Source organism: Spirillospora sp. NPDC048823, assembly GCF_043198445.1.
GTDB lineage: Bacteria > Actinomycetota > Actinomycetes > Streptosporangiales > Streptosporangiaceae > Spirillospora.
Genome location: NZ_JBICUT010000002.1, coordinates 114,960 through 172,630, shown reverse-complemented (window position 1 = coordinate 172,630; position 57,671 = coordinate 114,960). Strand labels below are relative to the sequence as shown.

Here is a 57,671-nt window from a genome sequence, read left to right as displayed (position 1 = left end):
TGTTCGCCGAGGCCCTCGCGGCGCGGCTGGGCCGCGAACCCGATCTGGTGATCCTGCCGATCGCCGACGACGTGCGGCGCGCACTCGCGCTGACCGCCACCGAGCGCCCCCACGTGCTCGTCCTCGACCTGACGCTCGGCGCGGAGAGCGGCCTGGACGTCCTGGACCGGGTCCGCGAGTCGAGTCCGGACGTCCGGGTCGTGGTGCTGACCGCGATGAGCGACCTGGACGCGCTGGTACGGGCCGTCCGGCGCGGCGCCGTGGGCTGGCTGGAGAAGACCGAGAGCGCCGACCTGGTCGCCCGCGTGATCCGGTCGGCGGCGCGGCGGGGCGGGTGGATCCCGCCGGACGTGCTGGGCGAGGTGCTGCGCCGCCTCATGCGGGACGACGGGGAGCCGAACGGCAGCGCACGGCTGCTCGCGGGGCTGACGCCGCGTGAGCGGGAGGTGCTGCAGTGCATGGTGGACGGCCTGGGCCGCGCGGAGATCGCCGAACGGCTCGGCCTGTCGGCGAACACCGTCCGCACCCACACGCAGAACCTGCTGGCCAAGCTCGACGTGCACTCCGCCCTGGAGGCGATCACCCTCGCCATGCGGGCCGGCATGCGGCCGTCGGATCCCTGACCTGCGCGGTGCGGTCCCGGGGGCGTGCCCTGGGTCGTGCCCTGGTCGTCCCTGGGTCGTCCCTGGGTCGTCCCTGGGTCCCTGGTGCAAACGGCGTAGGCCGGGGTCGTCTTTTGAGCGATTGCTCCGGTAACGGGCCTTCTTACGCTCGCCGTGACAAAGCCGGAGAAGCCCGCGACGTGCCGGAGGGAAGCTCGTGGAGATCGACGAAGTCGCGGCGCGGGTGGTTCGCAGCTACTGGGCGGTCCTGCTGGTCATGACGGTTCTTCCGCTGACGCTGGTGGCGCTCCTGATGAGCACGCAGCAGCCGCCGTCGGTCGCGAAGACGCGGCTGCAGGCGGGCGGCGAGGTGACCGACGCGGCGGCCGGGGACGCGGGCGTGAGCATCGTGGTCAGCCAGGTGAAGGCGTTCGCGACCGGCGACACCCTGCTGCGCGAGGTGCTGCGGCGGCAGCGGGTCGACCGGTCGGTTCCGAAGCTCGCGAAGGCCATCGACGTGTCCGGGCTCGGGACGTCCACGGTCGTGGAGCTGTCGGTGAAGGACGCCGACCCGGTCGTGGCGCGGAAGCTGGCGGACGCCATCGGAACCGAGGTCGTCAGGGAGATCAACGAGTCCAACCAGAGTGCGATCAGGCAGCGGCTCGACGAGATCGGCAAGCGCCTCCGGCAACTGGAGGGCCGGCTCGGGCCGCTGTCGCGGCGGGCGGCCGGGCCCGTCCCGGACGTCGAGGCCGCGAACGAGCGGGAGCGGGTGCAGTCGGAGCTGACGGACCTGCGGTCGAACCGCTCGGATCTGCTGACGCAGCTCACGTCGGCCGGGACGGCGTCGGTGGTGCAGCCCGCCGTGCTCGCCCCGAAGTCGGACCCGATGGTGATGATGTCGGCGATCGCGGGGCTGGTCGGGCTGGTCGGCGGGATCCTGATCGCGGTCGTGGCGGAGATGGTCCGGCCCACGATCCCGGGGCAGCGGCGGGTCGCGCGGCGGCTCGGGGTGCCACTGCTCGGCTGGGCCGACAAGGGGCCCGCGCAGCTCGCCGACCTCGGCCGGCGGGTGCGGCTGGCGGCGAAGAAGGAGGACGTCGGACGGGTCACGCTGGTCGGCGCACCCGGGCCCCTGCCCGCCGAACTGGTGTCGGCGGTGGCCTCGGCGGTGTACGGGAACGAGACGAAGCTCGTCACGGCCCGGCCGGAGCGCGGCGGACCCGGCGAAGGCGGCGGGGGCGGCGGCCCCGGCGGGGGCGGTGAACCCGGCGGGGGCGGGTCGCCCGGCGCGGACGGCGGTGGGCCGTCCCTGAACAGCGGCGGGCACGGCGGCCGGAGCGGCACGTCGGTGGTCCGCGCCGGCGGTGGCGCCGCCGTCATGACGAAGAAGCCCGGCGAGGCGTCCCCGTCGGAGATCACTCAGCCGGTCCCGGTCCGCCGGCTGTGCCACGTGCACGCGTTCGAGGACATCGACCCGGGCGCGGACGACGCGGTCGGCGTGGTCGTGGCCGTCGGGCCGGTGACGACGGTGTCCGGGCTGGAGACGGTCTGCGACCTGGTCGCCGCCTCCGGCTGGCCGCTGCTCGGCGTCGTGGCCACATCACGCAAGGCGACATCCCACAGGCCCGCGAGGGCGCAGAAGACCGCCAAGGGGCGGAAGGCCGCCAAAGCGCGGAAGGCCGCCCGAGCGCGAAAGAACAAGGAGTAGCCAGATGAGTCCAGCCGTTCCGTTCTGCGTCCCGCCGCTCACCGACGGGGTGCCCGACGCGGTCGCCAAGGTGCTCGACTCCCGATGGCTCACCACGGGCCCGGAGACCGCCGCGTTCGAGCAGGAGTTCGCCGACCACCTCGGCGCCGCGCACGTCGTCGCGGTCGCCTCGTGCACGAGCGCGCTGGAGCTGAGCCTCCGCGCGATGGGCCTGCCGCCGGGGTCGCCGGTGCTGACGCCCAGCCTGACGTTCTGCGGCGCGATCAACGCGATCCTGCACGCCGGGCACCGTCCCGTCCTGGTCGACATCGACGAGGAGACGCTGGTGCCGAGCCCGGAGACGGTCGCCGCGGCCGCGGCCCGGGTGAAGCCCGCCGCGATGGTCACCCAGAACCAGGGCGGCTACCCGGTGGACGTGCCGGCCCTCGCCGCGGCGGCCGGCCTCGACAGGACGCGGGTGGTGGAGGACACCGCGCACGGACCGGGCGCGGCGCGCGGCGGCGCCCCCGTCGGGTCGGCCTCCCATGCGGCGTGCTTCTCCTTCTACGCGACGAAGAACATGCCGATCGGCGAGGGCGGCGCGGTCGCGACGAACGACGAGGAGTTCGCCGACCGGGTCCGGTCGCTGCGGCTGCACGGGATGAGCAAGGACTCGTGGAAGCGGTACCTGCCGGGCGGAAGCTGGCGGTACGACGTGAAGGCCATCGGGCTGAAGGCCAACATGACCGACTCCCAGGCGACGATCGGACGCGCCCAGATCCGCTCGCTGCCGGGCTGGCAGCAGGCCCGCGCGGAACTCGTCGCCCGCTACGACGAGGCGCTGGCCGGGCTGCCCGGGGTCGTCCTCCCGCAGCGCCGCAGCCTCGACGGCGTCCAGCACGCCTGGCACCTCTACCAGGTGCGCGTCCCGGACCGCGACGCGGTCGGCGACGCGATGCAGGCGGCGGGCGTCGGGACGTCCGTCCATTTCATCCCGGCGAACCAGCTGACCGCCTACCGGGCGCTCCTCGGCGAGGAGGAGTGCGGGCTGCTGCCCGTGACCGACCGCGTCGGGGAGGAACTGCTGTCGCTGCCGCTCTACCCGGGACTGACGGAGGACGGCCAGCACCGGGTCGTCGCCGCCCTCGCCGAGGCACTGCGGACCCGGAACTGACCGTGCGCTGGTACTCGCCGCACCGGCTCCGCCGGATCCTGGGCGCGACGTGCGCCGGACCCGCCGCGGCCGCCTCGGCCGCGCCGGCCGCCAGCCCGCTCGCCCTGCTGCTGGACCGGGACGAGATCGTCCTCGCCGACCCGCGGGGGCAGCGCCTCCTGCGCGGCAGGCGGGTGCTCGTCACCGGCGCCTGCGGGACGGTCGGCGGCGCGCTCTGCCGACGGATCCGGCGGCTCGGCCCGGACGCACTGTGCCTCGTCGACAAGGACGGGCGCGGGCTGGAGCGGCTCGCCCGCGAGCTGGCCGGGAAGCCGGGCGGCGACCCGGACGTCCGCGTCACCGTCGCCGAGGCGGACGTGCGGGACGCCGACCGCGTCGACGGCCTCATCGGGGACGCGCGGCCCGAGCTGCTCTTCCACGCGGCGGGCCAGAACCGGCTGTCGGCGGTCGAGGACGATCCCTGCCGCGGCGTCGCCGACAACGTGCTCGGCACCCGGCACGTCGTCGACAGCGCGGTGCGGCACGGGGTGCGGCGGCTCGTGCTCGTCTCGTCCGACCGGGCGGCGGAGCCGACGTCGGTGCTGGGCGCGACGATGCGGCTCGGGGAACTGCTGCTGCAGACGGCGACCGGCGGCCCGACATGCTTCGCGGCCGTCCGCGTCGGCGACGTCATCGGCGCGCCGGCCGCTCCGCCGGGCGCGCTCGGGACGCCCGGCCCGAGCGGCCCGCTCGCGCACCGCATCGCGGCCGGTGAGGTCATCACCCTCACGCATCCGGAGGCGGCGCGGCACGTCATGACGGTGACGGAGGCGGCGGGTCTGCTGATCGAGGCGGCGGCGCTCGCGGAGGAGGCGGAGACGTTCGCGCTCGACATGGGCCGTCCCGTCCCGGTGCTCGACCTCGTACAGCGGTACGCCGCGCAGCTCCGCACGCCCGCGGTGACGGTCAGGTTCAGCGGGCTCGGGCCCGGTGAGAAGCTCACCGAGAAGGCGTTCGCCGACTCCGAGCGCCGCATCCGCACCGCCCACCCGAAGATCTGGGGAACCCGGCCGGTGCCGCCGCCCGCCGGGCTGCCGCGGCTGCTCGACGCGCTCGCCGCGGCGGCCGAGGCGGGCGACGCGGCGCAGGTGCGGCTGCTGCTGCGCCGCCTGCTGCCGGAGTACCGCCCGGCCCGGCGTCCCCACCCGTCCCGTGAGGTGACCCGTGACCAGAGGTGACCCGCGACCAGAGGTGACCAGTGACCAGGGGTGACCCGTGACCAGAGGTGAGTCGTGAGTACAGCCAGGAAACTGCGAGTCGCGCAGGTGATCACCCGCTTCAACGGCGGCGGCGGCCGGGTGGCGCTGAACGGGGCCCTGGCGCTGCCGGACGGCACGTACGAGCGGGCGATCGTCACCGGCGGCGTCGGCATGGACAGCGAGCCCCTCTCCGGCGGCGGCACGACCGCCCGCGGCACCGTGCTCCACGGCGACGAGGCCGTCGCCAACGCCGCCGCCGGGGACCTCACGCCCGCGGCGCACCGCGCCGGGATGGAGATCGTCCAGGTGGGGCCGCTGGTGCCGCAGATCTCGCCGCGCGACGACCTCGCCGCGCTGTCCACCCTCACCAGGGTGCTGGCGGAAGGCCGGTACGACGTCGTCCACACCCACTCGTCCAAGGCCGGCGTCATCGGGCGGCTGGCGGCGGCACGCGCCGGCGTGCCCCGCATCGTGCACACGTGGCACGGGTTCCCGTTCAACGAGTTCCAGTCGTGGGCGCGGCGCACCGCCTACATCCGCCTCGAACGCATCGCCGCCAAGCACACCGACGCGTTCCTCGGAGTCGGGACGGACACGGTGACGACCGCGCTGCGGCTCGGCCTCACGACGCCGGAGCGGGTACGGCTGTCGTGGCCGGCCGTGGACGTCGACGCGTACGCGACCGTCCCCGGGGCCAGGGCGCAGGCGCGCCGCCGCCTCGACCTGCCCCTCGGTGTGAAGGTCGTCGGGTCGATCGGACGGCTCACCTTCCAGAAGGGCCCGGAGATCTTCGCGAGGGCCATCGCCCGGTTGCCGGACGACGTGTTCGGGCTGTGGGTCGGCGGCGGCCCGATGGCGGACCGGCTGGCGAAGCTCACCGCGAAGCTCGGCGTCGAGGACCGGATGCGCTGGCTCGGGCACAGCGACGATGTCGCCGCCGTCCTGCCCGCGTTCGACCTGATGGCGATGGCGAGCCGCTGGGAGGGCCTGCCCTGCGTGCTGGTCGAGGCGATCAGCGCCGGGATCCCGCTCGTGGCGACGGCCGTCCCGTCCAACCAGGACCTCGTCCTCGCCGGGGAGACCGGCCTGCTCGTCCCGCCGGAGGACCCGGAGCGGCTCGCCGGCGCCATCGCGGCGATGCTGGACGACCCGGCCGCCGCCGACCGGATGGCCGAACGCGCCCGCGGCCGGATCGGCGAGTGGTTCACCCCCGCACACCTCGGCACGGTGCTGGACGAGACGTACCGGGGCACTTCCAGGCGGCCCTACCAGCGGTCATGACGGCGACAGCGACCAAGGCGGCGGGACGGCTCGCGACCGTCCCGGCCGGGGCGCCGGGGGAGGCGGCGGCGCCGCCGGGGGCCCGGCGGCGGTGGCGGCCGGAGGCGGTCGCCCTCGTCGCCGGCATCGCGTCGCTGCCGATGCTGATGCCCGCCGGGCTCGCTCCCGGGCCCGGCAACACGGCGCTGCCCGATGTAGTCCTGGTCCTGTTCGCCATCACGACGTTCCTGTGGGCGGGGACGCGGAAGCTGCCCGTCCGCTGGCCGTACCTGCTGCCCACCCTGCTGACGGTCCTCGCGGGCGGCATCGCGGCGCTCGCCAACGACGACGTCGGGGCGCTCACCCTCGTCAAGGACCTGTTCGTGCTGCTGTGGGCGGTCTGCGTCGCCAACCTCGGCCGCGACCCGTCCCTGCTCCGCGTCGCGCTGCGCGCCTTCGTCTGGATCGGCACGGTCTACGCGCTCGTCATGATGACCGGCTTCGCGATCGGGAACGACGCGGTCTCCGGCAAGCAGGTCGACGGCGAGCGCCTGATGTTCACCTTCGGCGACGCCAACTACGCGGCCAACTGGTTCATCTGCGTCTTCTTCATCGCGCGCGCGACCCGCTTCCCGGAGGGGAGATGGCGGCGCCGGGCCGTGTGCGGGATCCTCATCGCCGCCGAACTGCTGACCGGCTCGAACGGCGGCCTGCTCGCGCTGTGCTGCGCGCTGCTGCTCGGCTACGTGTTCCGGCTGTTCCGCGAGGGCAAGGCCCACCACGCCGTCGCGGTCGGCGCCGCCGCCGTGTTCTTCGGCGGCGGCGCGGTCGCCGCGGTCACGCAGATCGACGTCCAGCCGGCTCTGGACCGCGCCAGCGAGATGTCCCCGATCATCCGCGACTCCATCGGCCGGACCACCGGGGAGAGCACCGAGTCGCGCGGCGCCGTCTTCACCACGACCTGGCACATGATCGAGGCGCAGGACCACCCGTGGGGCATCGGCGCCGCGCAGACCGAGAGGCAGATGCTCGTCCGGCAGGAGACGTACGTCCGCGAGGCGCACAACGACTACATCGCCTCCGTCCTGGAACGCGGGTTCATCGGCGGGGTCGCGCTGATCCTGATCGTGTCGGTCCTGGTACTGAGGTCGGTGCGGATCGCGCGGCGGGACGCGCTGAAGCCCGAGTACGCGCGGCTCGTCCCGCATCCCGAGCTCTTCGGGGCCCTCCTCGCCGTGTTCCTCATCTGCGCCCTGTTCTACGAGGTCCTGCACTACCGGCACGGCTTCGCCTTCTTCGGCCTCATCGCCGCCCTCGACCTCTTCGGCCGCCGGACCGGCACCGCGCTCCCCGATACCGGCACCGCTCCTCGCGAACCGAGAACCGCGCCCCCCGAACCGAGAACCGCGCCCCCCGAACCGAGAACCACGCCCCCCGAACCGAGAACCGTGCTTCCCGAAGCAGGCTCCGCGCCTCGCGGAACGGATACCGCGCCTCCCGGGACGACCGGCGCGCCGCCCGAGTCCAGGGGCGAGGCGGTGAAGTCGGTGCGCAAACGGCTCGTGTCGCTGGTCGCCGGGAACATGGCGGCGCGGGTGGGGGCGCTGGCGTCGCTGGGGGTCGCGACGATCCTCGTCGCGCGGGTCGGCGGGCCGGAGCTGGTCGGGGCGTTCACCCTGGTCCGGATTCTGCCGGGGCTGCTCTGCCACCTGTCGAACGCGGGGCTGCCGGCCGCCGCGCCCTTCTTCCTGGCGCGCGACGACCGCGACCAGAGCCGGGTGCGGCCGACGCTCGCCTGGCTGACGGTCATCGGCGCGTTCCTGGCGTGCCTGAGCTGGCTCGCGCTGAGCCCGCTGCTGTTCCTGGTCTTCTTCAAGTCGTTCGGCGTCTGGGTGACGCTCGCCGCGGCCGTCCCGTCGTTCACGCAGGGGTTCGTCTCCGTCGGGAAGGGTCTGCTCCAGGGGACGGACGACCCGAACGGCGCGAGCCTCGCCATCGCCGTCGAGGAGTTCGTGTTCCTGCCGATCTACGTCGCGATCCTGCTGGGCTGGCACGGGCCGGGCGCTCTCGTCGCCGGGCTCGTGCTCGCCGACATCGCCGCCGCGGCGTGGATCGCGCGGCGGCTGAGGCGGCGCGGGTTCTTCCGCGGCTGGGGCCGGCCGGACGCGCGGCTCGGCAGGTCGATCGCCGGCTACGGGTTCCGGGGCTACGTCGGCCAGCTCATCGACCTCCTCCAGCTCCGCTTCGACATGGCGCTGCTGGGCGCGCTCGCCGGGCCGAAGGTCCTGGGCGTCTACACCGTCGCGAGCAAGTTCGCGGAGCTGGTGCAGCTGCCAGGCCTCGCCGTGAACTACGTCCTGTACCCGGACTTCGCGAGGGAGGACAAGAGGAGCGCCGCACGCCGTACCGCGGCCCTCATCCTGCCCGCGCTCGGCATCTCCGTGCTCGCCGCGCTGCCGCTCGCGCTCATCGCCGGGACGGCGCTGCCGTGGGTGTTCGGCGACGTGTTCGAGGACGCGGTCGTGCCCACCTACATCCGTCTCGCCGGCGTCGTCACGTTCGGTGTGACGGGTCTCATCATGGCCTACCTGTACGGGGTCGGGCGGCCGGGCGCCGCGTCCACCGGGCAGGGCATCGGCCTGCTGGTGGTCGTCGTGCTCGGCATCGTCCTGATCCCGGCGCACGGCGCGGGGGGCGCCGCGGTCGCGACGTCCGTCTCCTTCATCGCCACCACCGCGGCTCTGCTGGCGTGGTTCCAGCACGTGAGGAACAAGGGGTGACCATGTCCGAGGATCTCATCGCCCGTCCCGTCGACCCGTCCGAGGGCATCCCGCCCTCGCGCGGGCGGCGGGCGCTGGACGTCACCGGCGCGCTGGCGGGGCTGCTGCTGTTCTCCGTCCCGCTGGTGCTCATCTACGCGCTGGTGCGGCTGACGAGCCGGGGTCCGGGGATCTTCCGGCAGACCCGGGTCGGGCAGGGCGGCCGGCCGTTCACCATCCTCAAGTTCCGGACGATGCGGCGCGACGTCGGCGGCATCAAGGTCACCGCGACCAGCGACCCGCGGGTCACCCGGCTCGGCCGCGTGCTGCGCCGCTGGTATCTGGACGAGCTGCCGCAGCTCGTGAACGTGCTGCGCGGCGACATGACGCTCGTCGGGCCGCGCCCCGAGACCTACGACCTCGCGGTGTACTACGACGCGCGCTGGCGGTGGGTCTTCGATCACCGGCCCGGGATGACGGGGGTGTCCCAGGTCAGGTTCCGGGACTCCGACGTGCTCCCTCCCGGTGAGGAGGTCGACCTCGCCTTCTACGTCGAGCGGCTCGCGCCGGCGCAGGCCGCCGTCGACGCGGTGTTCCTGAGCGACCCGTCGATGCGCGCGACGCTCCGGACACTGGCCCAGACCGTCTGGTACGTCCTGGGGTTCACCGTCCCGCCGCTGCGGGTATCGGCGGACGGGACGGTGACGGAGGTGGCGCAGCCGTCCGAGACCGCGCATCCCGCCAAGGAGCCCGGGTCGGCCGCCTAGCGGCGGCGGGAAGGTACGGCATGCATACGGGGAGCGTCCAGTTCAGGGTCGCGGCCGTCGCCGCGGCGGTCGTGCTGGCCGCGGGGCTCCTGTTCCATCAGCGTGCGGAGCCGTCCAGCCGGGAGCCCTACCCGGGGCCGCTCGCCTCGCCCGGCACGCCCGCGGCGGAGCCGGGCGGGACGCGCCGCATCGCGCTGAACACCGAGCCGTCCGACTACCCGCGCCTCCGGGCACTCGGCTACGACCTGGTGGACGTCAAACCCGACGCGTCCCTCGTCGCCGGCGTCCCGCCGGGCATGCAGGCGTTCCTGTGGGTGGGGAACTTCCACTGCGAGGACTTCGAACTCGGCTTCGAGGCGTTCAAGGACGCCGTCCACCGGTTCGGACGCGACCCGAGGGTCTACGGCTGGTACCTGTCGGACGAGCCGAACACCGGCGAATGCCCGGAGATCGTCAAGGACATCCGCCTCCGCGCCGAGTACATCGGACGGCACGCACCCGGGCAGCTCTCGTTCATCTCGCTCACCGACTTCCCGATGAAGCCCCTCACACCCGAGCGCGTCGGCGTCGACCTGTTCGGCCTCGACCCCTACCCCTGCGAGGGCTCGGCGGAGGCCCGCGAACACTGCGACATCGGCGCGATCGACCGGATGGTCCGCCTGGCCGACGACGCCGGCATTCCGCGCGCCAGGATCGCCCCCGTCCTGCAGGCGTTCGGGCAGGGCTGCTCCGACGGCGACAAGCAGTACTGGCTTCCCACGCAGGCCCAGTTCCGCAGCATCCTCGCCCGCTGGGACGTCCTGGCGCCGCGCCCCCGGCTGGAGATCTCCTACTCGTGGGGCCACCAGGACGAGTGGGCCTGCCCCACCCTCGCCGACGCCACCGGCGGCGACCACCCCGATCTGCAAAGCATGATCAAGGCCCGGAACACCCGCTGACGTCCGCCTCGCGGGCTAGTCGTCCTGTCCCTGGCTGTCGGCGACGGCCGGCTGCTGCTGGGGACCGGCGGGGAACGGGACCTCCATGGACCCGAGTTTCACGGCCAGAACCTCCATCACTCCGACGACCAGAACGAACGCGACGGCCATAAGGCCGAGCCTCTTGCGGTCCACCCCGCGCACCCCTTCAAACCCCAGTTAAGCAGGCAAAAAACGTAACACATCACGATGTGTAGGCCCGTACCGGACACACGAAGTGCTCGCATCGTTACAACTCGGCCCGCCCACCCCGAGAGCCGCAAACCCACCGTGCCCAGACCGAAACACACCCGACGGCACCGGTCTCCGCGCTCAACCGCCCGCGCCGCGAGAACGCGGCGCGGGCGGGCGTGGCGGAGGGGTGACTCCCGATCAGGACAGGCGGCTTGTCAGGTTGGCGGCCCGGGCGTTGACGCATTCGCCGGTCGCGAGGTCGAAGGCGAAGTTGTGGGCGAGGCAGTGGATCTGGCCGTCGCGGACGACGGCGCCGACGGAGAGGTCTTCGCCCGCGTGGGGGCAGTAGCGGGGGATGTCGTAGCGGCTGCCGTCGCATTCGACGGTGATGCGTTCGCTCTCGTCGCGTCCGGTCTCGTAGTCCTCGACGGCCATCAGGGCGGGCGCGTTGGCGTGCTTGAGGAGTCCGACGAGGTAGTCGTTGTAGACGTCGGGGTCGCGGTAGAGGCTGACGCGGAAGGAGATGAGGAGGTCCTCCCAGGCGAGGCGGCCGGTGAGGATGCCGTCGATCCAGCGGCCCGCGGCGGTGACGCGGTAGTGGGGACGGACGTCCGGGGAGGCTTCGGACACGGTGACACCGTCAGGGGAGAAGTCCACGTCCCAGACGCCGCCGTTCGGGCCGGTGACCTCGAAGCGGACGGTCATGGCGATCTGGCGGAGGAAGTAGTCGCTGAGGCCGCCCAGGTACTCGAAGTGGGCGACGAACCGGTCGTAGAGGTCGGGGCCGGGGTCGGGATGGCCGGCCACCACCTCGGCGATGGCGGGGGCGCGGTCGGCGGCGTAGCGGTCGAGGTATTCGGCGGCGTCGGCGAAGGAGAACTCGGCGGAGACGGGGTCGCGGGTGCATTCGCCGGTGTCGAGGTCGACGACGTCACCGGGTTTGAAGTAGTCCCAGCGTTGCTGCGGGAGGTGCTCGCGCAGCCAGGCGGTGGAGACGTCCGGGTCGCAGAACGCGCCTTCCCGCTGGTCGAGGACCCAGTTGAGGTGGCGGACCTCCGCGTCCAGGAAGCAGGGCGGGCCGGCGAACGGGACGGCGAGCTCCGGCGCGGTCTGCCGGACGAGGCGCTGCACGGCACGGAGCTTGGACACCCGCTTGTCCATGGAGACCCTGGCCATCTCGGCGGGCGGGTATTCGTAGCAGATCGGATGCCAGGACGCGCCGGACGTCTGCACGGCCATCAGGTCGAGCCGGCCCGCCAGGTGCTTGGCGCGGCGCGCCTGCGCGGCAGTGAGGCGGGCGTCGTTGCAGTGCAGGATTCCGCGGCCGTCGGCGACGATGAGAAAGGCGGCGTCATGGCACATCGGGGAGAGTTCCGGAATCGCGGTGATCCAGGAGCCTCGATTGTCGAGCGGGAATTTCTCCCACGAAGTCAACTCGATTACCTGGCGTCCGCCCGCGGCGGCCGTCATCCGTTCCCGGAAGGCCGGTCCCGGATAGCGCGGAATGAGGATTCTGGTCCGTTCCGGAAGCCGGTCGAGGACCCATGGATCGAAATGATCTAGATGCTCGTGCGAGACCGCGACCCAGTCGGCGTCCAGCAACGCGGCGACATCGAGGTGATCGTTTCTCGGATACTGGTGCCAGGCACCGAGAAACGCCCCGTCCGGCGCGAGCCACGGGTCCGCGAGCAGGTGGAACGCGGCGGCGTCCACCGCGACCCCCGCATGTCCGAGAAATGTGACCTTCGGCATGTGGAGACTGTCTCTCCACGGGCGCGCCGGCACACCCGCAGGAATACGCAAAGCGACTACGCCGTAGGCATGAAAGAAAGGCGAGGACAGAAATCGACTATCCCGGCTGAGACGCCTCAACAATGGGAAAAGTTTGCGCCGCCCAACTGCATGTCCAGAAGTGGACATGCACTGGTCTGTTGTGGTCAATTCTCTGGACATCCGCAGGTCGCAGGGGTGACCGTCTAAGACGGGTGCTGGAATAGCAGACGGGGGTTCTCATGAACAACGGGCGGTCTCGGTCGTCTCCGGCGGGCGTGGGGACGCTTGCGGATTCGGGTCCGCGGAGGGACCTCGGCGAATCGGGCGGGGCGGCCGCCGGCCACGGGGAGGACGTCCTGTGGCGGAGGCGGCTGCAGCACGACATCCGGCATGAACTCGGCACGATCATCATGCTGGCGTCGGCGGTCGTCGTCGCGGAGGACGTCGGCGACGGCAGCCGGGCGCGAGTCGAGCAGCTCCTCGGCGAGACCCGGTGGCTCGACCATCTTCTGCGGCGGCTCGACGAGGACGACGACCCGGACAAGGACGACTGCCGGCCGCTGCCCGGCCCGGAGCGCATCCGGGTCGACGACCTCACCGCGGAGGTCGTCACCGGGATGCGTCTCGCCACCCGGCACGAGGTGTGCTTCACCGGCGGTGAGGCTTGGGCGCACATGGATCCGGTCGCGTTGTGGCGCGCGGTCCGCAACGTCCTCGACAACGCGTGCCGCGTCGCCGAGCGGCGGGTGAACGTGCGGGTCGAGACGGACCGCGGCTGGATCGTCATCCAGGTCGATGACGACGGGCCCGGGTTCGGTGCGGTCCGGGAGACGCGTCCGGGCGGGGCCGCGCACGGCGGGCGGCGCGGCGGGCTCGCGTCGCTCGGGCTGGGCATCGTCCACGACCTCATCTCCGGCCACGGCGGCAGCCTGGAGATCCGTACGTGCGAGATGGGCGGCGCGCGGGTGCGGATGCGGCTCCCCGCGGCACCGCCACCGGACACCGCACCGCCGATGAACACCGCGCCGGCCGCGGGCACCGGGCCGGCCGAACCGCACGCCGACGACTGGCGGCGCCACCCATGAGAATGATCATCTGCGATGACCACGCGGTCTTCGCCGAGTCGCTGTCGCTGGTGCTGGCGGACGCCGGGCACAGCGTCGTCGGGGTGACCTACTCCCCCGCGGACGCGCTGCCCGCGCTGCGGGCCAGGCAGCCCGACATCTGCCTGATCGACCTGCAGTTCCCGTCAGGGACGGCACTCGACTGGATGCCGAGGCTGCGGGCGGCCTCCCCGCGCACGGACTTCGTCGTCCTCACCGGGTTCCTTGAGCGGCCGGTCCTGGACGCCGGGATCGCGGTGGGCGTGCGCGGGTTCGCCCACAAGGGCCAGCAGGCCGGCGACATCCTCACCGTGCTGCGCAGGGTCGCGAACGGCGAGGTCGTCGTCGATCAGGTGACCCGGCGCGGTCCGGCGCGGCCGCGCAACCAGGCGCAGCAGGTCGCCCGGTTCCTGACCCCGCGTGAACGCGAGGTGCTGACCCGGCTGGTGCGCGGCGAGTCGACGCAGGCGCTGGCGAAGGCGATGGGGGTGACGCGCAGCACGGCGCGCAGCCATGTGCAGAGCGTGCTGAGCAAGCTCGGTGTGCATTCGCAGCGGGAAGCGGTGATCGCGGCGGCCAGGAACGGCCTGGTCAGCGTGGAGACCGGGGAATGGCTCGCAGGCTGAGCACGGTGAGCGGGGACGTACCCGGACGGGCCGTCCGGGTACGTCCCGGGGAGTAGCGGCGCACACTCCCCACGTCCGACGTGAATCCGGATCCCGATGACTTAACGTGCAGGCATGAGCACTTCACCGCCGCACGGCCCGGTCCGGCCGCACTGGCCGCGTCCCGCCCTGTGGCCGGTGTGGGTCGTCCCGGTCCTCCTCGCGGTCTTCCAGATCTTCGGGTCGGTCGGCGCGGAGCACGGCGGCGACGGGCCGGGGGGCGGCGGGCGCGGGGGCGAGCCGTCCGGCCCGCCGTGGGCGGAGGGCGGCGGACCCGACATCGGCCACACCGATCTGGACCCGCTCGGCTACGGTCTCCTCCTGGCCGGCCCGGCACTGCTTCTGCTGCGCCGCCGGAATCCGGTGTTCACGCTGGGCGCGACCGCGGCGGTGACGGCCCTCTACCTGCTGCGCGCCTACACCTACGGCCCGGTGATCTTCTCCTTGGCCGTCGCGATGCTCGCGGCGATCGTCGCGGGGCACCGGCTGGTCACCTGGGCGGGGACGGGCATCGCCCTCGCCGCCTACTTCGCCCTGACGTCCCTGATCGGCGTCCCGGTGGCCGAACGCGGCTCCGGAGGGGCGTTCCCGGTGGAGGAGCCGACCTTCGTCGGCGCGACGTTCGTCACCGGCTGGGCGCTGGTGGTGCTCGTCACCGCAGAGCTGATCCGGATGCGCGCGCAGCGCGCCGCCGAGACGGCCCGCATCCGCGCCGAGGAGGAACGCCGCCAGGCCAGCGAGGAACGGCTGCGGATGGCCCGCGAGCTGCACGACGTCCTCGCCCACAACATCTCGATGATCAACGTGCAGGCGGGGGTGGCGCTGCATCTGATGGACGAGAATCCCGAGCAGGCCAGGACGGCGCTCGCCGCCATCAAGGATGCCAGCAAGGACGCGCTCACCGAGATGCGCGGGGTGATCGGAGCGCTGCGGTCGCAGGGCGAGACCGCGCCCCGGACTCCCACCGCCGGCCTCGACCGGCTGGAGGACCTGGCGGCCCGCGCCCGCTCCGCCGGACTGCGCGTCGAGGTGGAGATCACCGGGGACCGCCGTCCGCTGCACGCGGGCACCGACCTCGCCGCGTTCCGCATCGTCCAGGAGTCGCTGACGAACGTGACCCGCCATGCCGGGCCCGGCCCGGTGACGGCGCGGGTCCAGATCGCCTACGGTGAACACGAGATCGTGGTGCGGGTCGAGGACGACGGCCGGGGGGTGTCCCTCCTGGACGACCATCCGGGCGGCAGCGGGATCAGGGGCATGCGGGAGCGGGCGGCGGCTCTCGGCGGCGCGTTCGACGCCGGGCCGCGGCCCGGCGGCGGGTTCCGGGTGCACGCGCGCCTCCCCCTGACCGAGGAGCCGGCGGGCGACACCGCGGCCGGCGACACCGCGGCGGAGGACACCGCGGCACCCGGAAAGGGGACGCAATGAGCCATTCTCACCCTCGGAGGGGCTGAACATGCGGGTCTCTGGTGGAGCGCCGGATGAGGGCGGCTCGATCATCAAGGTCATGCTGGCCGACGACCAGGTCCTGGTCCGCGCCGGATTCCAGGCGCTCCTGAACGCGCAGCCCGACATCGAGGTCGTCGGAGAGGCGAGCGACGGCGAGGAGGCGGTGGCGCAGGCGCGCCGGCTGCGTCCCGACGTCATCCTGATGGACATCCGGATGCCGGGCCTGGACGGCCTGGAGGCCACCCGGCGGATCGCCGCCGACGACCGGCTCGACGGCGTCAAGATCGTGATCCTCACCACGTTCGAGCTGGACGAGTACGTGTTCGAGGCGCTGCGCGGCGGCGCGAGCGGCTTCCTGGTCAAGGACACCGAGCCGGTGGAGCTGATCCACGCCGTGCGGGCCGTCGCGGACGGGGACGCGCTGCTGTCGCCCAGCGTGACGAGGCGGCTGATCGCCGAGTTCGCCGCGCGGGCGAAGGAGCCCGCGCCGTCGCCGCGGCTGAACGCGCTGACCGAGCGGGAACGGGAGGTGATGGCGCTGGTCGGGGAGGGACTGTCGAACGAGGAGATCGCGGCCCGGCTGGTGGTGAGCCCGGCGACCGCGAAGACCCATGTCAGCCGGACGATGGTCAAGCTCCACGCCCGCGACCGCGCCCAGCTCGTGGTGTTCGCCTACGAGTCGGGGCTGGTCAAACCGGGCTGGCTGCCCTAGAAATTCTTACTCTGGGGCGATTCACTGTTGTCGTCCGCCGGGGCATGACAGGGTGGCATGACAGGGTCGACGGCACAGGCCGTCATGGACGCGAAGGAGTCCGGTGCCGAACGACACGAGGATCCTGGCCGTCGACGACCGGCAGGAGAACCTGACCGCCCTCGCGGCCGTCCTCGACGCCCTCCCGGTCGACGTCGTGCCGGTCACCTCCGGTCAGGCGGCTCTCAAGGAACTGCTGAACGACGACTTCGCGCTGATCCTGCTCGACGTCGTCATGCCGGAGATGGACGGGTTCGAGACCGCGCGGCACATCAAGTCCCGGCCGCGGACCCGCGACATCCCGATCATCTTCCTCACCGCGGGTGGAGCGTCCGGCGAGCAGGCGTTCCAGGGGTACGAGGCCGGCGCGGCGGACTATCTCACCAAGCCGTTCGACCCGTGGCTCCTGCGCGCCAAGGTCTCGGTGTTCGTCGACCTGCACCGCCGCCACCTGGAACTGCAGCGGCAGGCGAAGCTGCTGCGGCAGACCCACGCGGACGGTGAGGGCGGCGGTGTCCTGACGGGCTGCGACCGGTTCCTGTCCGCCCTCGACGAGCGCCTCCAGCGGGTCGAGGACGACGCGGCCCGGATACGCGCCGGCGAGCCGGCCGGCGACCTCGACGACCACGTCGCCGACCTGCGTCTCGCACTGGACGCCCTGTCCGCGGGCGGCTGACGGGCGCGCAGGTCACCGGGGCTGGATCACGGCCACCTGGGCCGCCGTGCCCGTCCTCAGCTTGCCGCGCAGGATGAACGCGCCCGCCAGCACGGCCGCCACGACGAGGATCACCGCGATCGTGACGACCAGGACCGTCTTGCGGCGCTCCACCCGGTCGCCCATCGGACCGTGGACGGGCGGCGGAGGGGGCTGCTGCCAGTTCGTGTACTGCTGCGGCTGCTCCCACGGCGGCGGGGTCTGCGCGGGAAGGCCCTGCTGAGACGGCTGCGACCCGGACGGCGGCGGCACCCACTCGGTCTCCAGGAACGTCCGTGCCTCCTGATCGCGACCGTGACGCGGCGGGGGCGCGTAGGCCGAGCCGTTCTCGTTCCGTCCCTGGCCGGCGCCCTGTCCCTGGCCGGCGCCCTGTCCCTGGCCGGCGCCCTGTCCCTGGCCGGCGCCCTGTCCCTGGCCGGGGCCGCCGAATTGGCCGGGGTCGCCGAACCGGCCGGGGTCGTCGCGGGTGATCGGTTCCGGCTCGCCCGGGTCGCGGCGGGTGATCGCGTTCAGCTCGTCCGGGTCGAGCACGGTCTCCGACGCGTCATCGGCCGGGCCGCCGGGCCGGTAACGGCCGGGAGGGTCGTCCGTCAGCGTCTCACCGGCCGGCGAGGGGAGCGGGCGGAACGAGCGCGGCGGAGGCGGCGGAGGCAGGTGCGCCACCTGGGTGAGCAGCGGCTGCGCCTGCGCCGCCGTCATCCGGTTGACCGGCTCGCGCGCCAGCAGCCCGTCCAGTACCCGTGCGAGGGGCCCGGCGTTGCGCGGCGGCGGGACCGGCTCGGTCAGCGCGGCCTGCAACGACGACATCGCGTCCGACCGCTCGTAGGGTGAGCGGCCCTCCACCGCCGCGTACAGGGTCGCGCCCAGCGCCCACAGGTCGGACGCCGGCACCGCACGCTCGCCCTGCGCCCGCTCCGGCGGAATGTAGGCGGGCGAACCCATGACCAGGCCCGTCTGCGTGAGGGTGGCGTCGCCCTCCACCTGTGCGATGCCGAAGTCGGTGAGCACGACCCGGCCCGCGTCGGTGATCAGCACGTTGCTGGGCTTGACGTCGCGGTGCAGGATCCCCTTCTCGTGGGCGTGCCGCAGCGCGCCGAGCATCTGCAGCCCGATGTCGGCGACGCGGCGGTGCTCCATCGGACCCCGGTCCAGCAGATCCTGGAGGGACGGAGCGAGGACCAGCTCCATCACGATCCACGGGCGGTCCGACTCCTCCACCACGTCGTGGACGGTCACCACCCCGGAGTGGTTCAGCCGCGCCGACGCCCGCGCCTCCCGGAACGTCCGCTCGTACAGGACGGCGCGTTCGGAGTCGTTGAGGCCCGGCGGCAGCAGGACCTCCTTGACCGCGACCTCGCGGTCGAGCATCACGTCGAAGGCGCGCCACACGGTGCCCATGCCGCCGCGGCCGACCACCGAGTCGAGCCGGTAGCGGTTACCGAGCAGACGTGCCTGTGCCATGGCTGGAGGGTCCCCCCGTCGGTCATCCCACCCCGGAGGGACGGAACGTGTCGAGCACATTGTTCACGAGTGCCTCGTTCTCGTTCCACTGGGACGCGGGTACCGCGACCACCACGGCGTACGGCCTGCCCTGGTGGACCACTCCGCGGTCGCGCGCCCGGGCGGCGCCGTCGCTGCGGGACCAGGTGAACTCGATGTCGGCGGCGGGCACGCCGGCGACGGTCGTGCGGGTGATCGAGATCCGGTTGAAGTTCGCCAGTTTCCCGTCGGCGATGGCCTGCCGCTCCCAGATCAGCCAGTGGTCGTACGGGTCGCCCGACCACGGCGTCCGGTCGACCTGCACGTAGGCGCTGCTCGCGGGGTCGTTCCAGACGACGCTGTTGCCTCGCACGGAACGCTGCCACCCGCGCGGGACGCCGATCGTGAAGCCGGGGCCGCGCGCCGGGACGAGCCCGTCCGGGACGGGCCTGCGGCCCTGGGCGCCCGACCTCGCCGGGGACGCCGACGGGGACGTGGCCGGTGGGGTGGGCGTGTCCGGCGCGGACTGCTTCGCGACGGTCGTCGGCTGCCGCGAGGCGCCCGGTCCACCGCCGGAGGTTCCGTCCGGCCACAGCAGGAACCCGGCCGAGGCCAGGATCACCGCAGCCACGGCGGCTCCGGCGAGGATCGGCGGCACGACCGACCGTTTCCGCCTCGTCCCGGACGCGGCCGGCGGCGCGGGCGGCGCGTGGCCGGGCGTCCACTGGGTGCCCGGTCCCGGCGGGTACTGCGCGGTCATTTCCGGGACCGGGCCTGGGACGGGCTGTCCCGGCGGCGGCTGCGGCCCGGCCGCATGGGGTGCGGCGGCGGCATGGGGTGCGGCGGCATCCGCGGCCGGGTCCGCCGTCGTCGCCTCGCCCGACGCGATCTGGGCGGCGGCCAGGCCGGCGGCGTGACCGGAGGCGATCGCCTTGAGGGCCTCCTCGGCGCGGTCGCCGCTCAGCCGCCGGACCGGGTCGCGCTCCAGCAGGCCGGTGAGGACGGGCGCGAGCGGGCCCGCGTTCTTCGGCGGCGGGACGTCCTGCGTCATCACGGCGGCGAGGACGGCCATCGCGTCGCTGCGATGGTGCGGCGCCCTGCCCTCGGTCGCGGCGTAGAGGGTGGCGCCGAGCGCCCACAGGTCGGACGCGGGGATCGCGGGGTCGCCGTTCACCCGCTCCGGCGACATGTACGCGGGCGACCCGATGATCAGGCCGGTGCCGGTGAGCGTCGCGTCCCCCGCCATCTGCGCGATGCCGAAGTCGGTGAGGACCGCCCGGTCGTCGTCCGCGACGAGCACGTTGGCGGGCTTGACGTCCCTGTGCAGGATGCCGATCGCGTGCGCGGCGCGCAGCGCCCCCGCGACCTGCCGCCCGATCGTCGCGACGCGGCCGGAGGGCAGCGGCCCGTCCTCGTCCACGATGTCCTGGAGAGAACGGGCCCGTACCAGCTCCATGACGATCCATGGCCGGTCGTCCTCGTCCACGACGTCGTGTACGGTCACGACGCCCGGATGGTTCAGCCGCGCCGACGCGCGGGCCTCGCGCAGCGTCCGGCGGTGCCGGTTGTCGCGCTCGTCGTCGCTCAGCCCGGCGGGCAGGACGACCTCCTTGACGGCGACGTCCCGGTCGAGGGTCTCGTCGCGGGCGCGCCAGACCGTGCCCATGCCGCCACGTCCGACCACGGACTCGAGCCGGTACCGGCCCGCCAGGACACGGCCTTCCATCAGTCGTCCGCGGGTTCGAAGAACCGGTAGACCGGCTGGAGATCGGAGAGCACCTTGTCCCAGTCCTTGTCGGGGGCGCGCAGCAGGATGGCGTAGCCGTGCCCGTCCGTCACGAAGCCCCGGTTGAGGATGTGCTGGCGGCCGCCTGCGCCGTCGAAGGTGAACTCCCAGTCGGCCGAGTCGTCGCCGTCGCCCGTGTCGGGGACGGGCGGCTCGTCGCCGGTCGGCTCGATCCCGATCAGGTCGTAGCCGGGCCAGCCGGAACCGCCGCGCTCCTGCCGCCGCCAGTCGTCGATCGCGCTGTCGCCCGGGTCGTCGGTCTGGTCGATCTGGATGTAGACCTTGCGGTCGGGCGAGTAGAAGTAGTCGCCGCCGTTCTTGCGTTCCGGCCCGCTCCAGCCCTCCGGGACGGGCACGGAGTAGCCGCTGCGGTCCTCGTGCATCGTGAAGCCGGCGGGCAGCCCCCCGCTCGCCGTGGCGCTCGGTTCCGCGGACGTCGCGGTGGCGGACACGTTGTCGCCGCCGGTCACCGGAGTCGTGGCGCCCTCGTTGCGGGCCTTCTTCCCGCCGTCGCCGCCGCCGTTCGCGAGGGCGATGCTCGCGACGACCACGATGACGATCAGCACCACCACGGCGATGACCAGCACGTTCCGGTTGGAGGCCAGGGCCGGGCGCCCGGTCGCGTGCGTCGTCGGCGGGAAGTGCGTCGCGGTCCCGTGGTCGAGGCCCCCGAGACCTGCACCCGCGTGACCTGAGCCCGAACCCGCGTGACCTGAGCCCGAACCCGCGTGACCTGAGCCCGCATCGCCGGAGGGCCCGTGTCTCGGGGCGCCGTGGCCCGGCGACCCGTGGGCCGCGGGCACCGCGCCGCCGGTGGGCTTGGTCCGCCGGCCGGAGCGCCAGGACGAGACGCGGTCCGGGTCGGGCGCCGTCTCGCCGGGGCCGGCCTTCGCGCCGTCCCCGTCACCGGTGCCGCCTCCCTTGCCGGCGCCGCCGGGCCTTCCGGTTCTGGCGGACTTGCCGGCCGGGATGTCGAAGCTGGTCAGCTGGTCCGGGCGGGCTTCGGACGCCTCCGGGCCGGCCGCCCCACGGACCGGGTCGACGCTCGTGGCGCCGCCGGGGTCGTCCATCTCCCCGGGGATCGGCTGGTCGGGCGCGTACGTCTCCGGGTAGGGCTCGGCGTATCCCTCCGCATACGGCTGCGCCCCGTACGACTCCGGCCCGTGTGATCCCGGCCCGTGTGATCCCGGCCCGTGCGTTTCCGGGGCCGGGGCCGCCGGCTGGGCGCCGGGGAGCTCGTCCATGGAGAACTCGACGGCCATGGTGCGCTGCGTGTCGACGGTCTCCCGGCGGACGATCTCGTCCAGCAGGGCGCCGGCCTCGATGGCGTCCATCCGCTGGTCGGGGTTCTTGCGCAGCAGCCCGTCGATGACCGGGTTGAGCCGGCCGCCGTTCTGCGGCGGGTCGGGCTCGTCGGAGATCACCGCGACCAGCGCCGCCATCGGCTCGGACCGTTCGAACGGCGACTTGCCGTTCATCATCGCGTAGAGGGTGACGCCGAGCGACCACAGGTCGGAGGCCGGGCCGGCGACGCGGCCGCGGGCGCGTTCGGGAGCGATGTAGGCGGGCGAGCCCATGACCAGCCCGGTCTGCGTGAGGGTGGCGTCGCCGGAGGCGGTGGCGATGCCGAAGTCGGTGAGGACGGCACGCTCGCCCATCCGCCCCGTACCCGTGATGAGCACATTGCTGGGCTTGACGTCGCGGTGCAGGACGCCGGCGTCGTGCGCGGCGTGCAGCGCGGCGAGCATCTGCCGGCCGATCTCGGCGGCGCGGCGCGTCTCCAGCGGCCCGTCCTGCTTGATCACCTGATCGAGGGAGCGCGCCTTGATGAGCTCCATGATGATCCAGGGCCGGTCGTCCTCCTCGACGACGTCGTAGACGGTGACGACGCCGGGATGGCCGAGCCGCGCGGCGGTACGGGCCTCACGGAACGTGCGCTTATGGTGGACGGCGCGTTCCTCATCGGTGAGACCATGCGGGAGGATGACCTCCTTCACCGCGACATCACGACCGAGGACCTCATCGTGTGCCTGCCAGACCGTCCCCATTCCGCCCCGGCCGACCTGGGTCACCAGTCGGTAACGGCGGGCGAGCAATCGCTCACCGGTGGGTTCACTTGGCATATCCGCGACCATATCGACTTTTGCTGACAACCTTGGACCGAGCTTGCAAGCCACATCCCCCTACCCGTACGACGTCCGGCGTCACGCCGAGGTTCGCCGCAGTACCCACCCGTACGGACGGAAGCATGGTGGACGTGACACCCGCTACTGATGACCCCGCTGTGAACGACCCCGCTGTGAACGATCCCACTGCGAACGATCCCGTTGCTAATGACCCCGGTGCGAAGGACCCCGCTGCGAAGGACCCCGCTGCGAGCGACAGGACCGCGCCGCGCGGCGACCGGGGGACGGCGGCGGGGAAGGACCCGCAGGGCGGGGGCGGCCTGCGGGGCGAATGGGGGCGGCTGATCCAGTCCGCGCCGACGATCTTCTTCTGGTACACCCGTCTCTCCGGGATCCTGTCGCTGCTCGCCTGGGTCTCCTATGGTCTCATCCTTGAGATAGCCGATATCTGGGCGCTGCGCTGGATCGGGTACCTCGGCTGGTTCCCGAGCGTGCCCATCGGCCTCGTCTGGATCCTGCTGTCGATGGGGATCCGGCGGCGCAAGAAGGCCGCCTGGCGGATCCTCATCCTGATCTTCTGCCTGCCGACGGCGCTCGGCGTCACCGCCGTCCTGACGACGATCCTCAACCCGGACAAGGGCACCCCCGTCGGGCTGATCGTCAGCGCCGCCGTCTACCTCGCCGTCCTCGCCCTGCTGATCAGCGCGCGGGGGCAGTTCACCACGCTGCCCGACCGCGCCAACCGCCGGCTCGCCACCCTCGTCTTCACCAGCCTCCTGGTCGTGACCTGCGGAATCGGCACGCTCCTGGTCACCGTCACCGACCGGGACCTCAGCGGCGCCTTCTGGACGCAGCCGGTCTACGCGATCTCCCAGACCGTCCTCGGGCCGCGCGTGACGGGCAAGCCGATCGACGTCCACGTGCCGTTCTGGGTCGACGCGATCCTGTGGGTCCTCGGGACCGGGCTGCTGATCGTCACGTTCTGGGCGATGTTCCGGCCGGGCCGCCAGGACCCCGTCCTGAGCGCCCAGGAGGAGCTGGCGGCGCGCACGCTGCTCGCCGAGTACGGCGACCAGGACTCCCTCGGCTACTTCGCGCTGCGCCGCGACAAGGACATCATGGTCGCACCGAACGGTAAGGCGGCGATCGCCTACCGGGTGGAGGGTTCGGTCTCCCTGGCCAGCGGCGACCCGCTCGGCGACCCCGAATCGTGGGACCAGGCGATCGAGGCGTGGCTGGAGGAGTGCCGCGCCCACGCCTGGATCCCCGGCGCGGTCAGCGTCGGCGAACGCGGCGCGCACATCTACCGCCGGCACGGGTTCGACGCGCTGGAACTCGGCGACGAGGCCGTCGTCGACCTCACCGACTTCAACCTGGAAGGACGCGAGATGCGGCAGGTCCGCCAGGCCGTCCGGCGCGTCGAGCGGGCCGGGTACTCGGTGCGGATCCGGCGGCACTCGCAGATCCCCGCCTGGGAGATGGCCAAGCTGATCCGCAGCGCCGACGCGTGGCGCGGCGAGGACACCGAACGCGGCTTCTCCATGGCCCTCGGCCGCCTCGGCGACCCGACCGACGGCCGCTGCGTCATGGTCGAGGCGTTCGACGCCGGGGGCGACCTGCGCGGGCTGCTCAGCTTCGTCCCGTGGGGACGCGCCGGGCTGTCGCTGGACCTGATGCGCCGCGACCGGCTCGCCGAGAACGGGCTGAACGAGTACATGGTCGCCAAGCTCGCCGAGAAGGCCGCCGCCGTCGGCGCGCAGCAGCTCTCGCTGAACTTCGCGATGCTGCGCGCCGCGTTCGCGCGCGGCTCCCAGATCGGCGCCGGTCCCGTCGCGCGCCTGTACTACCGGTTCCTGTCGTTCGCGTCGAAGTTCTGGCAGCTCGAATCGCTGTACCTGTCGAACGCCAAGTACCTGCCCCACTGGCGTCCCCGCTACATCTGCTACATGCAGGGCCGTCACCTCGTCCGGCTGGGCCTCGCCTACGCCCGCGCCGAAGGGTTCCTGCCGAACCTGAACCGGCCCAAGCTGGACCGGGCCGCCGCCATGGCCCCGTCCGCCGACCTCGTCGACGAGATCCAGCGGATCGAGGAGGCCGCCGACGCGGCCCGCGCGCCGCAGCGCCGGCTGTCGGAGCAGGAGCGGGTCAGGCACGCCAAACTCGACCAGATCCGCGACGCCGGGATGGAGCCCTACGCGCTCGGCTGCGAACGCACCGACTTCGCCGCCGACATCCGCTCCCGATTCCCCGGCCTCGCACCGGACACCCGCACGGGCTGCCGCGTGGCGATCGCGGGACGCGTCGTCCTCGCCCGCGAACACGGCCGCCTCATCTTCGTCACCCTGCGGGACGAGACCGCCGACCTGCAGGTCATGCTGACCGCCGACGCCCTCGACGAGGAGTCCCTGCGCCACTGGAAGACGCTGATCGACCTCGGCGACCAGGTCGGCGTCCAAGGCGAGGTCGTCACGTCCCGGCGCGGTGAACTGTCGGTGCTGGCGTCCTCGTGGCGGCTCGCCGCCAAGTGCCTGCGGCCGCTGCCGAACAAGCGCGCCGGGCTGTCGGATCCGGAGGCCCGCGTCCGGCAGCGGTACGTCGACTTCATCGTCAACGACGAGTCCCGCCGGATGCTCCGGATGCGCGGCGACGCCGTCGCCGCCGTCCGCGACGGCCTCCGCGAACGCGGCTACCTCGAAGTCGAGACGCCGATGCTGCAGCCCGTCCACGGCGGCGCCACCGCCCGCCCGTTCACCACCCGCATCAACGCCTACAACATGCAGCTCTACCTGCGCATCGCACCCGAGCTGTACCTGAAGCGCCTCCTCGTCGGCGGCGTCGGCCGCGTGTTCGAGCTGAACCGCAACTTCCGCAACGAGGGCGTCTCCCCCAAGCACAACCCCGAGTTCACGATGCTGGAGGCCTACGAACCCTACGGCGACTACGACACGATGGCCGACCTGACCCGCTCTCTGGTCGTGGACGCCGCCCGCGCGGCACTCGGCACCACCGTGATCGTCCGCGACGGCGTCGAGTACGATCTGGCCGAACCGTGGCAGGAGATCACCGTCTACGAGTCCGTCTCCAAGGCCCTCGGTGAGGAGATCACCCCCGACACGCCTGTGGCCACCGTCCGGTCGTTCGCCGTGAGCCTCGGCCTGAACTTCAACCCGCAGTGGGGCCAGGGCAAGATCGTCCAGGAGCTGTTCGAGTCGCTGATCGAGGAGGGGCTGACGGCGCCCACCTTCGTCCGCGACTACCCGGCCGAGACGTCCCCGCTCACCCGCCCGCACCGCGCGGACCCGCGTCTCGCCGAGAAATGGGACCTCATCGTCTTCGGCCTCGAACTCGGCACCGCCTACTCCGAACTGATCGACCCCATCCTCCAGCGGAAGCGGCTCACCGAGCAGTCGCTCCAGGCCGCCGGCGGCGACCCCGAGGCCATGGAACTGGACGAGGACTTCCTGCGCGCCCTGGAGTACGCGATGCCCCCGGCGGGCGGCATGGGCATGGGCATCGACCGCCTCATGATCACCCTCACCGGCCGCAGCATCCGCGAGACGATCCCGTTCCCGCTGGTCCGCCCCGGCTCCTGATCCCTCGCGGAACTAGAGCGCCCCTCGCGGAACTAGAGCGCCCCTCGCGGAGCAGGCCGGAACCCCTGCCCGGCCAGCCAGCGCCGCGCCGCGCCCCGCCGCGCGTCCTCCCCCTCCGGCAGGGCGCACGGCGGGATCGGGATGCCGTCCTCCCCTTCGTCCAAGGGGAGGACATCGCCTCGCGCGACGTCCAGGATGTGCAGCCCGCCGTCCATGGCCGCCGCCACGGCCCCCAGGTCGGCGGTCAGCTCCACGAGTCCTGAACCGGGGTGGGCGCCCAGCGCGTCGGCGACCTCGCCGGCCAGCTCGGCGTCCCCCGGATGGTCCCGCCGGCCGAGCCGATCCACGCACTCACGGGCCAGGGACTCCGCGCCGGCCACGCGCTCGGCGAGCGCGGCCACGAGCACGTCCCCCGCGTACTGCAGCACCGGTTCGAGGGGGCGCACCCGGAGCAACTCGTATCCGGCTGCCCCGTCACCCCGGTGCGCGGCGGCACGCAGACCCGCCAGCGCGTCCTCGCCCCATTCGGTCACGCAGACATTTGTACAGACGAACACCGACACGACACACCGATTCAGCAAACCCGCTCCCCGCCATGCGGCCCGCTTCCCGGCGGGTTGGATCACGACCGGAGGTTGAACCGGACGGTGTGGGACGCGTCGGGCGCGGCGAAGTGCAGGAGGCGCGCGGCTTCCTCTTCCACGGCGGCACCGTCGGGAAGGGGGGCGAAAAGGTCGATGGCCAGGTCGGCGCGGTCGGCCTTCCTGTCGTGCTTCAGCGTCCACATGCCGTGGACGCGCCCGTCGATGAGGAGCGTGGGGTTCGTTATCGCACCCACGCAGACGGCCTTGCGCTGCTCGTCCGTCATCAGGCGTGTGCGGTCGGCGTAGGCGAGGATCAGGTTGTCGAAGTAGGGGAGGAAGCGGACGGGGGCGGGGACGTCGGGGTCCGGGAGGGGTGCGTCGGGGAGGTCGAAGAGTTCCACGCCGTTCTCGTCCTCGTAGACCTCCAGGGCCGGGCGGAGTTCTGCGAAGGCGGCGTCCATGCGGCGCAGGCCGGACCACATCTGGAAGTCCTTGACCGAGGCGGGCCCGAACGCGGCGAGGTACCGGCGGATCAGGCGGTCGGGGGCGGCGTCGTGGAGGGGCTGGCCGATCCACTCCTCCGCCAGGGCGAACGGGGTGGCGCCGCCGGTGTTCCAGGTGCCCCGGGGCGGCGGGTGGACGATGGGCAGCAGTGCCTGCGCCGACCACCCGAGGGCCTGCAGATCGCGGCCCGGCCAGAGTTCGGCGAGGCTCCGGGCGAGCTCGGGGCGGGTGAGGGTCCGGCCGTCCAGGAGCCTGCGGGCCTCGGTGGCCAGCTCGTCCAGGTCCCAGTCCTTGGTGACGCGCCCGTACGCGGCCTGCCGCCCGCGCAGGATGCTGTCGCCGATGAGGGGACGGAGCCACAGGTAGTCCTCGGCAAGCGCCATGTGCTGCGTCCCGCGGAGGATCGAGCCGCGCACGACGGAACGGTCGGTCATCAAGTCGGTGAGTTCGTGGTGGCGGAAACCGGCCAGCCTTGCCCACAGGCCGAAGTAGGGCATGTTGGTTTCCTGGGCCTGGATGGCGACGAGCCTCGCGACCGCGTCACGGACAGGCATGTGGGAGTGTTTCAGGAGGAGCTGCCGCTCCAGGGCCGCCCGGTTCAGCGTCCGGCGATCAAGTATCCGCATCACGACCCCAAAAGAGAACGAACTGTTCCGTTCCAATATACCAGAACGGAATGCTCTATTCCTATGGCTGGCCTTTACCCTCCGGCCGGTTCACTCCCATGGCCGGTCAGGCGTCGCCGGACTGTTCGCGGTACGCCTCCACGGCGTAGCGGAGCCGGGCGCCGACGAGGAGTTCCTCGCCCTCGGGGCATCCGAGGAGGCGTCGCACCAGCTCGATGATCTGTTCATCCGAGAGGTCCGGCTCGCGCGCGGCGATGCGTCCGACTATCTCGACCAGCTCGGGACGCTTGTAGGTGACGATCGACTGTCCGCGCCTGACCTGCGCGAACTCTGCCACGGGTTCGGGCGGCCGCGACTTCGGCGGCCTCGGTGGCTCGGGCGGCCCCGGCGGTTCCGTCCCGGGCCGCCCGCCCGGCCTACCCCAGAGAGCGGGAACGTTCGGGGGCTGGGCCGGGGCGGTGGGCGGCTGCGGTTCGCCCTGACCGGCGGTGTGGGGCGCGCCGCCGCGAGCGTCCAGCCGCCGAGGCGGCACCCGGGGGCCCGGCGCGGGCGGGCCCGGATCACGAGGCGTGGCGCCCGGACCGGAGCCGCGCTCCGGCCGCCGGGGTGGAACGTCCGAACCGGACGCGGGGGCGCCTTCACGCCGGGCGGGCGGCTCCGGCTCCGGGGTCGGGGCGGTTGGACCCTGGTTCGGAACCCGTGCGTTCCAGCGCGGAGCGTCCAGGCGGCGAGGCGGCAGGGCGGGACCCGCCGGTGACGGAGACGGAGACGGGGCTGTCGGCTCCGGTTTCGCGGTGCCGGGGTCTTGTCCGGGTGTACGCGAATCGCGGCCGCGGGCATCCGGCCGCCGCGGCGGGATGCCCGGGTCCGCCACGGGCCTGCCGCCACGCCGGGATGGCGCGGTAGGAGCGGGAGGTGCGGGGGGAGCGGGAGGAGCGCTGGGAGCGGGCTCGGCGGGCCTCGGTGCGGGCGGGGCCGCGGTCGGCTCGGGCGGGGCGGCTCCGGCCCGCGGGTCCCTGGCCCGTGCGTCCAGCCGCTGGGGCGGGGCGTTCGAGGCGGACGTGGGGATTCCCGGGTCCGGGGCGGTGTCGCCGGGTCGTGTGGATGCCGCGGCCCTGGGCGAGACCTCGGGCGCAGCCGGGACCTCGGACTCCGTGGGGACCTCGGACGCCGTGGGGACCTCGGACGCCGTGGGTTCCTCGAATGGCGGGGGTTCCATGGTCAGGGCCGTGAAGAGGGCGGTCGTGGGGGTTATCACGCCGTGGAGGTGGCGTGGGAGGAGCGTGGGCGGGGGCGGGCCCTCCAGCGGTGGCAGGTCCGGGCCGGGTGGGCCCACGAGGATGATCCGGGGGGCGAACCAGAGGAGGAAGAGGGCTTCGGCGCCGGCCTCGTGTTCGCCGTCCACGATGACGACGTCGAAGGAGCCGGGAGTGGGCGGGAGCGTCTCGGGGATGCGCCAGAGCGGGAGGATCCAGGCGGGGACGACGTCGGACGGGCCGGCGGGGGACGCGGGGACGGCGGCGAGCGCGGCGGCCCAGGCGCGGGCGGCCGTGAGGTCGGCGCGGACGGCCCGGAGGCGCTCCTCGGCCTCGGCCAGGGCGGTGCGGAGGCGTTCTTCGGCCGGGACCGTCTGCCGGGCCGCGGTGCGGGCCCAGGCCCAGGCCTCGTCCCAGCGCGGGGTGCGGGAGTGCCAGACCTCGTCGCCGTCGGTGGCGATCATGAGGTTGGCGAGGTCGGGGTGGACGGCTCGGACGCGGGCGAGGAGTTCCTCGCAGCGGATCTGGCGGGACCGTTCGTGCCGTGCCTCGGCGAGGGCGCCGAGGGCGCGGCCGTAGGCGGCGGCGTCGCGGGCGTCGATGGCGGCCAGGGTGGACCGGAGTTCGGAGGGATCGTCGTCGTCGACGGGGCCGATCGAGTCGCGGAGGGCGTCGAGGTCGGCGGCGGCCCGGCTGACGCCGAGGCCCTCCAGGGCGTTGCGGAGCGCGGTGACGTAGCCGTGCCACTGGTGGGGGTGGCCGAGGGGGATGGCGAGGCCGGAGCGGTCGAGGAGCTGCCTGGTCTCGTGCACGGCGGCCATGGCGTCGCGGATGCGGCCCAGGCGGGCGTGGGCGCGGACGAAACGCGCGACGCGTTCGGCGGGCGGGAGGTCCGCCGGGAAGGAGATGCCGGCGGCCTCCCACACGTACTGCAGCTCGCGGCAGGTGATCCGGACCATGAGGTCGGTGTGGACGAGGTCGAGCAGCTCCGGTGTGGTGGGCGCGGCGCCGTCGACCTTCACGCCGGCGAGGAGGGGCTCGGCCTGGCGCTGCGCGGAGGAGCGGAGCGGCCCGCGTTTGAGGGTCCCGCCGCCGGCGAGGTGGGCGCGCAGGTCGTGCGCGGCCGCGGCGAGGCCGCGCAGGTCCGCGTTGCCGGGGAGCTCGATGGTGTGGCCGCCGATCTCCCCCAGTGCGCCTTCCGCCCACCGGGCCCGGGCGGTCATCTCGGCGACCCGCGACCAGATGAGGGGCCGGCGGTCGGCGAGGGCGTCGCCGAACGCCTGGACGGCGAGGTCGGCGGGGTTCCAGCCGCCCGGGTCGCCGTCCAGGCCGAGGTCGCGGAGTGCGGCGGCGACGACGGAGGCGTTGCCGTCGAGGCGGGCCAGGAAGGTGACGTCGGTGTCGCGCAGCCGGCGGGACAGGTCGGTCTTGGAGCGCTCGGCGCGTTCGGCCGCCGCCGTCTCCGCCTCGATCAGCGTGCGGACGTAGGCGGCGCTGGGCAGCGCGCCGGGGTCGACGTCGCGCTGCGCGGTGCGGGCCTTGCGTTCGGCGGTCTCCTCCGCGAGGAGGACGACGAGTTCGGCGGCTTCGGAGCGGGAGATCGGCGGCCCCGGCGGCATCTCCGGCCGGACCGGCATCCATGCCAGGTCGGGCACCTGCGCCCTCTCCCGCTCACGCGGCCCGTCCGGTTCCTGGCCGGTGCCGGCGCGGAGGCGTTCGCCGATCTCGGTGACCTCCCGGGCGGCGTTCTTCTCCCGTTCGGCCAGCGCGTCCACGTCGGGGGCGCCGGTGCGGGCGAGGAGCTCGTTCGCCGCGTCGCCCGCGACGGCCGGGTCGGCGACCGCGAGGCCGGCGAGGCCGGGTGGGAGCGCGGCGCGGATCGCGCCCGACGCGGTGGCGCCGGACGTGGCGACCAGCACGCGGTGGCCGCGGGCGAGCAGGCCGGCGAGCAGGTCCGGGACGGTCTCCGGCGCACGCTCGGGGACATGCATGACGTGCGTCTTCCTGGACGGCGACACGAGCCGCGCGAGCCCCTCGGGGACACCGCCGGACAGGAGGCCGAGGAGCCGGGCGTGGTGGTCGGCGACGGCGCGGCGGCCCGGCGGGCGGACGACGAGGGCGGGCGCGAGCCGCAGGCGCGGGGCGGGCGAGGCGGCGCCGGCGTCCGGCGCCCAGTCCTCGCGGTAGTCGGCGGGGGTGTTCAGCGCGGCGACGCACCATTCGCGCAGCACGTCGCCGGCCGAGGTGTTCAGCCCGAAGCCCTGCCCGGCACGGACGGCGTCCGACACCCGGTCCGCGGGACGGTAGCCGGGATGGCCGGACAGCAGTTCCCGGTCGCGCAGGCTCGTGCGCCCGGCGAGGACGACGTCGATGCGGTCGGTGCGCTCGTCGACGACGATGCGCACGGGCGTGTTCAGCAGATGGTCGTGGACGGCGGGGCGCCAGTCGAGCAGGCCCGTCGCGAGCACCACCTCCTGCCCGGCCAGGTCGCGGAGGATCCGGTACCAGTTGCGCAGGGCGAGCCAGCCGTCGAACTCGTCCAGGACGACCGGGGGCGTCAGCGGGATGACCGGCACGCTGAACAGGACGTCGCCGGGCCCCGCGTCCGTCTCCACGTAGACGTCGCCGGGCAGTTCGGACAGCCAGTGGACGTGGTCGTGGGAAGCCAGGTCGCGGGACGGTCGCCGGCGGGCCCGCGCCAGATCGCGCAGGAACCGCAGCAGCCGCGCCGCGTGCTCGGACTCGCGCGCGGACTCGTCCGCGGCACGGGGCAGCCCCCGGGGGGTGCGGGCGGGCGTCGCCCCGCCCGGAGACCCGCCGGGACCCGGGCCCTCGTCAGGCACCGTGGCTCCTTCCCTTCCCACGGGGGAACGAACCTCTCACATCCTCGGCCGTCGCACGGGCTGAGCCTGCCGCTCGGCCGGATGAAAAAGTCCGATGGTGGTGCCACGATCTAACACCTATGGGCGGGCCCGGCCAAGCACTATCAATGATCTTGCCTAGCGGGTGCTCGCCATGTAGCGGTCCTCGTTCGGCATCATCACCCAGAGCACGAGGTAGACGACGAACTGCGGGCCGGGCAGCAGGCACGACAGTACGAACAGCAGCCGGACGGTCCCGGGTGACATGCCGAACCGGTGCCCGAGCCCGGCACAGACACCCGCGATCATCCGGTTGTGGCGCGGACGATAGAGACCGTTCATGAGTTCTTCTCTCCCCGATTCGTCGAGCGGTGAACGTCGAGCGGCGGACAAGGTCGCGGAATTCGCGTCCATGCCCTCCACGCTACGAGCCGGACGAGACGCGTCACATCAGTCGCTCGAACCGTTCGCATCCCCTACTCCGGGATTAGGGGATGCCCCTTAAGGGCCTCGTCACGTTAAGGGCCTCGTCACGGCCGGCCGGTGTTGTGGCCGGCGACGAGATTCGGGAGGCCGGCCAGGTCGTCGAGGACGAAAAGGCAGCCGCGCAGGGCCTCGGCGTCCTGCTGGATGTGCCCCCAGGGGCCGCGCCGCAGGAACGCCGCCTGCATCCCGAGCGCCAGCGCGGGACGGACGTCGTTGTCGATGCGGTCCCCCACGTACAGGACGCGGTCGGGCGGAACGTCCGCGATCTGCGCGCAGCGCTCGAAGAACTCGTGCGACGGTTTCTGGACGCCCCACACGTCGGAAATCCCGACGACGTCGGCGTCCAGCCCGAGCGCCGCCATCTGCTCGGCCGCCTCCACCGGCTGGTTGCCCGCGATCCCGACGTAGAGGCCCTGGTCGCGGATTCCGGACAGGCAGGCGCGCGCGTCCGGGTACAGGTCGTCGGGCCCGAACCCGTTCGGGACGCCCGCCTCCAGGCGGCCGCGCTGCTCCACCTCCAGGTCGAAACCCGGGCGGAAGTACTCGAAGAGATCCATGTGGGTGCCGCCCGTGGCGAGCACGGCACCCAGCTTGGTGAGGAACGTGTGCCGCGGCACGCCCAGCCAGTCGGCCCAGCGCCCGTAGATCTCCCCCTCGTTGATCAGCGTCTCCCCGATGTCGAAGAAGACGGCCTGGACGGGGCGGGGAGTCCGGAGGTCCCTGGCCAGGGGCGGGGTCGGGGGCGGGGTCACGGGCGGGCCAGGTCTGCCGAGGCGCCGGGGGCGAGGCGGGTGAACTCCTTGCCGAGTTCCTTCCCGGCCCCGGCGATGATGCGGTTCATGACGTCGAGGCCGATGTCGTTGAGCAGGCCGTCGTGGATGGCGAAGGCGCGCCCAGGGTCGACGGCCCGCGTGTACTCGTACAGGTCGACGGCCTTCATCCAGGGGGCGTTGCCGGGCAGGCACAGCGTCGGGACGGGCTCGGACGGGACGGTCAGCGCGTCGCCCGGGTGGAAGACCTCGCCGTCCAGCAGGAAGCCGACGTTCGGGATCGGCGGCAGGTCGGGGTGCATGATCTCGTGGTCCTCGCCGTAGACGTGGACGTCGAAGCCCGCGACCGTGACGGCGTCGCCGTGGCCGACCTGGTGGACGCGCCCGCCGAGGTCGGCGAGGTTCCCGGCGACGACGCGGGACGTCCACACCTCCAGGGAGGGGCGCTCGGCCATCGCGGCGCGCAGCGCGTCGGCGTCGAAGTGGTCGAAGTGCTCGTGGGTGATCAGGACGGCGTCGGCGGCGGCGAGGGCTCCGGACGCCCCGCTGAACGCGCCGGGGTCGATGACGATGGTCCGGTCGTCCTTGGTGATCTGGACGCACGCGTGTCCGAGTTTGGTGAGACGCATCAGGCGATTTTCCCACGCCGGTTTCCCACACCGGGTGCCCGGCCCCATTGACCGGGCCCGAACCCCGTTGATAGAACACGTTCTAATTCGGGGCGCGAACCGGTGCAAGGAGGCGGCGCTATGCCCGTTCCCGACCAACGCGACTCCGAGGTGACCCGGCGGAGCCTGACGGACTGGCTCGGCGGGCATCTGCCCGGCGTCCGGATCCCCCATCTGGAGACCCCGCAGACCAGCGGCTTCTCCAACGAGACCCTGATGTTCGACGCCGAATGGACCGGCGGCGACGGCACCGCGCACCGGGAGCCGTTCGTCGCGCGGGTCGCCCCGGTGAACTACCAGATCTTCCCCGAGCCGCGGTTCGAGGAGCAGTACCGGCTGATGCGGATCCTGGACGAGCGGACCGGCATCCCGGTGCCGCCGATCCGCTGGTACGAGCCGTCCGCGGACGTGCTGGGCGCCGCGTTCTTCGTGATGGGGCGCATCGACGGCCGCGTCCCGACCGACATGCCGCCGTACCACATGGACGGCTGGGTGACCGAGGCCCCGCAGGACGAGCGGGCCGCGATGTGGTGGTCCACCCTGGAGATCCTCGCGGACCTGCACCGGCTGGACGTCGGCGAACTCGGCCTCGGGTTCCTCGACCAGCCGGCCTGGGGCGCCCCCGGCCTCGACCAGCGGCTCAACTACTACGAGCACTACCTGCACTGGGCCTACAAGGGTCCGCAGGAGACGGCGCTGAAGGCGCTGGAGTGGCTGAAGGCCAACCGGCCCGGCGAGCCGGACGACCCCGTCGCGCTGTGGGGCGACGCGCGCATCGGCAACGTGATCTTCCAGGCGGGGGTGCCGGCGGCCGTCCTCGACTGGGAGACGGCGGTGCTCGGCGCACCGGAGGAGGACCTCGCCTGGTTCATGTTCCTCGACCGCCACCACTGCGAGGGCGTGGGCGCGGCACGGCTGGACGGCTTCCCCTCCTACGCCGAGACGGTCGCCCGCTACGAGGAGTTGCTCGGGCGGCCGATGCGGAACATGGCGTACTACGAGATCCTGTCCGGCTTCAAATTCTCGGTGATCATGGCCCGGATCGGGCAGGCGATGATCGACTTCGGCTGGATCGACGAGGCCTCCGACTTCCCGTACGACAACAACTGCACGCAGCTGCTCGCCCGCATCATGGAAGGAGACCGGTGACGCTCTCGCCGCTCGACGACTACCCGATCCACCAGGCTCCCGAGGTGATGCGGCACGTCACGACGTCCGACCGCAACTTCTACGACCGCTACTACTTCAACGTCCACGCCTGCTCGGACGAGATGATGATGATCATCGGGATCGGGCAGTACCCGAACCTCGGGGTGATGGACGCGTTCGCGGTCGTGCGGCGCGGGCCGGTGCACAAGGTGGTCCGGGCGTCCCGCGAGCTGGGCGCCGACCGGATGGACACCACGGTCGGACCGTTCCGCGTCGAGGTGATCGAAGGGCTCAAGCGGCTGAGGGTCGTTCTCGACGGCAGCGAACACGGGCTCGCGTTCGACCTCACCTGGGAGGGGGCGATTCCCGCCACGCTGGAGCCCCCGCACTACCTGCGCTGGCAGGAAAGGGTCGTGTTCGACTCACGGCGCGTCGCGCAGACCGGCCGCTGGACGGGCAGCATCACGATCGACGGTGAGACCATCGAGGTCACGCCCGACCACTGGTGGGGCTCCCGGGACCGCTCCTGGGGCATCCGTCCCGTGGGCGAGCCGGAACCGCCCGGCATCCAGGCCAACAACGCGGGCACGTTCTACTGGCTGTACACGCCGATGCAGTTCGAGGACCACTCGATCCTCTGCATCGTCCAGGAGGACGAGAAGGGGCGCCGCATCCTGGAGGAGGCCACCCGGGTCTGGCCCGACCGCGAACCCGAGTTCCTCGGCCGGCCCGAGTACCTCCCGGTCTACGCCGAAGGCACCCGCGACGTGGTCACCGCCACGCTCCGGTTCGCGCCGCCGGGAGGTGAGCCGTTCGAGATCCGCGCCACGCCGATCCTGCCCGTCCACCTGATGGTCGGCACCGGCTACGGGCTGGAACCCGACTGGAAGCACGGCATGTACCAGGGCCCCGACCTCAAGGTGCAGGGCGTCACCTACGACACCCGCAAACCCGAGGACGCCGCCCGGATGTGGGGCATCGTCGACGCGGTCGGACGGTACGAGTACGTGAACGGCGCGCAGCCCACGGGCGTCACGACGGGGTACGGACTCTACGAGTACTGGGCGCTCGGCCCCCACCCGTCCTTTCCCGAGTGATCGGTCTGCCAGACTGGCGACCGTGACGACCCCGCCCTCGCCCGACCCCCCGAGCGAGGAACGGCCGTCCCGGGAAGAACTGGACCGGCAGGTGCGCGACCGCTACCGAAACTGGCGCGACCAGCCGCGTGGCCTGGCCTGCGCGGTGATCGGCGCCTTCATGATCCTCACCACCGCGGCGTTCGCGTTCGCGGTGGTGGCCGTCGTCATGGCGATGAGCTGAGAATCATGGCGAGCTGAAAATACGGCGATGAGCTGAAGCCGGGGCGCCGACCGGATCGGCGCCCCGGCTTCGCAAGCTCGGTTCAGGTTCGGAATCTGGCCGGCCGGGGCCTAGGCCGGGGTCCCCTCGGACCCCTCCGCGATGGTGAACGCCACATCGCCCTGCGGGTCGACCTGGGCGTCCAGGGTCTTGTCGTCCAGCATCTCGGCGACGGTGGGCTCCAGGTACACCTTGGCGCCCTCCTCCTCGACGACCTGGTCGCCCGCCTCGGGGGCCGGGGCGACGGAGAGCCGCAGGGCGTCCGAGCCGTCGAGCCCGGACTCGATGCGGATGCCGGTCTCGGGCGGAAGCTCCGGGTTCGCGGTCACAGTACGTATGACCTGGACGGCACCGCTGGTCAGCGTGAGCACGATCAGCTCCTCACGTCTCTATGTTTCTCGGATCGGATCTGCCCCACCCTCCCCGATCCTCACGGCGGTAAACCTCGGGGCGTGATCGCGCGGTGCCGTCCCGCCACCGCCGCCCGGCGCGTTGCCGGTGGGCCGCCCGGCGCGTTGCCGGTGGGCCGCCCGGCGCGTCGCCCGGTGGGCCGCCCCGGCCCTCCGCCGTCAGCCGGCGGCCGGGGCCAGAGCGCGGACGGCCTCGGCCTGGGAGAGGCCCCCACCGGGGACGATGGCCAGTACGGGCGTGGTGAGGCCGTTGTCCACGTACTCGCGGAGGCGGGCGCGGCACCGCTCCGGGGACCCGTGCACGATCAGGTCGTCGACGACCTCGTCCGGGATGACCTCCAGGGCCTTCTTCCGGTCGCCGGCCGCCCACGCCTCGTTCATCGGGCGCAGCGCCTCACCGCGTCCGAGCCATTCGTGGAACGCCCGGTAGACGGGGACCGTCATGTACGCGGCGATCATCCAGCGGCCGATCGCGCGGGCCTCGTCGGCGTCGTCGGTCGGGCAGACGAACAGCCGCGCGATCAGTTCGAGGTCGTCGCCGATCTCGCCGCGCACCGTCCGGACGTCCTTGGGCGCCAGCCAGTTGGTGATCGCGCCGTCGGCCTCCCGGGCGGCGAGCCGCAGCATGCCGGGCCGCAGGGCCGCGAGGACGATGGGCGGCGGCGTCGCGGGCGCGTTGTCCAGCTTGAAGCCCTTGACGGCGAAGGTGTCGTACTCCTCCTTCACCTTCTCCCCCGCGAGGGCCTTGCGGAGGAAGCGCAGCGTGTCACGGGTGCGCTTGTAGGGCTCCTCGAACGGGATGCCGTTCCAGCGCTCCACGATCGTGTCGGACGAGGTGCCGATGCCCAGCACGAACCGTCCGGGCGCGAGGCCGGCGAGCGTCGCGGCCTGCTGTGCCAGCAGCGCGGGGCCGCGCGTGTAGACCGGCACGATCGCGGGGCCGAGGCGCAGCCCCGGGTCCCACTGCGAGGCGAGCGCCAGCGGGGTGAACGCGTCGGTGCCGTTCGTCTCGGCGGACCAGGCGTCGGTGTACCCGAGCGCGGACAGCCCTTCGACGATCTCGCGGTGCTCGGCCAGCGAGAGCCCGGTCAGCGGAATGGTCAGTCCCCAGCGTGAGGTGCCCTTACTCGACATGCGCGCCTCCTCAGGCGATCGAGGCGCGGATGGTGGCGCCGCCGTCGACGACCATGGTCTGCCCCGTCATCCACGACGATGCGTCGCCGGCGAGGAACACCGCCGCGTTCGCGATGTCCTCGGGTTCGCCGAGGCGCCCCAGCGGCATGTGCTTGCTGATCTCCGCCTCGTTGGGCTCCCACAGCGCGCGGGCGAGGTGGGTCTTGACCAGTCCCGGCGCGATGCAGTTGACGCGGACCTTCGGCGCCAGCTCCATCGCGAACTGCCGGCTGAGGTGGATGACGGCGGCCTTGGTGGCGTTGTAGTACCCGATGCCGTGCTCGGTGATCATCCCGCCGACGGACGCGATGTTGATGACGGCGCCGCCGCGCTCGGCCAGGGACGCGCGCAGCGCGAGCTGGGTCCACTGGACGATCGCGAACTGGTTGACCTCGACGGTCTTCGCGGCGGCGGCGGGCTCGATGTCGGACATCGGCCCGTAGTAGGGGTTGGTCCCGGCGTTGTTGACCAGGATGTCCAGGCCGCCGAACTCGGCGACGGCGGCGTCCACGCAGGCGGCGGCCTCGTCGGCGTGGCCCACGTGCGCGGCCTTGGCGAGGACGCCGGCGTCCGGGTACGCCTTGCCGATCTCCTTGGCGACCTCGTCGAGCGCCTCCTGCTTGCGCGAGGAGAGCACCACGTTGGCGCCCTCGGCGGCGAACGCGGTGGCGATCGCCTTTCCGATTCCCCGGGAAGCCCCGGTGACCAGGGCGGTCTTGCCTTGAAGTCCAGTTCGCATCCGCGCTCTCCCTACGTGTCCGCACCCTGTGGGCAGCCTCGGCAGAATCCGACTCGGTCACTGTACCGGAAGTGACTGACGAGTCAGTTACCTGACCCCGCGTCGGTACGTGGTGGTTTCGTCCCGCTCACCGGACAGGCCGGGTTGGAGCGATCGCTTGGTTGTTACGCTGCGCGCGGTACCGGATGAGGGCTGTCCGGACGAGGGCTGTACCGGATGGGGCTGTCCGGACGAGGGAGGAGCCGCGTGACCACGACCAAGGAACGTCGTCCGGCGATCGAGGGCTGGTACACGGCCGAGGGCGGCGACGTCCGGCTGCTGGGCACCCGCTGCGCGTCGTGCGGAACGCCGTACTTCCCGCGCAACGAGCTGGCCTGCCGCAACCCCGGCTGCACCGGCCCGAAGGACGGCTCCGAGCTGGAGCCGTACGCCCTCTCCGGACGCGGCCGCATCTGGTCCTACGCGGACTCCCGCTACAAGCCGCCGCCCCCGTACGTCTCCCCCGAGCCGTTCGTCCCCTACACCGTCGCGGCAGTCGAACTCGAAGCCGAGCGCATGGTCGTCCTGGGCCAGGTCGCCCCCGGCCACACCGTCGACGACCTCGCCGTCGGCATGGAGGTCGAGCTGACCGAAGGCACCCTGTACGAGGACGACGAAGCCGAATACACCGTCTGGATGTGGAGGCCCGTGCGATGAGCCGCGATATCGCCGTTCTGGGTGCGGGGATGCACCCCTGGGGCAAGTGGGGCCGGAACTTCGTCGAGTACGGGCTGGCGGCTGCGCGGGCGGCGCTGGCCGACGCCGGGCTCGCGTGGCCGGACGTCCAGTACGTCGCGGGCGCGGACACCATCCGCAACGGGTATCCGGGGTTCATCGCCGGCGCGACGTTCGCGCAGGCGCTCGGCTGGTCCGGCGCGCGGGTGTCCAGCTCGTACGCGGCGTGCGCCTCGGGGGCGCAGGCCATCGACAACGCGCGCGCGCGGATCCTCGCGGGCCTGTGCGACGTGGCGCTGGTCGTGGGCGCGGACGCCGCGCCGAAGGGTTTCTTCAAGCCCGTCGGCGGCGACCGGCCGGACGACCCCGACTGGCTGCGGTTCCGGCTGCTCGGCGCGACCAACCCGATCTACTTCGCGCTGTACGCCCGCCGCCGCATGGCGATGCACGGCGCGACGCTGGACGACTTCGCCGCCGTGAAGGTGAAGAACGCGCGGCACGGGCTGGCGAACCCGAATGCCCGGTACCGCAAGGAGGTGACGCTGGAGGACGTCCGCGAGTCCGCCGTGGTCGCCGACCCGCTGCGGCTTCTGGACATCTGCGCCACCAGTGACGGCGGCGCCGCGCTGGTGCTGACGTCGATGGACTTCGCGCGGCGGCACGGCATCGCCGACCCCGTGCGCATCCCCGGGCTGTCCACGGTGACGCCGACGTTCCCCAAGACCGTCCTGGACCTGCCCGACTTCGCCACGGACTCGGCGATGGCGGCGGCGGAGCCCGAGCGTCCGTTCCGGTCCGCGATCGCGCACGCCGCCTACGAGGAGGCCGGGATCGGGCCGGACGACCTGTCGCTCGCCGAGGTGTACGACCTGTCCACGGCCCTTGAGCTGGACTGGTACGAGGACATCGGCCTGTGCGAGCCGGGCGGCGCCGAGGAACTGCTCCGGTCCGGCGCCACCACCCTCGGGGGGCGCATCCCGGTCAACCCGAGCGGCGGGCTCGCGTCCTTCGGCGAGGCGATCCCGGCGCAGGCCATCGCGCAGGTGTGCGAGCTGACCTGGCAGCTGCGCGGCCGGGCCGAAGGCCGCCAAGTCGAGGACGCCCGCGCGGGCATCGCGGTGAACCAGGGCCTCTTCGGCCACGGCTCCGCCACCATCGTCGTCCGGTAGCCGCAAGCCGTCCGGTGGCCGCACTCCTTCCGGTGGCCGCACGCCGTCCGGCGACTACGCGGCCGTGAAGCCGTCGCAGCCGATGTAGTAGGCGTCGCCGTTGGGATGGACGTGCATCCAGACGATCGTCCAGACGCCCTTTCTCGCCAGAGGGCCCGTCCCGCCGCCGGATCCCTCCCACACGAAGTCGTCCGGGAAGGTGAGGTCGAGCCCGGAGGTGCCTGCCGGATACAGATGCGGCTTGCTGTGGACCCATCCCGGCCCCGCGCTGCCATGCGGCCCCGGCGGGCGGAGCTGGGCCACCACGTAGTAGTTGGACGGAGTCGCGTACTTGAAGCGCATGCCGAACTCGACGGACTCCTTCGTGTACGGCCGGCGCGGCGCCGAAACCTGCAACTGGCCGGAGAGGGTCTCGTCCTCGGAGCGGATCGCGGGCAGGCACGTGAAGTCCTTCTGGGAGAACTCCATGGCGTGGTAGTCCGCGGTGGGCTGCTTCACCAGGATCTTGTCCGGCGGACGGCCGTCCTTCCGGGGCGTCCGCTCCGCGGGCGAGCCCGCCGATGTCGTGGGGGCGCCCGCCTCTCCGCCGCCCGTCTCTCCGCCGCCCGTCCCCTGTCCGTTCCGGGACGCGTTCGCGCCGCTCCGGCCGTCGTCGCCGTTCAGCACGGACCTGGCGACGAAGGCACCGCCCAGCACGACGGCGACCATCCCGGCGCCCGCCGCGATGACGGCGGCGCGCGACCGCAGTCTCGTCCCGCCTCCCGGTACCGTCCTCGTGCGGTCCGGCGGGACGAGACCGGACGCGGCGGCGTCCGCGAGGCCGGCGGGCACCGGCCGCGGGACGCCCACCAGCCGCCGGTAGCCGGGATCGGCGGCGAGAGCGACCGGGGACGCGGCCATCTCGATCAGCCGCTCCAGCGCAATCCGGGAGCCGGGCTCCTTCTCGGCGCAGAGCCGGACGAGATCGGCGACGCGCGGGTCGGCCCCGTCGAGGTCGATGTCGCCGTCGAGGGTCCGGTGGATGATGGCCTCGATGCGGCCGCCACCGAACGGCGGGCGTCCCGTGGCGGCGTACGCGACGGTGCCGGCGAGGGAGAACACGTCCGACGCGGGGACGGGCTCCTGCTCGCGGACGACCTCGGGCGCGACGTACCCGGGGGTGCCGTTCCACGCGCCGGTCTGGGTGATCTGCGTCTGGCCCTCGCCGCGGGCGATGCCGAAGTCGATCAGCCGGGGCCCGTCCGGGGCGAGGATCACGTTGCCGGGCTTGAGGTCGCGGTGCTGGACGCCCTGCCCGTGGATCTCCAGCAGCCCCTGGGCCAGGGCGGCCAGCAGCCGCAGGCAGGTGTCCGGCGGCGGCGGCCCGTGCTCGGCGACGGCCTGGCGGAGCGTCGGGCCGGGGACGTACTCGGTCGCGAGCCAGTACGGCGGCGCGTCCAGCCCGGCGCCGACCATCGCGGCGGCGAACCGGCTGCGCACCCGTTCGACGGTGGCGACCTCGCGGCGGAACCGGGCGAGCGCCTGCGGGCCCTCGAAGTCCTCGCGGATCACCTTGAGGGCGACGTGCCGGCCGGCGCCGGTGAGCCCCAGATACACCTGGCCCATGCCGCCCGCGCCGATACGGGCGACCAGCGGGTATCCGCCGATCTCGGCGGGGTCCTCGGGACGCAGCGGCTCCACGTCAGCGGCTCTCAGGTCCTACGCGCATGCCTTCATGATCTCATCGCCGGCGGTCCGGTGGCGCCCGAACGGACGGCTCTCAGCGGTCCTCGCGGGCGACCTGGATCGCCCGGCGGCCGTGGGCGGCCGCGAGAGCGTCGAAGGGGCCCGAAATGGCGCGGTGTGACCGAAGTCACCGTCCACAAGGTGTGTGACCTGCGACGTGGCGGTCATGGGCCTGTAGTCACGCGAACGTCGCCATGACGTTCCCGGCAAGCTCCAGGGACGGTCGCCGCGGCCGGGGGGACCGCCGCGGCCGTTCCTGGACCCGGTGCCGACCGGCTCCGGGACTGGCGGGGGCCGTCCCGGAGCCGCAGTCGGCCGCGTGGGAGGGCCGCCGCGTCGGAGGTCCGCGTCAAGCTCGGGCCGAGGCGGCCTCAGATGGGGTCGGGCAGCTTTCTGACCTCCTCGATGATCTGGGGCATCGCCTCGTTGTTGCGGCGGATCCAGTCCAGCAGGAAGGCGACCTGCTCGTCGCTGTAGCCGTCGAGCCGATCACGGAAGAGACGCCTGATCGGCTCGAAGTACCGGGCGAACTCCACGACGTTGTCCTCGACGAGTTCGACGATCACGCGCCGGCGGTCGTCGGGGTCGCGGGTGCGCCGGACGTAGCCCGCCTTCTCCAGCCGGTCGATCACGGCGGTGATGGCCCCCCCTGTGGTGATGCCCATCAGCTGGGCGAGCCGTCCGGGGGTCTGCGGCCCGTCGAGCGACAGCGCGTTGACGCATTGCGCGTCGGTGACGTTCATGCCCGCCTTGCTCGCGGTGGCATGGTGCAGCAGCACCGTGAACATGGTGCTGCGCTGCATCGCCATCTGCAGTTCGCCCGCCATCCGCTCCCGTTCCGGAGTCGTCACGCCTTACCCCTCCCCTTCTCTCCGCTGCAGAGAGACTCAATGCAAGAGTGACTCTTTGGAGGAGATTCTAGTGGGTCGGCATGCGTGCGGGCGCGGCGGATGCCCGCCGCGTGTGGCGAAGGCGACACCCTGGATGATCAGAGCACCCCGGGACGGCCCCTAGGATCATTTTATTAGGGCCACTAACAGAGGTCCGTCTCCAGGCCCCGAATCCCACGAAGGTTCGGGGCCGACCTCTACACCCGGGCGCTCTCCCTCCTCTTGGGCGCCCGCTACCCTCGGGCCTCCTCCGCCTCCTCGGCGATCTGCTTCGCCCACCGGTAGTCGGCCTTGCCGGCCGGGGAGCGCTTCATCTCGTCCACGAACGCGTAGACGCGCGGCACCTTGTAGCCCGACAGCTCCTTGCGGCAGTGCGCGTCCAGGTCCTCGGTCGCGGGCGGCTCGCCACCGCCGGACGGCTGGACCACCGCCGCGACCCGGTTGCCCCAGCGCTCGTCCGGGACACCCGTCACGACCGCGTCGTACACGCCCGGATGGCCCTTCAGGACGGCCTCGACCTCCTCCGGGAACACCTTCTCGCCGCCGGTGTTGATGGCCTGCGAGCCCCGCCCGAACACGGCGATCGCGCCGTCCTCCTCGACGGTGGCGATGTCGCCGGTGAGGAGCCAGCGCCGCCCGTCCACCACGGGGAACGTCTTCGCCGTCTTCTCCGGGTCGTTGTAGTAGCCCTGCGCGATGTACCCCGTCCGCGCGACCTGCCCGATGACGCCCGATCCCGGTTTGACCGGCTGGAGCGCGTCGTCGAGGACGGTGACGTCCTCCACGTCCGGCGCGAACCGCAGGCCCTTCTCCGGCGTCGACCCGGCCACCGCCTCGGCCGTCGAGCCCGACTCCGTCGACCCGAACCGGTCCAGGGTCATCGTGTTCGGCAGGAGCTCCTGGATACGGTTGCGGACGGTCCCGGTGAAGATCGCGCCCGTGGACACGAACGCCAGCAGCGACGACGTGTCATAGTCGCCGCGCGCCAGTTCCTCCGCCATCGGGATCGCCATGGCGTCGCCGGTGATGGTCAGCGAGTTGACCTTCTCCCGCTCGATCGTCCGCCACACCTCGGCCGCGTCGAACTTGCGCGTGTACACGAGCGTCGCGCCCATGAACCAGGCGATCCACGTGGCGAGCTGCGCGGCGCCGTGCATCAGCGGCGCGACCGGCATCATCACCAGCGGGCCGCCGTTGCGGGCGTTCTCGACGATGTCCTGCGGTCTCGACGGCCGCGGAAGCGACGGGTTCCAGAACGCGTGCAGAATCTGCTCGGTCGACCACATGACGCCCTTCGGCATCCCCGTCGTGCCGCCCGTGTAGATGATGTAGAGGTCGTCGGGGGAACGCGCCGGGAAGCCTCGCGTTCCGTCCGCGTCCCGCACCGCGTCGTCGTAGGCGACCGCGCCCGGTATGGACGGCGTGCCGCCCACCGCGATGAGGTGCCTCAGCTCGGGCACCTCCGCGGCGGTCGCGGCGACGCGGTCCTCGAACTCGACGTCGTACAGAAGCGCGACGCTGTCGGAGTCCCGGTAGATGTAGAGCAGCTCGCTCTCCACATACCGGTAGTTGACGTTGATGGGGACGGCCCGGATCTTCAGCACCGCCAGCAGCGCCGCCGCGTACTCGATGCCGTTGTAGAGCTGGACCGCGACATGCTGGCCGGGCCCGACGCCCGCACCCGCCAGGTGGTGCGCGAGACGGTTCGCGTGCTCGTCCATCTCGGCGTAGGTGAGTCGCCGGTCGCCGCACACCAGGGCGACACGCTCCCCGATCGCGTCCGCGACTCCCTCGAACAGATCAGCGTGGTTGTACTCCATCGGACGGCCCTTTCGGGGGGTCAGGGTTTGTCGCTGCCGACTATCCACATCGCGAAGAACTGGGCGCCGCCTCCGTAGGCGTGGCCCAGCGCGCGCCGCGCGCCGTCCACCTGATGGTCGCCGGCCAGCCCGCGCACCTGCAGCGCCGCCTCGGCGAACCGGATCATCCCGGACGCGCCGATCGGGTTGGACGACAGCACGCCGCCGGACGGGTTCCACGGGATGTCACCGTCCATCGCCGTCGCCCCCGCCTCGGTGAGCTTCCAGCCTTCGCTCTCGCCGCAGAACCCGAGGTTCTCCAGCCACATCGGCTCGTACCAGGAGAACGGGACGTACACCTCGGCGCAGTCCAGCTCGCGGCGCGGATCGCTGATCCCGGCCTGCCGGTACACGTCCGCCGCCGCGTCCTTGCCGCCCTGCGGGCTCACGGAGTCGCGCCCGGCGAACATCATCGGCTCCGACCGCATCGACGTGCCGTGCACCCACGCGGGCGGATTCGGCGCCTTCTTCGCGGCGTCCTCGGAAGCCAGCACCATGGCGCACGCCCCGTCCGACGACGGGCACGTCTCCAGGTAGCGGATCGGCTCCCACAGCATCGGGGTCGACTCGACCATCTCCCGCGAGATGCCCGGGATCTTGAGGTGCGCGTACTGGTTCCGCAGCGCGTTCTCCCGGTCCTTGACCGCGACCAGCATCCCGATGTGGTCGGGGGCGCCCGACCGACGCATGTAGGCGCGGATGTGCGGGGCGAAGTAGCCGCCCGCGCCCACGACCAGCGACGTCGTGAACGGCGAGTTCACGGTCAGCGCCCACGTCGCGTTCGACTCCGACTGCTTCTCCCACGCCACCGTGAGGACGCGCTGGTGCACGCCGCCCTGGATCAGGCCGGCCGCGACGATCGCCGTGGACCCGCCGACCGAGCCGGCCGTGTGCACGCGCATGATCGGCTTGCCCTTGGCGCCCAGCGCCTCCGCCAGGAACGTCTCCGGCATCATGACGCCCTCGAACAGGTCGGGGGCCTTGCCGACGACGACGGCGTCGATGTCCTTCCAGGTGAGGCCGGCGTCGTCGAGCGCCCGCCGGGCCGCCTCGCGCAGCATCCCCGCCATCGACACGTCAAGCCGCTTGGTCTTGTACGCCGTCTGCCCGACGCCGATGACCGCACACGCGTTGCTCATTCGCTCTCTCCCGACAGCACGCAGACGAGGTTCTGCTGGAGGCAGGGGCCGGACGAGGCGTGGCCGAGGGCCCTGGACGCCGTCCCGTCGTGAATGCGGGCGGCCGCCTCACCGATCCGGATCAGGCCCGCCGCCATCATCGGGTTGGCCGACAGCGCGCCGCCGGACGGGTTGACCGCCACGTCGTCGCCCAGGCCGAGGGCCTCGCGCAGGATGAGCTCCTCATGGCTGAACTGCGCGTGCAGCTCGGCGACCTCGACGCCCGCGGCGCCCGCCTTCTCCCCGGCGATGCGCGTCGCGTCCGAGCGGGTCAGGTCGCGGACGCCGGGCGCGTGCGCCTCGGTCCGGTGGTCGATCCCGGTGATCCACGCGGGGCGCTCGCACAGCTCCCGCGCCTTGTCCCCCGCCGCGAGGACGATCGCCGCCGCACCATCGGTGATGGGCGCGACGTCGTACGGGCGCAGCGGAGCCACGTCGTAGCCTTCGTCCTCAGGCTCCGGCAGGTGCAGCGCGAACGGGTTGTCCCGTCCGGACGCCCGGGACCGTGCCGCGACGGCGCGCAGGTCGTCCTCCTTGGCGCCCGACCGTTCCATGTAGGCGCGGGCCTGAAGCGCGGCCAGCGACACCTGGTCGATGCCGAGCGGCGCCAGGTGGTACGGGTCGAGCTGCTGGGTGAGGATCGTGCGCAGGTCCCCCTGCGACGACTTCCCGAACCCGTAGACGAGCGCCGTGTCGATCTCGCCGTGCAGCAGCTTCACCCACGCCTCGTACAGCGCCCAGGCACCGTCCATCTCGACGTGGCTCTCCGAGATCGGCGGCCACGCACCCACCGCGTCCAGCGCCGACACGAACGAGAACGGCGCGCCGGCGAGGTAGTCGCACGACCCGGAGCAGGTGAAGCCGAACTGCTTCAGCCCCGTCTTCTCCTTGACCTCGGTGATGACGGGCGCGAGCATCTCGATCTCCGCCAGCCCCTGGTCCTCGCCGGAGTGGCGGCTCTGCGTGAAGGCGACGACAGCGATCTCGCGCATCACATGAAGTCCTTGATCTCTTCGAAGGGGACGTCGGGCTCGTCGATGGGCTCGAACCACTTGATGTTGCTCATCGACCGCTCCCACTCCTCGCGGGGACGCCACGCCGCCCTGACCCGCATGCCCATCCGGACCTGGTCCGCCGGGACGCCCGCGACGAGCGTCAGCATCGTCAGCCCGGCGCCGTCCAGCAGCACGTAGCCCGACACGAACGGCACCTCGGGGGCGCGCGGGTCGGGGATGTTGTTGACGGCGAAGGTGGTGACGGTGCCGGTGTCGGGCAGCTCCACCTCCTCGGTGGTGGGGACGCCGTCGCGCGGGCACAGGCCCTTCATCGGGACGATGACCTGCTCGCACACCGGGCACCGGTGGCCGAGGATCCTGCCCTGCGAGATGCCCTCCAGGAACCGGCCGAGCGCCTGGCCGCCCTTCAGCGAGTACTCCAGCCGCGTCGGCGCGTTGATCACCGTGACCTCGGGGAGGAAGCACTCGATGTCGCCGATCCCGCCGGTGCGCTCCGCCCGCCACTTGGGCCGGACGCGCATCCCGGTCTTGAGGAACCTCGGCGGCTCCGCGCCCTCCTCGAAGACGCCGAGGTCGAGCGCGTGCAGGAGCGCGGTGTCGGCGCCGTCCGGCCGGATCAGCGCCCACGCGAACGGGCGGTCCAGCGGATGCTCCTTCGCCGGACGCGGCACCCACGACCACGTCGTGACCGTCCCGACCGGGCCGACCTCGACGAACTCGTCCGTCACGTCCTCGCCGGTGTCGGGGTCGTACTCCGACGGCGGGACGAGCACCCGGCCCTCCGCCGTGCGGACGCCGACGAGCCGGGCGTCGCGCAGATCGCTGAGGAACCGCCCGATGACGGGCCCCACCGAGCGCGTGTACCCGCCGGGGAACTCCAGGACGTGGTTGGGCTTAGATGGCGCCGTGTCAGATGGCACTGCCGCGGTCCTTCCAGTACGGGTCCCTGAGCCTGCGCTTGAGGAGCTTGCCGTTCGGTTCGCGCGGCATCGTCTCGATGTAGTCGATGGACTTCGGCCACTTCATCCTGGCGAGCCGGCCCTCCAGCGACGCGAGGATCTCCGCCGTCAGCCCGTCGCCGGGTTCGACGCCCTCGGCGGGCTCCACGACGGCCTTGATCTGCTCACCCCACTCCTCGTCCGGGATGCCGAACACGGCCACGTCCGCGACCTTCGGATGCATGGTGATCTCGTTCTCGATCTCGGCCGGGTAGATGTTCGCCCCACCCGAGATGATCATGTCGGCCTTGCGGTCGGACAGGAACAGGAACCCGTCGTCGGTGAGATAGCCGATGTCCCCGACGGTGAAGAAGTCCTTGAGGCGGTTCTTCTCCGTCTTCTCCTTGTCGCCCTTGTACTCGAACTCGACGCCGGCCATCTTCATGTAGATCGTGCCGTGCGTCCCGGCCGGAACGGGTTCACCGTCGTCGTCCACGATGAGGAGCTCGCTGATCGGCCAGGCGTTCCCGACCGTTCCGGGATGGGCGCGCCAGTCGGCCGGGCTGGCTATCGTCCCGCCGCCCTCGGTCGCCGCGTAGTACTCCCAGATGCAGTCGCCCCACCAGTCGAGCATCTGCTGCTTGATCGGCACCGGGCACGGCGCGGCCGCGTGGATCGCCCACTTCATGCTGGAGACGTCGTACCGGGACTTGACGTCCTCGGGCAGACCGAGGAGCCGCTTGAAGTGCGTCGGCACCATGTGGGTGTTGCTGACGCCGTGTTCCTGGATCATTCTCAGGGTGTCTTCGGCGTCCCACCGGTCCGTGTAGACGAGGGTGTGCCCCATGTGCAGGGCCGTGCCGCCGAACTGGGTGACGGCCGTGTGATAGTTCGGTGAGGTGATCAGATGGGCCTGCTGCTCGCCGCCCGCCGGGCGTCCCTGCGTGATGCCGAAGAGGGTCAGCAGGAACGTCATCAGTTCGGCGCTGTCGTCGGGATCGATGCCCATCAGCGCCCGCTTGACGCCCTTCGGCCGCCCGGTCGTCCCGGACGTGTAGTGCATCGTGGCGCCGTTGCTCCGGTCGTCCGGAAGGGTGTCGGGCCGCCCCTCGACGAGTTCGCCGTACGGGCGGAATCCCTCGACGTTCCCGAACGCGAACCGCCGGTGAGCCTCGATCTCCCCGGCGGCCGCCACGCCCTCGGCGGCGTACCGCTCATGGACGAAGAACGCCTTGGCCTCGGCGTCGGAGACGATGTACGCGATCTCCGGTCCGGCCAGATGCCAGTTGATCGGCGTGTAGTACCAGCCGGCCTGCAGCGCCGCCAGGTACAGCACCAGTCCGTCGACGCCGTTCGGAACGAGCCCGCAGATGCCGTCGCCGTTCTTGAGACCGAGTGCGCGCAGTCCGTGGACGAGTCTGTTGGAGCGGGCCAGCAGATCGCCCGCGGAGTACTTCGTCCCGTCCGGATCGACGGCCGCGACCCACTCGGGATCGGCCTGCGCCAGCCGCCAAAAGCCCAATGACCCCATCGGATCTCCCTACGTAGCACGATGAGCGCCGTCAGCACGGTGAGCGCCGTCACACGGCGACGCCCCGGCGACCAAAGTAGATCACGTTCTCGTTTTGCAGATCAACCCCTACCGGTAGGGCGACGGCTTAACTAGAATCTGTTCTCGTTTGCCATCTAAGCTGGAGGAACCATGGCGGAGCGGCTGCCGATCAGCACCGAGCACTGCACAGTCGAGCGCGACGGCCACGTCGTCATCGTCACGATGAACCGGCCCGAGGCGCGCAACGCGCTCAGCTCGTCCATGCTGGTGGGCCTCGCGGACGCCTGGGCCTACATATCCGACACCCCGGAGATCCGCGTCGGCATTCTCACCGGGGCCGAAGGCACATTCTGCGCCGGCGCCGACCTGAAGGCCATGGGGCAGACGCCGTCCGACCCCCGCGTCCAGGAGCGCATGGCACAGATCCCCGACTTCCACTGGAAGGGCCTGCTGCGCGAGGGCCGGCCCACCAAGCCGCTCATCTGCGCCATCGAGGGATATGCCGTCGCCGGCGGAACCGAGCTCCTGGTCGGCACCGACCTGCGCGTCGTCGCCGAAGGCGCCACCCTCGGCCTGTACGAGGCGAAGCGCGGGCTGTTCCCCATGGGCGGCTCCGCGATCCGGCTCCCCCGCCAGATCGGCTACGCCAACGCGATGGACATCCTGCTCACCGCCCGCTCGGTGACCCCGCAGGAGGCCCTCGGCATGGGTCTGATCAACAAGATCGTCCCGGATGGCACGGCCCTCGCCGCCGCCCGTGAACTGGCCGGCCAGATCGCCGAATGCGGTCCGCTCGCCGTCCAGGGGATCCTGCGCACGTACCGCGAGACCGAGCACCTGTCCGAGGAGGACGCCCTCAAGATCTCCGACGAGATCGGCTGGCCCGTCATCGGCTCCGAGGACGCCAAGGAAGGCTCCCTCGCCTTCAAGGAGAAGCGCCCCGCCGCCTACAAGGGCAAATAACGGTCCGTCCGAAACCACGGCCCGGGTTTCCGGGCCTCTCTCCGTGGCACGGCTGGTCGCAACCGAGTCACGGAGGGACTGAGCAGGCCATGGCCTCGCACCTTGGACGCAGGCGGCACGAGACCACGAAGGAGGCACCCCGCAGGCGGCTCTGGCCCGGCAGAGCGCAGACGCCGCCGGCGGACGACACGGCGAAGACCGTCGTGGTCAAGCGCAGGCCGCGGCGGTGGCTGCGCAGCAGGCAGAACCCGGTCAGTGCGATGATCATGGCCGCGGGCTGGGCGGCCGCCGCGATCCTGGCCCTGGGGATACTTCTCACCTGGGGCGACGCCAACCCCGGGAACGTCCTGGTCGACGCCGTCCTCGACGCGGGCGGCTGGCTCGCCACGCCGTTCCACGACGTCTTCACCCGCACCGACCCCGAGCAGCAGCTCTACATCAACTGGGCCCTCGCCGGCGTGATCTACTACGTCCTCGCGCGAGCCCTGTCCTGGATGACGCGCTTCTGACCGCGGGTCCGGCGCCCGCCGGGAGCCGGGGGGCCCGACGTACGCGCGCCGCCGCGCCCAGGGGGAATTGGGCGCGGCGGCGGCGTTCGAGGAAGGTCAGTCCGATTCAGTGATGGTGTTGAGGCGTTCGATGGCCTCGACGTACTCCTCGATCAGCTCGTAGACGACCTGGGCGGCGGGCTTGACCTGGTTCATCGAGCCGACGATCTGGCCGACGGGGAACGTGACCAGCTCGCCGTCGCCCGAGCGGGCGATGCGGGGCAGGGCGTCCGCGATCAGCATGAACTGCATGGGCATCGGGAGGTAGCCGGGGGACTTCTCGCTCTCCCACGCCTCGGTCCACGCGGACTTCAGGAAGCGGGCCGGCTTGCCCGTCCAGGCGCGGGACCGGACCGTGTCCCGGGACGTCGCCTCGAGAAGCTTCGGCAGCGCGCGTTCCGGGGTGTCGGCCTCGTCGACGGTCAACCAGATCGAGCCGGTCCAGACGCCGTCGGCGCCGAGGGCCATGCCCGCGGCCATCTGCCGGCCCCGTCCGATGCCGCCCGCGGCGAGGACGATCGTCTCGTCGCCGACCGCGTCCACGACCTCGGGGATCAGCACCATCGTGGCGACGTCGCCGGTGTGGCCGCCTGCCTCGGTGCCCTGGGCGACGATGATGTCGACGCCCACGTCGACCTGCTTGCGGGCATGCCGGGCGTTGGAGGCGAGCCCGGCGACCTTGACGCCGTGCTCGTGCGCCTCCGCCACGATATCGGCCGGGGGCGGGCCGAGCGCGTTGGCCAGCAGCGCGATCGGATGGCGGAGCGCCACCTCGACCTGGGGCCGGGCGGTCTGGTCCGTCCAGCCGAGCAGCGCCTTGGTGGCGCTCTCGGTGGACGGTTCGACGCCGTGCTCGGCGAGCAGGTCCTCAAGGAACCTGCGGTTCTCCGCGGGGATCATCCCCTGCAGCTTGCCGAGCAGCTCCTCGGCGTCGCCCAGGTCGCCGCCCTCGTACTTGGCCGGCATCACCGTGTCGACGCCGTAGGGCTTGCCACCGACGTGCTCGTCGATCCATTTGAGCTCGAGTTCGAGCTCCTCGGGGGTGAAATGCAGGGCGCCGAGGACGCCCATGCCGCCTGCGCGGCTCACCGCGGCGACGACGTCGCGGCAGTGACTGAACGCGAAGATCGGGTACTCAATGCCGAATAGTTCGGTGACTCGTGTCCGCACAACCTCGACCCTAGGCCCGCCCAAGCGAAACTGCAACAGGTTCTAGTTAGGAAGATCCTTGCTGATCCGCTTTACAGCTCCATATAGAACACGTATCAGCTTGGGCGGGTGGGCAGGGCGACGCGGCCCGCGGTGACCCGGGCGGTCCGGTGCGGAAGGGCGGGACGTCAGCGGCGGCGGGTGGGGCCGGACGCCTTGCGCTGCTGCCGCTGGCTGCTCGGTGCCGGGCGGCCCTCCGGCGGAGCGGGCGGGGCCGCGGCCGGCGGGTTCGGCGGGCCGGCCGGGGCCGTGTCGCCGAACTTGCCGTCGGAGCGGCGCGGGGCCACCGGCGCCGGCGGGGCCGGGCGGCGGCCGAGCCCCAGAAAGCCGCCGACGCCCAGCAGGATCAGGCCGAGCAGGATCGCGCCGCCCGGAACGTAGCTGCGCATCGCGTCGATCTTCAAGGCCGTGCTGTCGGCCAGGTCGACCCCGGCCTTCTGGTCCTTGTCGACGGTGATGAGGTCGGCCTGCGCGACGATCATCTTGCCCTTGCCGTCCGGGGTCTGAACGGTGCTGCGGATGTTCTTGCGGTGCTTGACCGGGACTCCGGTGCGCGGATCGACCCAGACGGTGTTGTAGGCCTCGGTGTAGCGGTCCACCTTCTGGGCGCCAGCCTCCTCGGGGAGGCCGAGCATCTTGGCGGGCAGCTTGACGTCCATCGCGGCGGTCTTCGTCAGCGGGATGGACTGGGTGAAGCGGTAGGTCGTGAGGCCCTGGATCTCCTCGACGGCGTTGAACTCCATCGGCGCCGTCTGCTTGGTCGTCGTGTCGAAGACCGGGTAGTCGCGCTTCTGGACGTTCGCCAGGGGGAACAGCAGCCCGTAGCCCGACATCCGGACGGCGTTGTCGCCGTCGACGTGCGTGCCGCAGCAGTTGGTCAGGACGCTCGTCCGGCGGTCGAAGGCGATCCGGTACCCCTGGATCTGGACGGGGTTCTCCGGGTTGGCCTGGTCGTAGATGTTGGTCGTGGAGTCCCAGACGGCGATGTCGTTGTCGCCCTCGTTGGCGCGGACGTCACCGCGGACGGTGCTCTTGGCCATGAGGGTGACGCCCGTCTTGGTCTTGAGTTCGGCCTGGTCGAAGTACGTGGAGTTCTTCGATTCCAGAAGCGTCACCTGATAGCGGTTCAGTGGCGCGGCGATCACCTGGTCGGCCACGTAGAAACGAACCAGGGGCGCGAGCGTGAGAAAGAACGCGCCCAGGCCGATCAAGGCCAGTCCGACCGGTCGCCGCATGGATACCTCCGAGGAATGCCATCGTTCTCAGGCCAAGGGGCGGGAGTCCGGCATGTCCGGGTTACCCTACAGGGCCACTGAAATCATCAGTCCAGTAACAGTAAGCGCCGACTGCCGCAGGCAGAACACCATGAATCCGTGTTCTAAGCCTCAACAGCGAACGCTTACGTCCATAGCGTACTGGCCGGTAGGATCCGCTCGAACCGGACCCTGGACCGATCCCGAATCGACAGCGAGGTGGCGATGACCACGGCGCCCCCCAGGCAGGACTGGCAGCCGCCCGAGCCAGAGCGCGGCATCCCCCTGGAACACCGTGCCACGCTGGCCCGGTCAGTCCGGCTTCTGAGCGCGTTCCGGCAAGAGCGGAGCAACCCGGAGTACTTCTACGAACTGATGGCTCGTGACGCCGTCGCGCAACTCAGTTCGTACACCGATCTCGCCGGGGCGACCGTCATCGACGTCGGGACGGGCTCCGGTTTCTTCGCACGGACGCTGACGGCCGCCGGCGCCCGCTGTACGGGCATTGATCACGACCTCGCCGAATTGACCGCGCACAACGTCTGCGGGCCGAACACATTCGTCGCCAGCGCGCTCGCCCTGCCCTTCCGCACCGGCTCCGCCGACGTCTGCTTTTCGTCGAACGTGCTGGAACACGTCCCGTCTCCGTGGCGGATGGCGGACGAGATGGTCCGCGTGACCCGGCCGGGCGGGACGGTCTTCCTGTCGTTCACCAACTGGCTGTCCCCGTGGGGCGGGCACGAGACCTCGCCGTGGCACTACCTCGGCGGAGACCGGGCCGCCCGGAGGTACGAGCGCCGGAACGGCCGCCCGCCGAAGAACCGGTACGGACTCAGCCTGCACCCGGTGTCGGTGTCGGCGGCCCTGGGGTGGGCGCGAGGCCGCGACGACGTGCGCGTCCTGGACGCCGGTCCCCGCTACCATCCGCGCTGGGCCGCGGGAATCGTCCGGATTCCGGGGTTGCGCGAGATCGCCACCTGGAACCTGGTCCTGATTCTCCGGAAGAAGGGGCCTTGAAAACCGCCCCCCAGGTGGCCAGACCGACGCCGCCGCCCATCTCCGGGCGTCAGGACACGCTCGACGGTGTGCGCGCCGTGGCGGCACTGGGCGTCCTCGTCTACCACGTCGCCGCCACGGCGGGCTCCATCACCAACCCGGCCGGCGCGCGTTGGCTGTTCAACGGCGGCCAGGTCGGTGTGCCCATCTTCTTCATCCTGTCGGGCCTGCTTCTCTACCGTCCGTGGGCGGCGGCGGTGCTGAACGGACGTGACGCCCCGCGCATCGGCGAATACCTGCGCAAGCGCGTGCTCCGCATCATGCCCGCCTACTGGGCCGTGATCGTCTGCTTCATGCTGACGGCAGGACGGGACCACATCGGCGACCCCGTCTCGTGGGTCTCCCTGCTCACCGTCACGCATACGTACGTGCCCGGCGTGTGGTGGGACAGCGTGCTGGGGCCCGCGCATCTGGGGCAGCTGTGGAGCCTGGTGGTCGAGGTCGCCTGGTACGCCACGCTGCCCTTCACGGCGGCCGTCCTCGGCTGGTACGCGCGGCGGAAACGCACCCACGACGTGGGGGTGCGGGCCAAGCGGCTCCTGATCGGCATCGCGGTGTACGGGTCGCTGTCGTTCCCCTTCACGGCCGTGATGTTCTTCCCGGCGCGGCACACGCAGATGGGTCTGTGGCTGCCGCGCTTCTTCGTCTGGTTCGCGCTGGGGATGGCCCTCGCCGTGGTGACGGTGTGGGCGCGGCTGGACGGGCGCCGTCCCGTGGCGACGCTGTGCCGGACCGTCTCGGACTCGTGGGCGGCGTGCTGGGTGGCGGCCGCGATGCTGTACGTGGTGGCCGCCACGCCCGCGACCGGACCGCTCACCCTCCAGGAACCGGACGCGTTCTGGACGTCCACCCTGCACCTGGTCGTGGACGGGCTGTGCGCGGCGGCGCTGATCGCCCCGGTGGCGCTGGCCCCGGCCGGGCATCCGGCGCTCGGCGCGGTCCTCGCCAACCCGGTGATGCGGTTCCTCGGCCGGATCTCCTACGGCCTGTTCCTGTGGCAGCTGCTGATCATCGTCGGCTGGTATGAGGCGGCGGACCGGGTGTTCCGGGGGGACGTGGCGACGGACCTCCCGCTGATGGCGGCGGCGTCCATCGCAGCGGGGACTCTGAGTTACTACCTGGTGGAGCGTCCGGTTCAGCGGCTGACTCGCCGGGACCGTCCCCGCCGGGCCCCCGCTTCGGCGCCGTCCAGCTGAGCGGGATCCGGCCGCCGGATCCGCCGCCGGCCGGCCGTGGCCGCCACAGCTCCGCCGCGACCCGCCCGACGATCACGAGCCCGAGCAGCTGGGGTGCGATGTCGCCGAGCGGGCCGGACGGGGCGGCGAAGTTGCTGATCTTGTTGAGCCAGGCGCCGGCGGCAAGGCATCCCGTCCCGGCGAGCATGGCGATCGCGATCGTCCACGGTGACGCGACGGCGCGCAGGACGGCGGAGCGGCGGGTGCGCGCCCAGCCGCACCCGGCCGCGACCAGGACGGCGACGGCGAACCCGGGCGCACCGGCGATCCAGCCGCCGAGCACGGCGGCGAGCCCGACGGCCGCCCACGCGGGCCAGCCCGTTCCGGCCACCAGCGCGCGCGGCCGCTGCCGCGGATCGCGCCGGTTCCTCGATCCGCCCGGCCAGACGGCGATGATCAGCAGGACGAGGAGCATGTTGAGCCCGGCCACCACGGCGACCTGCTGTGCCCGGTCGGGGCCGTAGGTGAGTTCGACGATGCCGCCGGTGCCCGCGGGGACGAGCCAGCCCTGCTTCCACCCGTCCAGCCGGACGGCCCGCAGCTCGTGGCCGCCGACGGTGGCGCTCCATCCGTCGTTGAAGTTCTCGTTGACGGTGAGGAACGACGGCGTCGCGGCGTCCACCTTCAGCTTGCGGGAACTCGATCCCCAGCTGATGATCTCGACCTGCTCCGGCGGCCGTGCGGTGGTGGCCTGCCCCGGCTTGGCGCCGACCGTCACGGTGTCGATGCGGTAGGAGTCGAGGGGCGCGGTGGTCAGCCGGTTCTGGCCGGTCTTCAGCGTCGCCTGCTCGCAGCCGGCGAACCGCAGGGGGCGCCCGGCGAGCAGATCGCCGAGCGTGCCGGTGGCCTTCGTCGGGATGTCGGCGGCCTGGGTGCCGGCGGCCGGGGAGCCGGCGACCGGGGAGCCCGGCGGGCCGATCCGCAGCTTCGGCCCGTAACCGCAGGGCAGCTGCAGCGGGGAGCTGCGCACGTCCGGGAACGGTTTCACACCGGGGATGGTGAGGTCGGTCAGCTGAACCGGCTGGATCTGGGTTTCCCTGAAGAAGGTGAGCGTCAGCCTGTCGGTGGTCATCGGGGCGAACGACAGCCTGCCCTTGCGGTCCGACAGTCCCTCGCGGATCTCACCGTTGCCGCCCTGGATCCGCACGCGGATGGGCCCCGACACGGCCGGTGGACGCTGCAGAGTGATCCTGGACACAGGCTTGCGGCCCTTCCACCGGACGCCGTAGGTCGCCGTGTCGTCCTGCTCCGACGCGATCCAGGTCGTCGCCGGGTCGCCGTCGAACCCGGATCTCGGCTGGGCGGCGGGATGGTCGGCCAGCACCGAACTCGCCGTGACGGCCGGCTGCCCCCGGACGGCCGTGTACCGGTCGATCAACCGCTGGTCGGTGAGGACGGCCGTTCCGGTGACGGGGGCGCCGCCGCCCACCGCGGACGTGAACGTGCGGTCGAAACCGGCGCCTTCCTCGTCCTTCGACCCCAGGGTCGGCGAGCACACCCAGCGCCGGCTGCCCTTCATGCATTCGGCCGTCGCGCCGGGCCTCCGGCTCATCACGTACGTGGCCGGGCCGCCGATCCCGGCCGGCGCCGGCAGCGTGTACGTGCGGGTCGGTTGCACGCCGCCGATCGACACCTCCGACACCGCCACCCGCGCGAAGGCCTGGACGGGCGGATCCGAGGCGAGTTCGGTGATGCGCAGC

General features: G+C 72.2%; 46 protein-coding genes (1 of these 46 only partly in view). 23 read left to right on the top strand and 23 right to left on the bottom strand.

Annotated elements, in window-relative coordinates; all coding sequences use genetic code 11:
- From ACGFK0_RS04435 to ACGFK0_RS04400, 8 genes are all read left to right on the top strand, one after another.
- On the top strand, nucleotides 1-623 hold the 3' portion of the coding sequence (locus ACGFK0_RS04435; protein ID WP_392899985.1) for a response regulator. Its footprint begins 40 nt before the window's first position; only the last 623 of its 663 coding nucleotides appear in the window; the start codon falls outside the window, past its left edge; its stop codon occupies nucleotides 621-623.
- A 196-nt stretch (nucleotides 624-819) separates the two neighbouring features.
- On the top strand, nucleotides 820-2,313 hold the full coding sequence (locus ACGFK0_RS04430) for a hypothetical protein (RefSeq protein WP_392899982.1): 1,494 nt from the start codon (nucleotides 820-822) through the stop codon (nucleotides 2,311-2,313).
- 4 nt (nucleotides 2,314-2,317) lie between these two features.
- Complete coding sequence (locus tag ACGFK0_RS04425) at nucleotides 2,318-3,466, top strand: DegT/DnrJ/EryC1/StrS family aminotransferase (RefSeq protein WP_392899979.1); 1,149 nt, start codon at nucleotides 2,318-2,320, stop codon at nucleotides 3,464-3,466.
- 2 nt (nucleotides 3,467-3,468) lie between these two features.
- Nucleotides 3,469-4,683 carry a polysaccharide biosynthesis protein gene (locus ACGFK0_RS04420; RefSeq protein WP_392899976.1) on the top strand — a complete coding sequence of 405 codons (1,215 nt, stop codon included), beginning with the start codon at nucleotides 3,469-3,471 and terminating at the stop codon, nucleotides 4,681-4,683.
- 54 nt (nucleotides 4,684-4,737) lie between these two features.
- Nucleotides 4,738-5,985, top strand: a complete 1,248-nt coding sequence (locus tag ACGFK0_RS04415) for a glycosyltransferase (protein ID WP_392899974.1) — start codon at nucleotides 4,738-4,740, stop codon at nucleotides 5,983-5,985.
- Complete coding sequence (locus ACGFK0_RS04410) at nucleotides 5,982-8,744, top strand: O-antigen ligase family protein (RefSeq protein WP_392899971.1); 2,763 nt, start codon at nucleotides 5,982-5,984, stop codon at nucleotides 8,742-8,744. Before ACGFK0_RS04415 ends, ACGFK0_RS04410 begins: the two co-directional genes overlap by 4 nt.
- A 2-nt stretch (nucleotides 8,745-8,746) precedes the next feature.
- Nucleotides 8,747-9,490 (top strand): sugar transferase, encoded by a 744-nt coding sequence (locus tag ACGFK0_RS04405; protein WP_392899969.1) that lies wholly within the window; start codon nucleotides 8,747-8,749, stop codon nucleotides 9,488-9,490.
- A 20-nt stretch (nucleotides 9,491-9,510) separates the two neighbouring features.
- Entirely contained in the window at nucleotides 9,511-10,428 is a 918-nt protein-coding gene (locus tag ACGFK0_RS04400; RefSeq protein ID WP_392899968.1) for a hypothetical protein, read from the top strand.
- Nucleotides 10,429-10,443: 15 nt separating this feature from the next.
- Here ACGFK0_RS04400 and ACGFK0_RS04395 read toward each other — a convergent pair whose 3' ends face one another.
- Together ACGFK0_RS04395 and ACGFK0_RS04390 are read right to left on the bottom strand one after the other, a co-directional pair.
- Nucleotides 10,444-10,602 (bottom strand): hypothetical protein, encoded by a 159-nt coding sequence (locus ACGFK0_RS04395; RefSeq protein WP_392899965.1) that lies wholly within the window; start codon nucleotides 10,600-10,602, stop codon nucleotides 10,444-10,446.
- 237 nt (nucleotides 10,603-10,839) lie between these two features.
- Nucleotides 10,840-12,393 carry a Rieske 2Fe-2S domain-containing protein gene (locus ACGFK0_RS04390; RefSeq protein ID WP_392899962.1) on the bottom strand — a complete coding sequence of 518 codons (1,554 nt, stop codon included), beginning with the start codon at nucleotides 12,391-12,393 and terminating at the stop codon, nucleotides 10,840-10,842.
- 296 nt (nucleotides 12,394-12,689) lie between these two features.
- On the opposite strand from ACGFK0_RS04390, the gene ACGFK0_RS04385 reads away from it, so the two are divergent.
- The 5 genes from ACGFK0_RS04385 to ACGFK0_RS04365 all read left to right on the top strand — a co-directional run bounded on the left by ACGFK0_RS04385 (nucleotide 12,690) and on the right by ACGFK0_RS04365 (nucleotide 17,058).
- Nucleotides 12,690-13,499, top strand: coding sequence for a sensor histidine kinase (locus ACGFK0_RS04385; RefSeq protein ID WP_392899959.1), 810 nt, complete (start codon nucleotides 12,690-12,692; stop codon nucleotides 13,497-13,499).
- The gene (locus ACGFK0_RS04380; protein ID WP_392899956.1) at nucleotides 13,496-14,143 is read left to right on the top strand and encodes a response regulator; all 648 of its coding nucleotides are present in this window, start codon (nucleotides 13,496-13,498) and stop codon (nucleotides 14,141-14,143) included. The genes ACGFK0_RS04385 and ACGFK0_RS04380 overlap by 4 nt, the downstream gene beginning before the upstream one ends.
- A 114-nt stretch (nucleotides 14,144-14,257) precedes the next feature.
- Nucleotides 14,258-15,610 (top strand): sensor histidine kinase, encoded by a 1,353-nt coding sequence (locus ACGFK0_RS04375; protein WP_392899953.1) that lies wholly within the window; start codon nucleotides 14,258-14,260, stop codon nucleotides 15,608-15,610.
- Between the two features lie 67 nt (nucleotides 15,611-15,677).
- Nucleotides 15,678-16,343, top strand: a complete 666-nt coding sequence (locus ACGFK0_RS04370) for a response regulator (RefSeq protein WP_392901423.1) — start codon at nucleotides 15,678-15,680, stop codon at nucleotides 16,341-16,343.
- Nucleotides 16,344-16,446: 103 nt separating this feature from the next.
- On the top strand, nucleotides 16,447-17,058 hold the full coding sequence (locus tag ACGFK0_RS04365) for a two-component system response regulator (RefSeq protein ID WP_392899951.1): 612 nt from the start codon (nucleotides 16,447-16,449) through the stop codon (nucleotides 17,056-17,058).
- Nucleotides 17,059-17,070: 12 nt separating this feature from the next.
- Here ACGFK0_RS04365 and ACGFK0_RS04360 read toward each other — a convergent pair whose 3' ends face one another.
- From ACGFK0_RS04360 to ACGFK0_RS04350, 3 genes are read right to left on the bottom strand one after another with little or no spacing between them, the layout of a single operon-like run.
- The gene (locus ACGFK0_RS04360) at nucleotides 17,071-18,558 is read right to left on the bottom strand and encodes a serine/threonine-protein kinase (protein WP_392899948.1); all 1,488 of its coding nucleotides are present in this window, start codon (nucleotides 18,556-18,558) and stop codon (nucleotides 17,071-17,073) included.
- Between the two features lie 22 nt (nucleotides 18,559-18,580).
- Nucleotides 18,581-20,302 (bottom strand): serine/threonine-protein kinase, encoded by a 1,722-nt coding sequence (locus tag ACGFK0_RS04355; protein ID WP_392899946.1) that lies wholly within the window; start codon nucleotides 20,300-20,302, stop codon nucleotides 18,581-18,583.
- Nucleotides 20,302-22,485: a serine/threonine-protein kinase gene (locus ACGFK0_RS04350; RefSeq protein WP_392899943.1), complete on the bottom strand. Its 2,184-nt coding sequence runs from the start codon at nucleotides 22,483-22,485 to the stop codon at nucleotides 20,302-20,304. Before ACGFK0_RS04350 ends, ACGFK0_RS04355 begins: the two co-directional genes overlap by 1 nt.
- A gap of 344 nt (nucleotides 22,486-22,829) precedes the next feature.
- On the opposite strand from ACGFK0_RS04350, the gene lysX reads away from it, so the two are divergent.
- Nucleotides 22,830-26,081 carry a bifunctional lysylphosphatidylglycerol synthetase/lysine--tRNA ligase LysX gene (gene lysX, locus ACGFK0_RS04345; RefSeq protein ID WP_392901421.1) on the top strand — a complete coding sequence of 1,084 codons (3,252 nt, stop codon included), beginning with the start codon at nucleotides 22,830-22,832 and terminating at the stop codon, nucleotides 26,079-26,081.
- Nucleotides 26,082-26,113: 32 nt separating this feature from the next.
- Here the strand turns inward: lysX and ACGFK0_RS04340 are convergent, their stop codons facing one another.
- From ACGFK0_RS04340 to ACGFK0_RS04315, 6 genes are all read right to left on the bottom strand, one after another.
- Nucleotides 26,114-26,614: a hypothetical protein gene (locus ACGFK0_RS04340; RefSeq protein ID WP_392899940.1), complete on the bottom strand. Its 501-nt coding sequence runs from the start codon at nucleotides 26,612-26,614 to the stop codon at nucleotides 26,114-26,116.
- Between the two features lie 89 nt (nucleotides 26,615-26,703).
- The gene (locus ACGFK0_RS04335) at nucleotides 26,704-27,795 is read right to left on the bottom strand and encodes a winged helix DNA-binding domain-containing protein (RefSeq protein WP_392899938.1); all 1,092 of its coding nucleotides are present in this window, start codon (nucleotides 27,793-27,795) and stop codon (nucleotides 26,704-26,706) included.
- 106 nt (nucleotides 27,796-27,901) lie between these two features.
- Nucleotides 27,902-31,894 carry a hypothetical protein gene (locus ACGFK0_RS04330; protein ID WP_392899935.1) on the bottom strand — a complete coding sequence of 1,331 codons (3,993 nt, stop codon included), beginning with the start codon at nucleotides 31,892-31,894 and terminating at the stop codon, nucleotides 27,902-27,904.
- A gap of 156 nt (nucleotides 31,895-32,050) precedes the next feature.
- Nucleotides 32,051-32,254 carry a PspC domain-containing protein gene (locus ACGFK0_RS04325; protein ID WP_392899928.1) on the bottom strand — a complete coding sequence of 68 codons (204 nt, stop codon included), beginning with the start codon at nucleotides 32,252-32,254 and terminating at the stop codon, nucleotides 32,051-32,053.
- Nucleotides 32,255-32,442: 188 nt separating this feature from the next.
- Nucleotides 32,443-33,150 carry an HAD family hydrolase gene (locus tag ACGFK0_RS04320; protein WP_392899925.1) on the bottom strand — a complete coding sequence of 236 codons (708 nt, stop codon included), beginning with the start codon at nucleotides 33,148-33,150 and terminating at the stop codon, nucleotides 32,443-32,445.
- Entirely contained in the window at nucleotides 33,147-33,797 is a 651-nt protein-coding gene (locus ACGFK0_RS04315; RefSeq protein ID WP_392899922.1) for an MBL fold metallo-hydrolase, read from the bottom strand. The genes ACGFK0_RS04320 and ACGFK0_RS04315 overlap by 4 nt, the downstream gene beginning before the upstream one ends.
- 120 nt (nucleotides 33,798-33,917) lie before the next feature.
- Between ACGFK0_RS04315 and ACGFK0_RS04310 the strand changes: the two genes are divergently transcribed.
- The 3 genes from ACGFK0_RS04310 to ACGFK0_RS04300 are packed head-to-tail and all read left to right on the top strand — an operon-like array spanning nucleotide 33,918 to nucleotide 36,305.
- Nucleotides 33,918-34,985, top strand: a complete 1,068-nt coding sequence (locus ACGFK0_RS04310; protein ID WP_392899919.1) for a phosphotransferase family protein — start codon at nucleotides 33,918-33,920, stop codon at nucleotides 34,983-34,985.
- On the top strand, nucleotides 34,982-36,082 hold the full coding sequence (locus tag ACGFK0_RS04305) for a hypothetical protein (RefSeq protein ID WP_392899916.1): 1,101 nt from the start codon (nucleotides 34,982-34,984) through the stop codon (nucleotides 36,080-36,082). Before ACGFK0_RS04310 ends, ACGFK0_RS04305 begins: the two co-directional genes overlap by 4 nt.
- 22 nt (nucleotides 36,083-36,104) lie before the next feature.
- Complete coding sequence (locus tag ACGFK0_RS04300) at nucleotides 36,105-36,305, top strand: hypothetical protein (protein WP_392899914.1); 201 nt, start codon at nucleotides 36,105-36,107, stop codon at nucleotides 36,303-36,305.
- Nucleotides 36,306-36,415: 110 nt separating this feature from the next.
- Here the strand turns inward: ACGFK0_RS04300 and ACGFK0_RS04295 are convergent, their stop codons facing one another.
- From ACGFK0_RS04295 to ACGFK0_RS04285, 3 genes are all read right to left on the bottom strand, one after another.
- Nucleotides 36,416-36,715 (bottom strand): Fe-S cluster assembly protein HesB, encoded by a 300-nt coding sequence (locus ACGFK0_RS04295; RefSeq protein WP_392899911.1) that lies wholly within the window; start codon nucleotides 36,713-36,715, stop codon nucleotides 36,416-36,418.
- Between the two features lie 198 nt (nucleotides 36,716-36,913).
- A complete protein-coding gene (locus tag ACGFK0_RS04290; RefSeq protein ID WP_392899909.1) occupies nucleotides 36,914-37,888 on the bottom strand; it encodes an LLM class F420-dependent oxidoreductase in 975 nt (324 codons plus the stop codon).
- A 10-nt stretch (nucleotides 37,889-37,898) separates the two neighbouring features.
- Nucleotides 37,899-38,666: an SDR family oxidoreductase gene (locus tag ACGFK0_RS04285; RefSeq protein ID WP_358452659.1), complete on the bottom strand. Its 768-nt coding sequence runs from the start codon at nucleotides 38,664-38,666 to the stop codon at nucleotides 37,899-37,901.
- Between the two features lie 246 nt (nucleotides 38,667-38,912).
- Between ACGFK0_RS04285 and ACGFK0_RS04280 the strand changes: the two genes are divergently transcribed.
- Both ACGFK0_RS04280 and ACGFK0_RS04275 read left to right on the top strand, forming a co-directional pair.
- A complete protein-coding gene (locus ACGFK0_RS04280; protein ID WP_392899906.1) occupies nucleotides 38,913-39,362 on the top strand; it encodes a Zn-ribbon domain-containing OB-fold protein in 450 nt (149 codons plus the stop codon).
- Nucleotides 39,359-40,549 (top strand): lipid-transfer protein, encoded by a 1,191-nt coding sequence (locus tag ACGFK0_RS04275; protein WP_392899903.1) that lies wholly within the window; start codon nucleotides 39,359-39,361, stop codon nucleotides 40,547-40,549. Before ACGFK0_RS04280 ends, ACGFK0_RS04275 begins: the two co-directional genes overlap by 4 nt.
- Before the next feature lie 54 nt (nucleotides 40,550-40,603).
- On the opposite strand, the gene ACGFK0_RS04270 is transcribed toward ACGFK0_RS04275, so the two are convergent.
- The 7 genes from ACGFK0_RS04270 to ACGFK0_RS04240 form a co-directional block, all read right to left on the bottom strand.
- The gene (locus ACGFK0_RS04270) at nucleotides 40,604-42,229 is read right to left on the bottom strand and encodes a serine/threonine protein kinase (protein ID WP_392899900.1); all 1,626 of its coding nucleotides are present in this window, start codon (nucleotides 42,227-42,229) and stop codon (nucleotides 40,604-40,606) included.
- A gap of 416 nt (nucleotides 42,230-42,645) precedes the next feature.
- Nucleotides 42,646-43,125 (bottom strand): MarR family winged helix-turn-helix transcriptional regulator, encoded by a 480-nt coding sequence (locus ACGFK0_RS04265; RefSeq protein WP_392899897.1) that lies wholly within the window; start codon nucleotides 43,123-43,125, stop codon nucleotides 42,646-42,648.
- Between the two features lie 272 nt (nucleotides 43,126-43,397).
- Complete coding sequence (locus tag ACGFK0_RS04260) at nucleotides 43,398-44,984, bottom strand: acyl-CoA synthetase (RefSeq protein ID WP_392899894.1); 1,587 nt, start codon at nucleotides 44,982-44,984, stop codon at nucleotides 43,398-43,400.
- A 20-nt stretch (nucleotides 44,985-45,004) separates the two neighbouring features.
- A complete protein-coding gene (locus ACGFK0_RS04255) occupies nucleotides 45,005-46,162 on the bottom strand; it encodes a thiolase domain-containing protein (protein ID WP_392899892.1) in 1,158 nt (385 codons plus the stop codon).
- The gene (locus ACGFK0_RS04250; protein WP_392899889.1) at nucleotides 46,159-47,193 is read right to left on the bottom strand and encodes a thiolase domain-containing protein; all 1,035 of its coding nucleotides are present in this window, start codon (nucleotides 47,191-47,193) and stop codon (nucleotides 46,159-46,161) included. The genes ACGFK0_RS04255 and ACGFK0_RS04250 overlap by 4 nt, the downstream gene beginning before the upstream one ends.
- On the bottom strand, nucleotides 47,193-48,137 hold the full coding sequence (locus tag ACGFK0_RS04245) for a Zn-ribbon domain-containing OB-fold protein (RefSeq protein ID WP_392899888.1): 945 nt from the start codon (nucleotides 48,135-48,137) through the stop codon (nucleotides 47,193-47,195). Before ACGFK0_RS04245 ends, ACGFK0_RS04250 begins: the two co-directional genes overlap by 1 nt.
- Nucleotides 48,127-49,686 (bottom strand): acyl-CoA synthetase, encoded by a 1,560-nt coding sequence (locus ACGFK0_RS04240; protein WP_392899885.1) that lies wholly within the window; start codon nucleotides 49,684-49,686, stop codon nucleotides 48,127-48,129. The genes ACGFK0_RS04245 and ACGFK0_RS04240 overlap by 11 nt, the downstream gene beginning before the upstream one ends.
- 171 nt (nucleotides 49,687-49,857) lie before the next feature.
- On the opposite strand from ACGFK0_RS04240, the gene ACGFK0_RS04235 reads away from it, so the two are divergent.
- Both ACGFK0_RS04235 and ACGFK0_RS04230 read left to right on the top strand, forming a co-directional pair.
- Nucleotides 49,858-50,670: a crotonase/enoyl-CoA hydratase family protein gene (locus ACGFK0_RS04235; RefSeq protein WP_392899883.1), complete on the top strand. Its 813-nt coding sequence runs from the start codon at nucleotides 49,858-49,860 to the stop codon at nucleotides 50,668-50,670.
- A gap of 89 nt (nucleotides 50,671-50,759) precedes the next feature.
- On the top strand, nucleotides 50,760-51,179 hold the full coding sequence (locus ACGFK0_RS04230; RefSeq protein WP_392899881.1) for a hypothetical protein: 420 nt from the start codon (nucleotides 50,760-50,762) through the stop codon (nucleotides 51,177-51,179).
- Nucleotides 51,180-51,275: 96 nt separating this feature from the next.
- Here the strand turns inward: ACGFK0_RS04230 and ACGFK0_RS04225 are convergent, their stop codons facing one another.
- Nucleotides 51,276-52,388 carry an NAD(P)H-dependent flavin oxidoreductase gene (locus tag ACGFK0_RS04225; RefSeq protein ID WP_392899878.1) on the bottom strand — a complete coding sequence of 371 codons (1,113 nt, stop codon included), beginning with the start codon at nucleotides 52,386-52,388 and terminating at the stop codon, nucleotides 51,276-51,278.
- A gap of 167 nt (nucleotides 52,389-52,555) precedes the next feature.
- On the bottom strand, nucleotides 52,556-53,662 hold the full coding sequence (locus ACGFK0_RS04220) for a DUF3068 domain-containing protein (protein ID WP_392899875.1): 1,107 nt from the start codon (nucleotides 53,660-53,662) through the stop codon (nucleotides 52,556-52,558).
- 243 nt (nucleotides 53,663-53,905) lie between these two features.
- Here ACGFK0_RS04220 and ACGFK0_RS04215 point away from each other — a divergent pair, with 243 nt between their 5' ends.
- Complete coding sequence (locus tag ACGFK0_RS04215) at nucleotides 53,906-54,697, top strand: class I SAM-dependent methyltransferase (protein WP_392899872.1); 792 nt, start codon at nucleotides 53,906-53,908, stop codon at nucleotides 54,695-54,697.
- Nucleotides 54,694-55,932, top strand: a complete 1,239-nt coding sequence (locus tag ACGFK0_RS04210) for an acyltransferase family protein (RefSeq protein WP_392899870.1) — start codon at nucleotides 54,694-54,696, stop codon at nucleotides 55,930-55,932. Before ACGFK0_RS04215 ends, ACGFK0_RS04210 begins: the two co-directional genes overlap by 4 nt.
- Nucleotides 55,933-57,671: the final 1,739 nt, after the last annotated feature.

Excerpts from the sequence above, each read along its gene's own strand:
- ACGFK0_RS04425 (WP_392899979.1), top strand. The coding sequence starts at position 2,318 with ATGAGTCCAGCCGTTCCGTTCTGCGTCCCGCCGCTCACCGACGGGGTG.
- ACGFK0_RS04410 (WP_392899971.1), top strand. The coding sequence starts at position 5,982 with ATGACGGCGACAGCGACCAAGGCGGCGGGACGGCTCGCGACCGTCCCG.
- ACGFK0_RS04405 (WP_392899969.1), top strand. The coding sequence starts at position 8,747 with ATGTCCGAGGATCTCATCGCCCGTCCCGTCGACCCGTCCGAGGGCATC.
- ACGFK0_RS04400 (WP_392899968.1), top strand. The coding sequence starts at position 9,511 with ATGCATACGGGGAGCGTCCAGTTCAGGGTCGCGGCCGTCGCCGCGGCG.
- ACGFK0_RS04390 (WP_392899962.1), bottom strand. The coding sequence starts at position 12,393 with ATGCCGAAGGTCACATTTCTCGGACATGCGGGGGTCGCGGTGGACGCC.
- ACGFK0_RS04380 (WP_392899956.1), top strand. The coding sequence starts at position 13,496 with ATGAGAATGATCATCTGCGATGACCACGCGGTCTTCGCCGAGTCGCTG.
- ACGFK0_RS04375 (WP_392899953.1), top strand. The coding sequence starts at position 14,258 with ATGAGCACTTCACCGCCGCACGGCCCGGTCCGGCCGCACTGGCCGCGT.
- ACGFK0_RS04360 (WP_392899948.1), bottom strand. The coding sequence starts at position 18,558 with ATGGCACAGGCACGTCTGCTCGGTAACCGCTACCGGCTCGACTCGGTG.
- ACGFK0_RS04355 (WP_392899946.1), bottom strand. The coding sequence starts at position 20,302 with ATGGAAGGCCGTGTCCTGGCGGGCCGGTACCGGCTCGAGTCCGTGGTC.
- ACGFK0_RS04350 (WP_392899943.1), bottom strand. The coding sequence starts at position 22,485 with ATGCCAAGTGAACCCACCGGTGAGCGATTGCTCGCCCGCCGTTACCGA.
- ACGFK0_RS04335 (WP_392899938.1), bottom strand. The coding sequence starts at position 27,795 with ATGCGGATACTTGATCGCCGGACGCTGAACCGGGCGGCCCTGGAGCGG.
- ACGFK0_RS04325 (WP_392899928.1), bottom strand. The coding sequence starts at position 32,254 with ATGAACGGTCTCTATCGTCCGCGCCACAACCGGATGATCGCGGGTGTC.
- ACGFK0_RS04315 (WP_392899922.1), bottom strand. The coding sequence starts at position 33,797 with ATGCGTCTCACCAAACTCGGACACGCGTGCGTCCAGATCACCAAGGAC.
- ACGFK0_RS04310 (WP_392899919.1), top strand. The coding sequence starts at position 33,918 with ATGCCCGTTCCCGACCAACGCGACTCCGAGGTGACCCGGCGGAGCCTG.
- ACGFK0_RS04290 (WP_392899909.1), bottom strand. The coding sequence starts at position 37,888 with ATGTCGAGTAAGGGCACCTCACGCTGGGGACTGACCATTCCGCTGACC.
- ACGFK0_RS04285 (WP_358452659.1), bottom strand. The coding sequence starts at position 38,666 with ATGCGAACTGGACTTCAAGGCAAGACCGCCCTGGTCACCGGGGCTTCC.
- ACGFK0_RS04275 (WP_392899903.1), top strand. The coding sequence starts at position 39,359 with ATGAGCCGCGATATCGCCGTTCTGGGTGCGGGGATGCACCCCTGGGGC.
- ACGFK0_RS04260 (WP_392899894.1), bottom strand. The coding sequence starts at position 44,984 with ATGGAGTACAACCACGCTGATCTGTTCGAGGGAGTCGCGGACGCGATC.
- ACGFK0_RS04255 (WP_392899892.1), bottom strand. The coding sequence starts at position 46,162 with ATGAGCAACGCGTGTGCGGTCATCGGCGTCGGGCAGACGGCGTACAAG.
- ACGFK0_RS04250 (WP_392899889.1), bottom strand. The coding sequence starts at position 47,193 with ATGCGCGAGATCGCTGTCGTCGCCTTCACGCAGAGCCGCCACTCCGGC.
- ACGFK0_RS04240 (WP_392899885.1), bottom strand. The coding sequence starts at position 49,686 with ATGGGGTCATTGGGCTTTTGGCGGCTGGCGCAGGCCGATCCCGAGTGG.
- ACGFK0_RS04235 (WP_392899883.1), top strand. The coding sequence starts at position 49,858 with ATGGCGGAGCGGCTGCCGATCAGCACCGAGCACTGCACAGTCGAGCGC.
- ACGFK0_RS04230 (WP_392899881.1), top strand. The coding sequence starts at position 50,760 with ATGGCCTCGCACCTTGGACGCAGGCGGCACGAGACCACGAAGGAGGCA.
- ACGFK0_RS04220 (WP_392899875.1), bottom strand. The coding sequence starts at position 53,662 with ATGCGGCGACCGGTCGGACTGGCCTTGATCGGCCTGGGCGCGTTCTTT.
- ACGFK0_RS04215 (WP_392899872.1), top strand. The coding sequence starts at position 53,906 with ATGACCACGGCGCCCCCCAGGCAGGACTGGCAGCCGCCCGAGCCAGAG.